Origin of the sequence: Sphingobacterium sp. WOUb80, assembly GCF_050058145.1 — a bacterium.
Classification (GTDB): domain Bacteria; phylum Bacteroidota; class Bacteroidia; order Sphingobacteriales; family Sphingobacteriaceae; genus Sphingobacterium.
This window is the reverse complement of record NZ_CP165617.1, coordinates 2,133,848-2,191,518: the sequence shown is the minus strand read 5'-3', so window position 1 is coordinate 2,191,518 and position 57,671 is coordinate 2,133,848. Positions and strand designations below refer to the sequence as shown.

54 protein-coding genes (1 of these 54 cut by a window edge) are annotated in these 57,671 nt (G+C 35.7%); 33 read left to right on the top strand and 21 right to left on the bottom strand.

The features are described from left to right. From AB1Z56_RS09050 to AB1Z56_RS09040, 3 genes are all read right to left on the bottom strand, one after another. A protein-coding gene (locus tag AB1Z56_RS09050; RefSeq protein ID WP_426791803.1) for a serine hydrolase domain-containing protein crosses the window boundary here: on the bottom strand, nt 1–562 show its start. It extends 1,325 nt beyond the left edge of the window; the window shows 562 of its 1,887 coding nt (coding positions 1–562); its start codon is at nt 560–562; the stop codon falls past the left edge of the window. A 194-nt stretch (nt 563–756) separates the two neighbouring features. Next, nucleotides 757–1,353, bottom strand: a complete 597-nt coding sequence (locus AB1Z56_RS09045; RefSeq protein WP_426791802.1) for a hypothetical protein — start codon at nt 1,351–1,353, stop codon at nt 757–759. Between the two features lie 172 nt (nt 1,354–1,525). Further along, the gene (locus tag AB1Z56_RS09040) at nt 1,526–2,122 is read right to left on the bottom strand and encodes a Crp/Fnr family transcriptional regulator (protein ID WP_309366971.1); all 597 of its coding nucleotides are present in this window, start codon (nt 2,120–2,122) and stop codon (nt 1,526–1,528) included. A 211-nt stretch (nt 2,123–2,333) separates the two neighbouring features. On the opposite strand from AB1Z56_RS09040, the gene AB1Z56_RS09035 reads away from it, so the two are divergent. From AB1Z56_RS09035 to AB1Z56_RS09020, 4 genes are all read left to right on the top strand, one after another. Beyond that, nucleotides 2,334–2,693, top strand: coding sequence for a GNAT family N-acetyltransferase (locus AB1Z56_RS09035; protein WP_426791801.1), 360 nt, complete (start codon nt 2,334–2,336; stop codon nt 2,691–2,693). A gap of 5 nt (nt 2,694–2,698) precedes the next feature. Next, nucleotides 2,699–2,836 (top strand): hypothetical protein, encoded by a 138-nt coding sequence (locus tag AB1Z56_RS09030; RefSeq protein ID WP_426792387.1) that lies wholly within the window; start codon nt 2,699–2,701, stop codon nt 2,834–2,836. Between the two features lie 182 nt (nt 2,837–3,018). After that, a complete protein-coding gene (locus tag AB1Z56_RS09025) occupies nt 3,019–3,597 on the top strand; it encodes a Crp/Fnr family transcriptional regulator (RefSeq protein ID WP_426791800.1) in 579 nt (192 codons plus the stop codon). A gap of 69 nt (nt 3,598–3,666) precedes the next feature. Then, nucleotides 3,667–4,578 (top strand): DUF4267 domain-containing protein, encoded by a 912-nt coding sequence (locus AB1Z56_RS09020; RefSeq protein WP_426791799.1) that lies wholly within the window; start codon nt 3,667–3,669, stop codon nt 4,576–4,578. A 194-nt stretch (nt 4,579–4,772) separates the two neighbouring features. Here AB1Z56_RS09020 and AB1Z56_RS09015 read toward each other — a convergent pair whose 3' ends face one another. Continuing rightward, nucleotides 4,773–5,120, bottom strand: a complete 348-nt coding sequence (locus AB1Z56_RS09015) for a winged helix-turn-helix transcriptional regulator (protein ID WP_426791798.1) — start codon at nt 5,118–5,120, stop codon at nt 4,773–4,775. Between the two features lie 125 nt (nt 5,121–5,245). Between AB1Z56_RS09015 and AB1Z56_RS09010 the strand changes: the two genes are divergently transcribed. After that, the gene (locus tag AB1Z56_RS09010) at nt 5,246–6,040 is read left to right on the top strand and encodes an SDR family oxidoreductase (protein ID WP_426791797.1); all 795 of its coding nucleotides are present in this window, start codon (nt 5,246–5,248) and stop codon (nt 6,038–6,040) included. Between the two features lie 138 nt (nt 6,041–6,178). Here AB1Z56_RS09010 and AB1Z56_RS09005 read toward each other — a convergent pair whose 3' ends face one another. The 3 genes from AB1Z56_RS09005 to AB1Z56_RS08995 form a co-directional block, all read right to left on the bottom strand. Next, on the bottom strand, nt 6,179–6,574 hold the full coding sequence (locus AB1Z56_RS09005; RefSeq protein ID WP_426791796.1) for a hypothetical protein: 396 nt from the start codon (nt 6,572–6,574) through the stop codon (nt 6,179–6,181). Nucleotides 6,575–6,636: 62 nt separating this feature from the next. Continuing rightward, entirely contained in the window at nt 6,637–7,119 is a 483-nt protein-coding gene (locus tag AB1Z56_RS09000; protein ID WP_426791795.1) for an adenylyltransferase/cytidyltransferase family protein, read from the bottom strand. A 15-nt stretch (nt 7,120–7,134) separates the two neighbouring features. Then, nucleotides 7,135–7,617, bottom strand: coding sequence for an adenylyltransferase/cytidyltransferase family protein (locus tag AB1Z56_RS08995; RefSeq protein WP_426791794.1), 483 nt, complete (start codon nt 7,615–7,617; stop codon nt 7,135–7,137). A 204-nt stretch (nt 7,618–7,821) separates the two neighbouring features. Between AB1Z56_RS08995 and treY the strand changes: the two genes are divergently transcribed. From treY to treZ, 3 genes are read left to right on the top strand one after another with little or no spacing between them, the layout of a single operon-like run. Further along, nucleotides 7,822–12,018, top strand: a complete 4,197-nt coding sequence (treY, locus tag AB1Z56_RS08990) for a malto-oligosyltrehalose synthase (RefSeq protein WP_426791793.1) — start codon at nt 7,822–7,824, stop codon at nt 12,016–12,018. A gap of 8 nt (nt 12,019–12,026) precedes the next feature. Beyond that, on the top strand, nt 12,027–14,135 hold the full coding sequence (gene glgX, locus AB1Z56_RS08985; protein WP_426791792.1) for a glycogen debranching protein GlgX: 2,109 nt from the start codon (nt 12,027–12,029) through the stop codon (nt 14,133–14,135). A gap of 14 nt (nt 14,136–14,149) precedes the next feature. Continuing rightward, nucleotides 14,150–15,982: a malto-oligosyltrehalose trehalohydrolase gene (treZ, locus tag AB1Z56_RS08980; RefSeq protein WP_426791791.1), complete on the top strand. Its 1,833-nt coding sequence runs from the start codon at nt 14,150–14,152 to the stop codon at nt 15,980–15,982. A gap of 37 nt (nt 15,983–16,019) precedes the next feature. Here treZ and AB1Z56_RS08975 read toward each other — a convergent pair whose 3' ends face one another. Beyond that, entirely contained in the window at nt 16,020–16,172 is a 153-nt protein-coding gene (locus AB1Z56_RS08975) for a lmo0937 family membrane protein (protein WP_120333750.1), read from the bottom strand. 434 nt (nt 16,173–16,606) lie between these two features. Here AB1Z56_RS08975 and AB1Z56_RS08970 point away from each other — a divergent pair, with 434 nt between their 5' ends. After that, complete coding sequence (locus tag AB1Z56_RS08970; RefSeq protein WP_309360154.1) at nt 16,607–17,107, top strand: RNA polymerase sigma factor; 501 nt, start codon at nt 16,607–16,609, stop codon at nt 17,105–17,107. A gap of 163 nt (nt 17,108–17,270) precedes the next feature. Here the strand turns inward: AB1Z56_RS08970 and AB1Z56_RS08965 are convergent, their stop codons facing one another. Further along, the gene (locus tag AB1Z56_RS08965; RefSeq protein WP_120333748.1) at nt 17,271–17,555 is read right to left on the bottom strand and encodes a hypothetical protein; all 285 of its coding nucleotides are present in this window, start codon (nt 17,553–17,555) and stop codon (nt 17,271–17,273) included. A 453-nt stretch (nt 17,556–18,008) separates the two neighbouring features. Here AB1Z56_RS08965 and AB1Z56_RS08960 point away from each other — a divergent pair, with 453 nt between their 5' ends. Next, complete coding sequence (locus tag AB1Z56_RS08960; RefSeq protein WP_309360156.1) at nt 18,009–18,290, top strand: hypothetical protein; 282 nt, start codon at nt 18,009–18,011, stop codon at nt 18,288–18,290. Between the two features lie 173 nt (nt 18,291–18,463). Here the strand turns inward: AB1Z56_RS08960 and AB1Z56_RS08955 are convergent, their stop codons facing one another. After that, nucleotides 18,464–19,027: a ferritin-like domain-containing protein gene (locus AB1Z56_RS08955; protein WP_309360158.1), complete on the bottom strand. Its 564-nt coding sequence runs from the start codon at nt 19,025–19,027 to the stop codon at nt 18,464–18,466. Nucleotides 19,028–19,289: 262 nt separating this feature from the next. On the opposite strand from AB1Z56_RS08955, the gene AB1Z56_RS08950 reads away from it, so the two are divergent. Both AB1Z56_RS08950 and AB1Z56_RS08945 read left to right on the top strand, forming a co-directional pair. Then, nucleotides 19,290–21,404 carry a catalase gene (locus tag AB1Z56_RS08950; RefSeq protein WP_309360160.1) on the top strand — a complete coding sequence of 705 codons (2,115 nt, stop codon included), beginning with the start codon at nt 19,290–19,292 and terminating at the stop codon, nt 21,402–21,404. Nucleotides 21,405–21,507: 103 nt separating this feature from the next. Continuing rightward, nucleotides 21,508–22,371 (top strand): SDR family oxidoreductase, encoded by an 864-nt coding sequence (locus AB1Z56_RS08945; protein WP_426791790.1) that lies wholly within the window; start codon nt 21,508–21,510, stop codon nt 22,369–22,371. Between the two features lie 220 nt (nt 22,372–22,591). On the opposite strand, the gene AB1Z56_RS08940 is transcribed toward AB1Z56_RS08945, so the two are convergent. Together AB1Z56_RS08940 and AB1Z56_RS08935 are read right to left on the bottom strand one after the other, a co-directional pair. Further along, nucleotides 22,592–23,566, bottom strand: a complete 975-nt coding sequence (locus AB1Z56_RS08940; RefSeq protein ID WP_426791789.1) for a quinone oxidoreductase family protein — start codon at nt 23,564–23,566, stop codon at nt 22,592–22,594. Between the two features lie 65 nt (nt 23,567–23,631). Next, complete coding sequence (locus tag AB1Z56_RS08935) at nt 23,632–24,204, bottom strand: Crp/Fnr family transcriptional regulator (RefSeq protein ID WP_426791788.1); 573 nt, start codon at nt 24,202–24,204, stop codon at nt 23,632–23,634. A gap of 365 nt (nt 24,205–24,569) precedes the next feature. On the opposite strand from AB1Z56_RS08935, the gene AB1Z56_RS08930 reads away from it, so the two are divergent. From AB1Z56_RS08930 to AB1Z56_RS08915, 4 genes are all read left to right on the top strand, one after another. After that, nucleotides 24,570–25,130: a hypothetical protein gene (locus tag AB1Z56_RS08930; protein WP_426791787.1), complete on the top strand. Its 561-nt coding sequence runs from the start codon at nt 24,570–24,572 to the stop codon at nt 25,128–25,130. A gap of 642 nt (nt 25,131–25,772) precedes the next feature. Next, nucleotides 25,773–26,303 (top strand): DUF4468 domain-containing protein, encoded by a 531-nt coding sequence (locus tag AB1Z56_RS08925; RefSeq protein WP_426791786.1) that lies wholly within the window; start codon nt 25,773–25,775, stop codon nt 26,301–26,303. Between the two features lie 223 nt (nt 26,304–26,526). After that, the gene (locus AB1Z56_RS08920) at nt 26,527–26,664 is read left to right on the top strand and encodes a hypothetical protein (protein WP_426791785.1); all 138 of its coding nucleotides are present in this window, start codon (nt 26,527–26,529) and stop codon (nt 26,662–26,664) included. A 361-nt stretch (nt 26,665–27,025) separates the two neighbouring features. Continuing rightward, on the top strand, nt 27,026–28,417 hold the full coding sequence (locus AB1Z56_RS08915) for a serine hydrolase domain-containing protein (RefSeq protein WP_426791784.1): 1,392 nt from the start codon (nt 27,026–27,028) through the stop codon (nt 28,415–28,417). Between the two features lie 598 nt (nt 28,418–29,015). Here the strand turns inward: AB1Z56_RS08915 and AB1Z56_RS08910 are convergent. Then, nucleotides 29,016–29,981 carry an IS110 family transposase gene (locus tag AB1Z56_RS08910; RefSeq protein WP_426791783.1) on the bottom strand — a complete coding sequence of 322 codons (966 nt, stop codon included), beginning with the start codon at nt 29,979–29,981 and terminating at the stop codon, nt 29,016–29,018. Nucleotides 29,982–30,241: 260 nt separating this feature from the next. On the opposite strand from AB1Z56_RS08910, the gene AB1Z56_RS08905 reads away from it, so the two are divergent. Further along, nucleotides 30,242–30,673: an SMI1/KNR4 family protein gene (locus AB1Z56_RS08905; protein ID WP_426791782.1), complete on the top strand. Its 432-nt coding sequence runs from the start codon at nt 30,242–30,244 to the stop codon at nt 30,671–30,673. A gap of 56 nt (nt 30,674–30,729) precedes the next feature. Here the strand turns inward: AB1Z56_RS08905 and AB1Z56_RS08900 are convergent, their stop codons facing one another. Continuing rightward, a complete protein-coding gene (locus AB1Z56_RS08900; protein WP_426791781.1) occupies nt 30,730–30,858 on the bottom strand; it encodes a hypothetical protein in 129 nt (42 codons plus the stop codon). A 207-nt stretch (nt 30,859–31,065) separates the two neighbouring features. Next, the gene (locus tag AB1Z56_RS08895; RefSeq protein WP_426791780.1) at nt 31,066–31,431 is read right to left on the bottom strand and encodes a hypothetical protein; all 366 of its coding nucleotides are present in this window, start codon (nt 31,429–31,431) and stop codon (nt 31,066–31,068) included. A 212-nt stretch (nt 31,432–31,643) separates the two neighbouring features. On the opposite strand from AB1Z56_RS08895, the gene AB1Z56_RS08890 reads away from it, so the two are divergent. After that, nucleotides 31,644–32,639, top strand: coding sequence for an Rpn family recombination-promoting nuclease/putative transposase (locus tag AB1Z56_RS08890; RefSeq protein WP_426791779.1), 996 nt, complete (start codon nt 31,644–31,646; stop codon nt 32,637–32,639). Nucleotides 32,640–32,926: 287 nt separating this feature from the next. Here AB1Z56_RS08890 and AB1Z56_RS08885 read toward each other — a convergent pair whose 3' ends face one another. Then, nucleotides 32,927–33,388, bottom strand: a complete 462-nt coding sequence (locus AB1Z56_RS08885; RefSeq protein ID WP_426791778.1) for an energy transducer TonB — start codon at nt 33,386–33,388, stop codon at nt 32,927–32,929. A 60-nt stretch (nt 33,389–33,448) separates the two neighbouring features. Between AB1Z56_RS08885 and AB1Z56_RS08880 the strand changes: the two genes are divergently transcribed. Both AB1Z56_RS08880 and AB1Z56_RS08875 read left to right on the top strand, forming a co-directional pair. Beyond that, nucleotides 33,449–33,727 (top strand): DUF6896 domain-containing protein, encoded by a 279-nt coding sequence (locus AB1Z56_RS08880; protein WP_426791777.1) that lies wholly within the window; start codon nt 33,449–33,451, stop codon nt 33,725–33,727. A 55-nt stretch (nt 33,728–33,782) separates the two neighbouring features. Further along, nucleotides 33,783–33,908, top strand: coding sequence for a LuxR C-terminal-related transcriptional regulator (locus AB1Z56_RS08875; RefSeq protein WP_426791776.1), 126 nt, complete (start codon nt 33,783–33,785; stop codon nt 33,906–33,908). A 51-nt stretch (nt 33,909–33,959) separates the two neighbouring features. On the opposite strand, the gene AB1Z56_RS08870 is transcribed toward AB1Z56_RS08875, so the two are convergent. Genes AB1Z56_RS08870 through AB1Z56_RS08860 form a run of 3 tightly spaced genes read right to left on the bottom strand, consistent with a single transcriptional unit; the run spans nt 33,960 to nt 35,193 of the window. Next, complete coding sequence (locus tag AB1Z56_RS08870) at nt 33,960–34,238, bottom strand: SemiSWEET family sugar transporter (protein WP_426791775.1); 279 nt, start codon at nt 34,236–34,238, stop codon at nt 33,960–33,962. Then, entirely contained in the window at nt 34,235–34,741 is a 507-nt protein-coding gene (locus tag AB1Z56_RS08865; protein ID WP_426791774.1) for an N-acetyltransferase family protein, read from the bottom strand. The genes AB1Z56_RS08870 and AB1Z56_RS08865 overlap by 4 nt, the downstream gene beginning before the upstream one ends. Next, nucleotides 34,738–35,193, bottom strand: a complete 456-nt coding sequence (locus tag AB1Z56_RS08860) for a MaoC family dehydratase (protein WP_426791773.1) — start codon at nt 35,191–35,193, stop codon at nt 34,738–34,740. The genes AB1Z56_RS08865 and AB1Z56_RS08860 overlap by 4 nt, the downstream gene beginning before the upstream one ends. Nucleotides 35,194–35,633: 440 nt before the next feature. On the opposite strand from AB1Z56_RS08860, the gene AB1Z56_RS08855 reads away from it, so the two are divergent. From AB1Z56_RS08855 to AB1Z56_RS08795, 13 genes are all read left to right on the top strand, one after another. Beyond that, nucleotides 35,634–36,026, top strand: a complete 393-nt coding sequence (locus AB1Z56_RS08855; protein ID WP_426791772.1) for a hypothetical protein — start codon at nt 35,634–35,636, stop codon at nt 36,024–36,026. Nucleotides 36,027–36,754: 728 nt separating this feature from the next. Further along, nucleotides 36,755–37,807, top strand: coding sequence for a YbjQ family protein (locus tag AB1Z56_RS08850; RefSeq protein WP_426791771.1), 1,053 nt, complete (start codon nt 36,755–36,757; stop codon nt 37,805–37,807). A gap of 9 nt (nt 37,808–37,816) precedes the next feature. Continuing rightward, the gene (locus AB1Z56_RS08845; RefSeq protein ID WP_426791770.1) at nt 37,817–38,566 is read left to right on the top strand and encodes a GIY-YIG nuclease family protein; all 750 of its coding nucleotides are present in this window, start codon (nt 37,817–37,819) and stop codon (nt 38,564–38,566) included. 7 nt (nt 38,567–38,573) lie between these two features. Further along, the gene (locus tag AB1Z56_RS08840; protein WP_426791769.1) at nt 38,574–39,326 is read left to right on the top strand and encodes a GIY-YIG nuclease family protein; all 753 of its coding nucleotides are present in this window, start codon (nt 38,574–38,576) and stop codon (nt 39,324–39,326) included. A 251-nt stretch (nt 39,327–39,577) separates the two neighbouring features. Next, nucleotides 39,578–40,399 carry an FRG domain-containing protein gene (locus tag AB1Z56_RS08835; protein WP_426791768.1) on the top strand — a complete coding sequence of 274 codons (822 nt, stop codon included), beginning with the start codon at nt 39,578–39,580 and terminating at the stop codon, nt 40,397–40,399. A 106-nt stretch (nt 40,400–40,505) separates the two neighbouring features. Further along, complete coding sequence (locus tag AB1Z56_RS08830; RefSeq protein ID WP_426791767.1) at nt 40,506–41,144, top strand: hypothetical protein; 639 nt, start codon at nt 40,506–40,508, stop codon at nt 41,142–41,144. A 17-nt stretch (nt 41,145–41,161) separates the two neighbouring features. Continuing rightward, nucleotides 41,162–43,879: a P-loop NTPase fold protein gene (locus AB1Z56_RS08825; RefSeq protein ID WP_426791766.1), complete on the top strand. Its 2,718-nt coding sequence runs from the start codon at nt 41,162–41,164 to the stop codon at nt 43,877–43,879. Next, a complete protein-coding gene (locus AB1Z56_RS08820; protein ID WP_426791765.1) occupies nt 43,879–46,236 on the top strand; it encodes a hypothetical protein in 2,358 nt (785 codons plus the stop codon). Before AB1Z56_RS08825 ends, AB1Z56_RS08820 begins: the two co-directional genes overlap by 1 nt. Before the next feature lie 11 nt (nt 46,237–46,247). Next, on the top strand, nt 46,248–47,537 hold the full coding sequence (locus tag AB1Z56_RS08815; RefSeq protein ID WP_426791764.1) for a BT4734/BF3469 family protein: 1,290 nt from the start codon (nt 46,248–46,250) through the stop codon (nt 47,535–47,537). A gap of 121 nt (nt 47,538–47,658) precedes the next feature. Beyond that, a complete protein-coding gene (locus AB1Z56_RS08810; protein WP_426791763.1) occupies nt 47,659–49,407 on the top strand; it encodes a reverse transcriptase domain-containing protein in 1,749 nt (582 codons plus the stop codon). Nucleotides 49,408–49,737: 330 nt separating this feature from the next. Beyond that, nucleotides 49,738–50,595 carry a hypothetical protein gene (locus AB1Z56_RS08805; RefSeq protein WP_426791762.1) on the top strand — a complete coding sequence of 286 codons (858 nt, stop codon included), beginning with the start codon at nt 49,738–49,740 and terminating at the stop codon, nt 50,593–50,595. A gap of 260 nt (nt 50,596–50,855) precedes the next feature. Next, the gene (locus AB1Z56_RS08800; protein ID WP_426791761.1) at nt 50,856–51,932 is read left to right on the top strand and encodes a hypothetical protein; all 1,077 of its coding nucleotides are present in this window, start codon (nt 50,856–50,858) and stop codon (nt 51,930–51,932) included. Nucleotides 51,933–51,957: 25 nt separating this feature from the next. Further along, entirely contained in the window at nt 51,958–53,070 is a 1,113-nt protein-coding gene (locus tag AB1Z56_RS08795) for a hypothetical protein (RefSeq protein WP_426791760.1), read from the top strand. 212 nt (nt 53,071–53,282) lie between these two features. On the opposite strand, the gene AB1Z56_RS08790 is transcribed toward AB1Z56_RS08795, so the two are convergent. Together AB1Z56_RS08790 and AB1Z56_RS08785 are read right to left on the bottom strand one after the other, a co-directional pair. Further along, nucleotides 53,283–56,471, bottom strand: coding sequence for an SIR2 family protein (locus AB1Z56_RS08790; protein WP_426791759.1), 3,189 nt, complete (start codon nt 56,469–56,471; stop codon nt 53,283–53,285). A gap of 117 nt (nt 56,472–56,588) precedes the next feature. After that, the gene (locus AB1Z56_RS08785) at nt 56,589–56,990 is read right to left on the bottom strand and encodes a helix-turn-helix domain-containing protein (RefSeq protein ID WP_286884298.1); all 402 of its coding nucleotides are present in this window, start codon (nt 56,988–56,990) and stop codon (nt 56,589–56,591) included. Nucleotides 56,991–57,671 lie beyond the last annotated feature (681 nt).

Sequence of the window (57,671 nt, the reverse complement as noted above, 5' to 3'; positions counted from 1 at the left end):
AGGACATCATTGTTCCCGGTCTCCAGCGTACCTTAAGCGAATTGCTAACAGGTTTTAAGGCCTCGATACCAACAACTGGCTTTTTTTTGCTTATATCTACCATGCTGTTGAGTTGAACATCTTCAAAACCGGCAGTATGTTCGAGTAGGTGAACTACCCGTACCGGATCTGTGGCTTCCCAATGATTGTCAAATGGTATTTCGGGTGCTATATCACGAATACGGTCATTGAGCTTTAGCTTACCGTTAGCCACTAATTGTTGTATACCCATTGCCACGAAAAATTTGGTGACAGAAGCGAAGTGAAATTGCGTTTGATGTTCTACTTGCCGACGTTGTTTAAGATCAGCATAGCCCAGTCCACCCGAGTACAGTATACTGTCTTTTTTTACAATAGCAACCAGTAGACCGGGTATATGTTCCTTCTGAATGACATTATCTAAACGTCTATACAATTGGCTAATATTACTGTCAGATTTTGTAGCAGTGCTTACCTGTGCTGAGGCGGTAAAATAACTGGAAACAATGAGCATTGCGAGATAGAAAGTTTTTAAGTTGATCATATGCTTTTCTTTCTTGCAAATTAGCAATGATCTTAACCGGTCTTGTCCGTGTCCATCCAAACGGATAAATCTGTTAGGGTTACATGCGGTACAATATTGAATTGCTGTCGAATGAGATTACGGATATATGTCGCTTTTTCGGTTTACGCTTTGATATGATAAGGAGTATGTTTTTCAATAAAGTTTTCATACGATTATTGCTTCCATTTCACTTTTCCATTATCGTCAAACATTTCGATAGAAGGGTTACCTAGACTGTCCACCTTTAAAATAATTCTCGGTATTTCATTCTTATCTTTCATCACTAAAGAAGCGTTTCCATTCTCGGTTAGCAGGTTTATCCGGTTAATATTATGCCCCGGCTTACCGGATAGATCTTTATCATTAATCAATAGACCTGCCCTGAAATAATTGTCGTGTTTATTATCCTGTGCTAAGATACCAATGGCATCGGCATTCTGATAATCAAATGCAAGTGCATTCAGGTTAGTCTCTTCATTATCAGTAATTGCCAAACCACCTCTTTCGTCGCCATTTTTATCAAAGAAAATCAGACCCGCGGGAGTGTAAGCCCTTTTATATGTTTTCCCATTGATAATAGGTTGCGGAATGTTATCTGTGTTTGCAATAACGACACGATTTTTTCCCGATCTGTCCTTGATATCTATTCTTTCCGCGGTTAAGTTGTTCTTGTCGTTCAAAAAAAAGTAAACCACAGAAGCCATCAGTACGATATTGGAAAGAATAAGTGCGGTTAGAAATATTTTTAGTCCTTTAGAAATTGTTTGCATAATTTGATTTCAGTTGTTAATTATTACGTTCTCCTATTCCGCTTTTAATAGTACGATGTGTTCTATTTCAAAGCGGTATTTTAATAGTATGCTGTATTATTGTTTGATAATAAGCAAAAATAAAGTGCGATTTCGAGAACGCACTCTACATAGGTTGAGCGTAATGATTTTTTTATTTGGTCAGCCCTTTACGTATTCTGCTCAACTGTGTCGGGGTAATGCTCAGGTGCGAAGCGATATATTGTAGTGGAATTCTCCTATCAATTCCCGGATGTGCCGCCAGCAATTTTAGATATCTTGCGGTTGCACTTTCAGTCAGTAAAGAAATTTCTCTTTCTTCATTAATGACTATCCATTTTTTCTCCAAATAGGCAATGTAAAGGTTTTTTAGTTCATCATTTTGATTAATAGCTGCTCTTGTTTGATGATAAGGCATACATACCACAGTAGTGTTTTCAATAGCTTGCAGTTTAAAATCGTTGGGCGTTTTTATGATTGCCGAAAATCTTGTGCTCGCAAAATCCCTCTCCAAATAAATCCATTTATTCCAGATAGCCCCTTTTTCATCAATAAAATAAGAGTTTAAGACTCCTTTACAAACAAAGAAAATGTCATTGGCGACACGCCCTTCCCTTAGTAAAACTTCATTTTTCTTAAACTGCTGAACGTAGGCAGTTTTAGCCAACAAATCAAATGCCTTATCCGAAATAGGATATACGCTTGTAACAGCTGTTTTAAAGTCAGCAAGATATTTTTCTGTTTCTGTCATTTGTTTTAGCTGAGTTACATGATGCTATTACTTTTAAAATAAATATACATATTTTATTTTCGATCACTTATGATGTGTTTTCAAACGTATTTCGTATATAGATATGGCTTTGCGAAATACGTTTGTATGTTGGTTTCCCAAATACAATTTTTAGCGGTAATTTAGCAGAACCGTCTAATTTATATAGAAAAGCAATGAAACTAACAAACCAATGAAAGTTAAGAAATTAGAAATTGATAAACTTATAACTGAAAGATTAATACTAATTCCATATACAAAAGACCTCTGTAGAAATATTTTAAAAGGCGATTATAGAGATTTAGAAGTTTTAAATTTAAAAAGAGGTAAGAGTTGGCCCGATGCAGATGTTTTGGACACTTTGCCAAGAATAATCAATAACTTAAATAAAGTGGAACATCCGACAGGTTATGAATCTTGGATGATTATTAAAAAAGAAACTTCGGAAATAATTGGAGATTTGGGCTTTAAAGGATTCAATAATAAAGAAAAAAATATTGATTTAGGATACGGTATAATTAAAGAAGAAAGGGTTATGCAGAAGAAGCAGTAAGTGCAATAATAAAATGGGCTTTCTCAAACAAAATAGTAAAAGAAATAACAGCAAATTGTTTTACAGAAAATGTGAGTTCTATAATTCTATTGAATAAATTTAATTTTATACAATTAAAAACAGAAAATGACATGATATATTAGAATTTAAATAACCTAAACCATTAAAAAATAGAAACTACCGCTACCTTCGCCAATGCGTTTCCGAATTGATTGGCCCCCAATAATGCTTAGATTATTTAAAGCATTCATTTATTATCTGAAAAATGTCCTGATCCTGGCATAAAACTTTTTTACGATCTTTAAAGAATCAATAAGTCGCTATTATGATAAATATATTATTAAAAACGATCGCAGATGCAATAGACATTAATCAAGCAGATAGGGAGCTGATTTCGAAACTTTTTAAGGAAAAGAAATATCGCAAGGGAGATTATTTTTTGCGTGAAGGGGACGTTTGCCGTTATGTTGGTTTTATTATCAGCGGTGTTATGCAGTATTATATCAACAATGATGGGGAAGAGAAGACTTATGGATTTGGTAAAGAAATGGATTTTGTCTGCAATAATGAAAGTTTTATTCCCCAAAAACCATCTAGGCAGCTTATTCAAGCTCTTGAAGATTGCACACTATTGGTAATTTCTTATAATGATTTACAGATTTTTTATTCTGAGATCAAGAATGGCGAACGTTTCGGTAGAATAGTGATAGAGCAGGTTTTTGTTCAAACCCTTCAAGGGCTTAATTCTTTTTATACCGATTCTCCCGAAATTCGTTATGAGAAATTTATAAAAGAATATCCTGAGCTGGTACAAAGAATTCCTCAATATTATATTGCTTCGTATGTGGGGGTGAAACCACAATCGTTAAGCCGTATCCGGAGCCGAAATACGAGGAGGGATTGAGTTATTAACTTAGGTGCATGAACAGTGAAATCGGTCCACATAACTTTGTTGTCAATAAAATTATATATTATGGCAACAAGGATATGTTACATCATTTCATTTTTGACCGGAATAGGATTACTATTTATAGGTCTACGATTTTTGTTTTCACCGCTTAACGCTGAATTCGATTACGGTATCTCTACTAATACACATGCTGATTATTCCTTTCACTACATCAAAGGAGTTCGCGATCTATTTTCCGGTATTCTACTGGTTCTTTTAGTACTGGCAAATGAAAGGAAAGCACTGGCCATAGCATTGCTAGCAGCGACCGTCGTGCCCTTAGGCGATTTCATGATCGTAATGGGCAAAAATGGCAGCGACTGGCAGCATGGCATAGCTCATTTGATGGCAGTATTGATCTGCATTATAGTGGGACCGGTGCTTTTAATGCAAAAAAAGAGAACCAACAATCCTTATAATCAAGTATCTTTTAATCTTATTCAGTCTGCCGCCAATGGAGGCCCTACTATAAGTGAATGTGATCTACTCCCTGGAGCAAAAACTCCATGGCATTATCACACTTTATTCTCTGAAAGGTTTGAAGTCCTAGAAGGAGAACTGGAAGTGGGTAGAAACGGTAAACTTTACCAACTCAAGCCGGGGGATAAGATCATCATATCGGCTACTGAAACACATCTTTTTAATAATAGGTCTAACGGCGTGTGCCGGTTACGGACAACCATCGATCCTGGAAATATTGAATTTGAAAAGGCCGCACTAATTCTACTGGGTCTGGCAAAGGATGGCCTCACGGACAAGAATGGAATTCCAAAGAAGTTTTCAGATCTGGCTCTGTTCATTTATCTGAATAACTCCAAGATGGTAGGAGTAATGAAAATTGTAGAACCTCTTCTGAGTTTTGTTGCGAAAATTGCGATAAAAAGCGGGCGACTGAAAATTCTTGAGGAAGCCTATTGTAAGACAAAATCAAAATGATGTTAAAAGTAGTACTTCCTTTCCATCTTATTAAAAGAAGAACGGAAATTCCAATACCGCATTAAAACGACGATTTTTTTGTAGAACAAACCTTTTCTAGCGTATGTATATAAGTCGATTCTTCATTTAGAATCGACTTATTTTGATATTTAGCACGCCATTTTTTTGAATTTCTCTCGGGGAAATTGAACGTTTTATTTCAAAATTACTTTCCTTAGACGCTCCTGATGCTCATCACCCCAATTTCCTAGTGCAGAAATTACAGGGATTAAAGTCTTCCCAAATTCTGTAAGACTGTATTCCACTTTAGGTGGTACAACAGGGTAAATAACTTTTGCAACCAATTCGTGCTCTTCAAGTTCTTTTAGCTGAACATTTAGAACTCTTCGTGAAGCATCCGGTATTTTGCGCTGGAGTTCGCTTGGGCGTTTGTACCCTTCACTGATAAACCATAATAATCGTATTTTCCATTTACCATAGAGAACTTCACCAATCAGGTCTAAACCACAGTTGAGACTTAACGGTATTTTCTTTTCGTACATATTCCAAAATTAAATCAATGTTCGAAAATATACAATATGGGATAAATTTATCCCTATGCAATTCGTTTTTCCGTACTTGTGTAAACTGTTTATAGGTCGGAAATTTGTATAAAAATATTTCAATAATGGAACATATAGTTGATTTCAACAAGGAGTTATCGGGTAAACTTGCTTTGGTAACAGGTGGTACAAAAGGCGCGGGAAAGGCAATAGCTGAGCGCTTGTTAAATGCAGGCGCAACGGTGATTATTGCGGCAAGAAATACCCCTAAACAAGCCAACGACAAGTTACATTTTATTTCTGCTGATCTAAGCCAATCTGCCGGAACCAAAAAAATAGTTTCAGAAGTTCTTCAAAAATTTGGAAGGTTGGATATACTCGTCAATAATCTGGGCGGTTCAGATGCAGAAGGCGGAGGTTTTTCAGTATTGAGCGATGAAGATTGGGAAAAGGCTATTCATACCAATCTGCTTGCGCCGGTCCGTTTAGACCGAGGCTTTTTGCCTCATATGTTAGAAAGGGGAAATGGTGTCATTATTCATATCGCTTCCATACAAGCGAGGTTACCACTACACGATTCAACTTTACCTTATGCGGCAGCAAAAGCAGGATTGCTAAATTATAGTAAAAATCTATCAAATGAAGTATCTCCGAAAGGAGTACGAGTTTTAACTGTTTCGCCGGGCTGGATTCAGACAGATGGTGCAACGGGAATGATGCAGGAAATTTCGGAGCGAAACGGTATTAGTGTTGAGGAAGCAATCCAACAGGTCATGAATAGCCTGGGAGGAATACCTTTTGGCAGGCCGGCAAAACCCGAAGAAGTTGCAGAATTGGTAGGGTTTTTAGTATCACCACGAGCAGGATATCTCACCGGAACCGAATTTGTAATCGATGGCGGAACAATACCAACTGTTTAATTAAATCATATGCAAACAGGCCGCAGCACACCACAAGGCTGGGGCAATATATAATGGCAGCAGTAGTTTATGACGAGGGCAAAACAAAATGTTTATCTAACTCTTTGTGAATTATGATCGAGTTTAAAAAAAGGGAATTCACTGTTTAACAATGTTAGACTGTAAAATTGAATTTCTTATGAGCATAAAAAGTTGATTAATGTCCAGGTTAGGGGACAGAACCGATTGAACATAATCTGTACATCGCTTTGCTTCCCATAGAAAAGTTTGATGTACAATGAGTAAAATGACTGTGTCGGGATAAAAATAATTTACAAACGAAAAGAAAAGTGCTGTGTCTTTAAATACGAGGCGATAATCTATCAGCAGCAATTCTGGCCTTTCATTGATGTAAGAATTGCTGCTGATAGAATCAATAGATGTTGCTTCAAGTACAATATTTGCAGGACTTTGTATACGCTCAGAAAAAAGTGTACGGTAGGCGAATAGTAGCTTTCTCAAATTCGTAATAATACCAATATTGATTTTTTCCATAGCTAACGATATTAATGTTATTTACAAGCTCTCTACTTATCGCTACCGATATATTGCTACCTTTAAAATTGAGGTATACGTTGATTTAGGGATAGCATTTCAGATTTGTGCTGAAAAGCATTTTCTCCCTTTTCGGCTTCTTTGTCACTTACAATCTTTCGAAGCGATTGGCTCGAGAACCTATTTTTGTTTTTGGTATAACATATTTCGATTCCTTCCGAGACACAATAATCCTTTCCTGAAAAATCGACTAACTTATATTCTTCACCTATAAAATACTTGTGAATGGGCAGCGACTGAAGCATATCCGTGATGTCTTTATCCGATTCAAAAGGAATAATTTCATCAACAAATTGACAACCCTCCAATTTGATAAACCGTTCGACCATTGTTTGTGCTGCATCTTGGGATTCAGCATTCTGTATGTTTGAATCGGTTTTAAGTCCTACAACCAAATAATCACATTTGCTCTTAGCCTCCTGTAGTGCAACAATATGGCCTACATGTAACATGTCGAATACACCGAAAATAATACCTACGTTCATATATTTATTATTAGTTTATGCATTTATACGCTTTAAGGCGTAGTTAACTCCCTCATTTATGTTCACGACTGAACCCGGACTGACTCTTTCTTTCGATGCAATTATTCGGCGTAAAGAAGAACTCGAAAACCTGTTTTCCCGTCTATTGAAATACAATTCTATTCCTTTTTCTTCGCAATATTGCCTTCCTGTAAATGCTTTATCCATATATTCATCGCCTAAAATCCGTACATGTATTTTGAACGAACGTAATACATCTTCCAGATCCTGTTCTGTTGCATATGGAATAATCATATCTACATGTTTACATGCCTTTAATTGCATATAGCGTTCAAATACAGATTGTGTTGGCTTGTTTTTTTCTGGACGATCAAGTGTTGGATCGGTTTGTAGACCGCAGATCAGAAAGTCGCAATGTTCTCTGGCATCTTCGAGCATTTTAATGTGACCTGCATGGAGCAGATCAAAAGCAGAAAACGTAATTCCTATTTTTTTCATTTTATATTAGTTTAAAACTGCAATTATTGAAGAAGTATAGGTAGAACGTAGCTCAAAAAGATTCGTTTTAATTTTAAATTATTTTTTCACTGCAGTATTTTCAGGATTCTTAGACCTTTTTCCATCTTTCTTTTTTGAAATTCGTATGAACTAAAATTGCTGGCTGACGTTCTGATCTAAAATGAAATTCAGCGAGCCATGCACATGAAGAGAAATGTATCCATAAATACGCCAAACATTACTTACAGAATTCAGTTTCATAAAGAATTTAACTTTTCGGATTTCAAGAGAATTATTCCTTACTTAAGAGATCTGGGCATCGATACAATCTATGCTGCACCTATTTTTCAGTCAACACCAGGAAGTATGCATGGTTATGACGGCACAAATTTGAATAAAATAAATAGTGAACTTGGTACGCTGGATGAGCTGAAATCCATTAAAAAAGAGTTACGTGAATATCATATCAAATGGTTACAGGATATTGTTCCTAACCATATGGCGTTTCATCCCTCGAATGAATGGCTAATGAATCTGCTCGAATTTGGACAGACATCAAAATTTAGCCATTTTTTTGATACCTGCTATAGTTCCAATTTATTTGAGAAAGGAAAGTTAATGGTGCCTATCTTGTCTAAGACTTTAGACGAAACGATTTCAAACCATGAATTTACAGTCGTTTTCTCAGACGATAGTCTCCGGCTTTCTTATCAGGAAAACCTTTATCCACTTTCTCCTGAATCCTATTTTTTCGTCCTTAATGATTATTTAAAAGAGAGCCAATCGGATTTTAGTGGACTTCTGGTTCAAATAAATACTTCTCAAGCTAATGGAGATGTCGAGGAATGGAGACAGCTGCGTGCGCACATTTTTAAGAACCTTTCTAATGAGAAATTAAAGCATATTCTTGATCAATTTAATAATAATCTGGAAGGTGTTCACGAACTGGTAGCTAGTCAGAATTATGAGCTTTGTCCTTGGTGGTTTACAAATCAACGTATAAATTTTAGACGGTTTTTTACGGTAAATGAATTGATTTGTTTAAATGTACAAGACAAAAATGTATTTGAGCAGTCGCATAAGCTGATAAAAAAACTTGTCGATGAAGAACTGTTTGATGGATTAAGGATTGATCATATTGATGGACTTTATAAGCCTACTGACTATTTATTTAATTTGAGGAAATTAATCGGTCCACAAACTTATATAGTTGCTGAAAAAATACTTGAACAGGGGGAGAAACTTCCACTCGAGTGGCCTATACAGGGAACAACAGGCTACGATTTTTTGTCGGCTTCCAATAATGTGTGCTCCTGTAAATCGGGAAAGAAAATATTGGATAAGTATTATAGAAAAGTTATTGGAGAAAATCTATCCATTAAAAAACAACAGTATATAAAAAAGAGCATAATTCTCAATGAACACATGCAGGGCGAACTTGATAACCTGGCCCGGTCATTGGCATCACTTTTAGCAGTTAAAAGTCCGAATAAGCTAAGGCCTTTAAAAGATATTCTAACCTCTTTTTTGGGATTTTTCCCTGTTTATCGATTATATGACGAAAGCTTTCCACTGTTGGCAAACAATTTTGATCTGCTTTCTTCTCTTTTTAAAAAGTTGGCCCGAAAGCCCGAGCTAGATCAAAAGCTGGTTAATCAATTTCGAGAACTGTTTGAGCAAGCACAGGTAGATTCAAAATCGCTGAGCCATACTGCTGTGTTTGATTTTTTTCTACGATGTATGCAGTTAGCCGGCCCTGTAATGGCTAAGGGGGTGGAAGATACGTTAATGTATACATACAACCGTTTTATAGGACACAATGAAGTCGGCGATCATCCGGATAATTGGGGGCTAAGTAAAAAGAAATTCCACAAATTAATGCAGGAAAGGCAAAAATTTTGGCCACTTTCCATCAATGCAAGTTCTACACACGATACCAAACGTGGTGAGGATTCGCGAAGTCGCCTATTAGTCCTAACCGCTATGGCTCATAAATGGGTTAAGCAGGTTCAGATTTGGCAAGATGTGGTTTGGAATGAATATCGAAAAGACCTCCCACATCCGAATGATGAATATTTTATTTATCAGTCGCTGGTATCCTCTTATCCAATGGAAAAACAGGAAGGAGAAGCCTATGTCGCCTTTGAAAAACGTTTTTTGGACTACTTGGTTAAATATCTACGCGAAGGGAAACAGCGCTCGAGCTGGGAAAATCCAAATTTAACCTATGAAGACGCTGTCCGGGAATTTGCCTCTTTTTTGCTTGATAAAGATCGTCCATTTTTTACGAGCTTTTATCAATTTATTGAAGCGGTAGCTGATTTCGGGATTTTAAACTCGCTTACACAGCTAATCTTGAAATTTACTTGTCCCGGTGTACCTGATATATACCAGGGGTCGGAACTTTGGAACCATAGTTTTGTTGATCCCGACAATCGACGAGCGATAGATTATCAATTAAGTAAAAATCTGCTGCAGGCTATTGAAAATATGCCCAAAGACAATCGAATTCGACAATTATGGCAAAATAGATACGATGGGACAATTAAACTATGGTTAGTTAAGGAATTGGTAAAACTCAGAAAGCATAATGCTGCACTTGCATCAGATAGTAGTTATATTCCATTAAAAGTAAGCGGTCGTTACCGTAAACATATTTTGGCATTCGCGCGTAGATCTGGAGATGATTGGATGATTATAGTACTTCCGCTACACCTCGCGGCTATCGGTAAAATCTCCAAATTCGTACCTGGCTCATTTGACTGGGCAGATACGAGCGTTCATCTTTCTGTAAATCATTCCGTGACCTGGCATCACATCCTATTTGACACAGCGGGCGAAGGCACAGAAATTTCAGTGAATGCCATTTTTAGGGATCTTCCAATGGCTATTTTACAATACAAAAGTACCCTCCCTAAACGCAGTGCGGGTGTTTTAATGCATATCAGCTCATTACCATCATCCTATGGAATTGGTGATTTGGGATCCGGGGTTCGTCGTTTTGTTAAACAGCTGAATTACAGCGGCCAAAGCTGGTGGCAGGTACTTCCTTTAGGGCCTACAGATGTTGAGCAAAACCATTCTCCTTACAGCACCCTAAATAGTAGAGCCGGTAATCCATTATTCATCGATTTAAACGAATTGCTGGAATTTGGCTTATTGGAAAAAGGGGAACTAAAGGCTTTAAAAAGAAATAGTTCTAAAACAATAGATTTTGCTGATATAGTCTTCACCAAATACAAACTTTTGGAGAAGGCATTTAATCGTCTTTCTGTTCAATATGCTCTTGATTTCTCCGAATTTGTAGACCGTGAATCTTTGTGGCTTAAGGATTATGCACTTTTCAAAGTGCTAAAAAACAGACATGGCAATCGTCCTTGGTATGAGTGGCCAACACAATACAAACATCGCGATAGTGCTGCACTTAACGATTTCGCAATTGAATTCGCAGATGAATTGCGAAAGGAAAAATGGTTTCAATACCTATTTTTCAGACAATGGGATGCCATAAGAAACTACGCATACGATTATGGCGTAAGATTTATCGGTGATATTCCATTTTATGTTGCCTATGATTCTGCCGATGTTTGGGCCAATCCGCACTATTTTTCCATAGGGGCAAATGGTACTATTAAAAATGTTGCTGGTGTTCCGCCTGATTACTTTAATGCAGCGGGGCAATTGTGGGGAATGCCGACTTTTAATTGGGGATCACTCAAAAAAGATGGTTACAAATGGTGGATTGAGCGCTTGTCACACAATTGCGCGCTATTTGATAGGTTACGGCTTGATCATTTTAGAGCATTTTCTTCCTATTGGGAAGTTCCCTTTGAAGAAACTTCCGCCAAGAATGGACGTTGGTCAACAGGTCCTGGTTCGGATTTTTTTGATCAAATAAAAGTTCATTTAGATGACATGCCTTTTATCGCCGAAGATCTTGGAGATATCGATGCGAAGGTATATGATCTGCGCGATCAATACAGCTTTCCGGGCATGGCGGTTTTACAGTTCGCTTTTGATAACGATATGGCACATTCACCGCATATTCCACATCATTATCGAAGAAATTCTGTTGCTTATCCTGGAACACATGATAATAATACAACACTTTCTTGGTATCGTGAAGATCTTAAATCATCGAGCAAAATAAATATCAATACCTATTTTGGAAAAATTGTTGAAAGTGGAAATGTAAATGAGGTCCTCATACGATCACTTTACGCTTCTGTCGCAGATACAGTCATTGTTGCGATGCAAGATATCCTGAATCTTGATGGATCATGTCGTATGAACCGACCTGCCAGTACGACCGGAAATTGGTTGTGGCGCATGCAGAAAAGAGCTCTTTCTCCAAAACTTCAGGCGAGATTAAATGACTATACAAAATTATACAATCGTTAAACATAAAGATGGAAACAAAAATCAATACTGGAAGCCCTTATCCTTTAGGTGCAACTTACGATGGAGAAGGGGTTAATTTTGCCCTTTTCTCCGAAAATGCCGAAGCTGTCGAACTTTATCTCTATGATAGTTCGAACCAACAAGAAATCGAGAAATTTAAAATAACGGAGAAGACGCATCAAGTTTGGCATATTTATGTTTCGGGAATTAAACCAGGACAACTGTACGGTTATCGAGTGGATGGTCCTTACGATCCGGCCCAAGGGCATCGCTTCAACCCGCATAAATTACTGATTGATCCCTATGCAAAGGCAATTTCGGGTGTCGTAAAATGGAATGATGCTTTATTTGCATACAATATAGGAGAGGACGATTTAAGTTTGGATACAACTGATAGCGCTCCTTTCGTCCCGAAATCCGTGGTTGTAGACGGTCATTTTGATTGGGGGGACGACCATCCTCCGCATATACCAATGCACCAGAGTGTTATTTATGAAACACATGTAAAAGGTTTTACAGCAACTCATCCAGAGATTCCCGAAGAAATAAGAGGAACATACGCTGCCTTGGCGCATCCTGTAACCATAAATTACTTAAAGGAATTGGGTATCACTGCAATTGAATTATTGCCTATACATCATTTTATTACAGACCGTCACCTACAGGATAAAGGACTAACTAACTACTGGGGATATAACAGTGTTGGTTTTTTTGCCCCTGATGTACGCTATTCAGCTTCGGGTAGCCATGGGGAACAGGTCGTGGAATTCAAGGAAATGGTAAAAGCACTTCATGGGGCAGGGATAGAAGTTATCCTCGATGTCGTTTACAATCATACAGGCGAAGGGAATGAAATGGGACCAACACTCTCTTTTAGAGGAATTGACAATGCTTCATATTATCGTTTGGCTGAAGATCCACGTTATTATATGGATTTTACTGGAACAGGCAATACATTAAATACCCGCCAGCCTAACGTACTACGGTTGATCATGGATAGTTTACGCTATTGGGTGCAGGAAATGCACGTTGATGGATTCCGTTTTGATCTAGCATCAGCATTAGCACGGGAGCTCAATGACGTAGATAAATTGAGCTCTTTCTTTGATGTTATCCATCAGGATCCCGTGATCTCACAGGTTAAGCTAATTGCAGAACCATGGGATATTGGAGAAGGAGGGTATCAGGTAGGCGAATTCCCCGCCGGTTGGGCCGAATGGAATGGAAAGTATCGTGACTGTATCCGCGATTATTGGATTGGAGCGGACAGTATGATCGCTGAATTTGCCAATCGCCTAACGGGATCCTCCGATTTATACCGGGGTGACAATCGTACACCTTCCGCGAGTATAAATTTCATTACCGCACATGACGGATTTACCCTCCACGATCTGGTATCGTACAACGAAAAGCACAATGAAGCTAATGGTGAGGATAATAAAGATGGAGAAAGCCACAACCGCTCTTGGAACTGTGGTGCAGAAGGACCTACAGATGATTCAACGGTAAATAGCCTGAGAGAAAAACAAAAAAGAAACATGCTCGTCACATTGTTTCTTTCCCAGGGAGTACCTATGCTTGTCGCTGGCGATGAACAGGGGCGAACACAGCAGGGCAATAATAACGCCTATTGTCAGGACAATGAGATTTCATGGCTCAACTGGGCCAATGTAGACGTATCTTTATTGGACTTCACCAAAAAATTGATCCATTTTAGGCGAGAGCATCCGGTATTCTGTCGTCGCAAATGGTTTCAAGGATTGCCTATCCGCGGTATAGGTGTTGAAGATATCGTATGGTTTCTTCCAGATGCATCTGAGATGGATGATCATCACTGGCAGGAAGACCATGCGCGCTCACTCGCTGTGTTTTTTAACGGTGCGGGAATTAGATCAGTAGATACCGATGGAAAGAAAATCGTGGATGCTAATTTTTACCTGTTATTTAATGCGTATTGGGAAGACGTAACATACACGCTCCCCAGTGAAAATTATGGGGCTGGTTGGTTCAAGATCTTAGACACGAATAACGATACGATAGAAAGCTTTGGAAACTATTCAGCAGGAGATTCTATTTTGGTGCCCTCACGTTCCATACTTTTATTTCAATCACAATAAACTGGGGGATATTGATGAGCAAGACAGGAATTGAACAATTGGGTATTCGTCGCAATGGTGACGTTTGGCAGATTCGCGTATGGGCACCAATGGCAAAGAATGTGCTTTGCCGATTTTATCAAAAAGATATGGAGATCGCGCTTAAACCCCAACAGTATGGTTATTGGTACGCAGAGACTGATTTACTAACAGCTGGAGATTTATACAGGATCAGTGTCGATGGCAACGAATTGCCGGACCCGATTTCGCTCTCCCAGCCAGAAGGTGTACATGGTCCCTCAAAAATCGTTGATCTCACTTTTTCTTGGACCGATAAAGACTATCGACCTCCAGCATTGTCTGATTTTATTATTTACGAGCTTCATGTAGGAACATTCACTTCATCCCATGATTTTGATGGTGTTATCAAAAAGATTCCCTATCTGAAAGATTTGGGTATCACTGCTATTGAAATTATGCCTGTTGCACAGTTTCCTGGTGAAAGAAATTGGGGCTACGATGGCGTTTTTCCTTTTGCAGTGCAGCATTCCTATGGTGGCGCTTCGGAATTCCAAAGGCTTGTGAATTCCTGTCATGAGGCCAATATTGCGGTAATTTTGGATGTCGTCTATAATCATCTCGGTCCAGAGGGAAACTATTTCTCGAATTATGGCCCATATTTTACCGACAAATACCATACGCCCTGGGGTAATGCGCTGAATTATGACGACGGCTATTGTCATGGACAGCGGGATTGGGTACTGAACAATGTACGCATGTGGTTTGAAGACTTTCATATCGATGCGCTGCGTTTGGATGCGGTACATGCAATCAGGGATTTTAACGCTGTTCATATCCTTCAGCAAATTCGTAAGGAAACGGATGAAATGATTGCTAAATCCGGAAAAAAACATTTTCTATTTATTGAATGCGATCTCAACGATAGACGATTTTTAGACCCATTGGCGATAAATGGTTTTGGGATGGACGCACAATGGCTCGATGAATTTCACCATGCTTTAAGAGTAAGCGTGGGCGAACCAAAAAAGGGGTACTATGAGGAATTTAATGGATTGGCCGATCTAGCAAAAGCTTATGAAAAAGCATATGTATTCGATGGCAACTATTCTTTCCATCGGGAAAAATTCTTTGGAACAGACACTCTCGGTATCAAAGGGGATCATTTTATAGTCTTCTGCCAGAATCATGATCAAGTCGGCAATAGGATGATGGGCGATCGCGCGGCTTCACTCTATCCTGTAGAAATAACGCGACTTATGGCCTTTGCCGTGTTCATGTCACCATATCTTCCTTTACTGTTCATGGGAGAAGAATGGGGAACAAAACGAGCTTTTCCCTATGTTACTAGTCATAGTGACCCCAAACTTGTAGAGCAGGTGAGACAGGGACGAAAGAAAGAGTTTGAAGATTTTTTTAAAGATTCAGAATTTCTCGATCCGCAGGACGAGACGATATTTAGGAATACCGTATTGAATTGGGAAGAACAGGATAGCGAAATCCATCAGCAACATTTATCCTATTATAGATCCCTGATAGCATTCCGTAAAACCAATCCTGTGCTGAAAAATATACAGCGCGATGAAATGACAGCCAAATGTCTCCCGGAACAAAATGTACTTATCTTAGCGATGAAAAAAAACGATAGTTCTCTATTTGTAATGATGAATTTTTCTGCCATTGCACAACAGGTAACTCTACCTGCGGATCTGCAATGGAAAATGATATTTAATACGAATGAAATGGATACCGAGATTTTGTCAGATGCTGATTATGCTCAAATCACTGTCGCATTGCTAAAGCCTTGGTCAGGTCAGGTTTATTTTTCTAGTCAAATGCATGGTATATAAAATTTTTATATACCATGCACCAGATTTTTATATCGCGTTAAGCAGCCCCTCGGATGACACGTAACAGAACAACAATAATGGCGATAACTAATAAAACGTGAATTATATTCCCTGTAGCATAACCTCCAAAGAAACTAAATGCCCAGATAATGACTAAAATAACAGCAATGATATACAATAAATTTCCCATAATATATTTGTTTTTGCAGTAGAACAGCCTTCGATAGATTATGGTTTGAATGGATAAAATTTAAACGCTAATTCTTATTTATCAATCGCTAGTTGTTAGTTATTAATAAGGTATACAGTTTTCAGCGACCGACTACCAAATTGTTTTGCAAATAACACTTAAGAATAAACGTATTTATAACATTTCCCCATATATAAATACCCTATTGTCTTTTTTTATTATTTGCTTATTTTTTTATCTGTATTTAAAATTAAGCGCAAAAATCCATTAAAATTTGCTTAATAGGCTTTGTAAATAAGGACAACGTATTTTTACCGCTAACAATGCTATTTATTTTATATGGCAATTGGCCCTCAAAATTAGCACTCTTCTTGTTATCCTTTTCTTGTATAATCATTTTAAACAATCAGTTGAATAAAGAAAGAGGATAAGTTATGAACAACCACAATTTAAATGTACTCATCAACGAAAAAAGAAGTTTACTTCATCATTTTGCTGCTAAATTTACTGCTGATCCGGATGAAAAGGAAGACCTGATCCAAGAAACGTGGATACGAGCATTGAAGTCCATAGACAATTTTATTCAGCATCCGAAGTTAATGAGCTGGTTATATGTAATTATGAAACATACTTACATTAATAAGTATAGAAAAGCAAAACGTACTACCGAAATTCAAGATCAATATGTGGTCTTGGAAAGTGCAAATACAACAGAACTCAACAAAGGGATTAATAAGTTTATGGCCGAAGATATCGAACGGGCGATGAACAGCTTAACGGCAGAAAACTATGAAATTTTCCGTTTGTTTTTAGATGGTTATAAATACCATGAAATTGCATCCTATTTTGATATGCCAGAAGGTACAATAAAAACGAGAATCCATATGGTAAGAAAAAAGCTGCAAAAACAGCTTAAGGTCTACCGGTTAAATTGACAATCCCAATAAATAAAATAAAAGCTAACGTTTCAGTTTAGTTTGATTTTTGCAAAGGCTGACTTTTTAAGGTCAGCCTTTCTTTAGTGTACTTTCAAAACAATAGTTCCTTTGCGGAAATCGTATGGTCATCAACTGAACATGATTGCACTCCGACGAAGGTTCATCCCGGCTGCAACTTTTCGACTATTTTCCAATTGTCCTCTTTTTTATCATATCGAAGTAGCCAGGTTTCCTGGGGGACTTTCTCTTCCTTATCGGTTGAATGTTCACCCACCGTAATCGTGATCTCTGAAGGAAGAGCGTGGATAATTTCGGCGTAGGCTTTTTCGCCACCAAGGAATTCGATAATTGCTGGCATCGCATTATAACCAATTTCCGGGCTGAATAAGAACTCAGCTATGCCGCCATAATGAATCTCAGTACCATGAAAAATAATACCATTCATAATCTTACAAATTGAAAGTTAAAGTTATAGTGATCTTATTTCAGATCATAAATTTTGGAATTTTGATCTGCGATAATTCTAACAGTCGTATGCCATTTTTGTTTTTTTAGCAATCCAATAATTTATTTTGCAAAAGCAATCTATTTGTTTTTGAGACGTGTTATATCAGTAATTAAAAGCAGGAGCTTGAGGCTGAAATAGAAAAATTTTCAGGCAAAAAGGATTCAAAAAAAATAATATATTAATCATGAACGTAAAAAGAATATTTGGAACTATTCTCACAATATTGGGTATTGTAGGACTAATTTATACTGGCTATGAACTGATCATGAAGAGTAATGCCTATACGAATTTGGCAGTAGTCGGTATTTTGGCGCTTATTTTCTTCTCATCAGGAATAAGTCTTGTGAAGAATACTAAAGACGAGTCTTAAAGGCGGTTCATTGTAGGATTATGAAACAAATAAGTTTTGACGATTCACATATCTATATAGGTAGTTTTGGGAAGTTTAATTTTCGGCCATTAATGGATTGTGTCTATCTAGAGATACCGATCTATTTTATAGATGGTGCGATTTCGATGGGTAATGTCGAAGTAATTGATCCAGTTCAAATTGTCCTTTATGTTGCTCCATATACAACAGCTGCAGGTACAGCGATAAAAGCCAAAACGTGGGTTTTAGTATGTATTGAAAATTCGGATGTATGGAAAGTTTCTGAAAAATATAATGTTTAATATAAATTAGATTAGGTCTTTTGCTAAAAATTAGTGAAGGCCGAATTATCAAGTCCGGCCTTCATACACGAATTTTACTTAATATAGTTGAGAATATAAATAACAAATATATACCTATCCTTGTTTTCGTAAAAAGCCTTTAGCTCGTCGTGAAGACTTTTGCTGTATTTCGACTATTCTTGGGCAGCTTTGTCGTTTACAAAACCACCTGCTATCCCTGTCAATGCTTCGTCGGTATCCTTTTCATTATCTAAGGTTTTTTGGAGCAGTGTAGCTACATCGTCGTGTCCCATCGTTTCTGCAAATGTACGAAGAGTACCGTAAGTAGCGATCTCGTAGTGTTCTACTTTTTGTGCGGCAAGGATGAGACCTGCGTCTCTGGTAAAAGTATCCTTTTCTGTGTCAGAAATGATCGAGTCGGCTTCATCAAGCAAACCTTGCATGGCGTCACATTTTTTAGCAACAGCTTTTTCTCCCAATTGCTCAAATACCTGTTCAAGAGTGTCTATATGTTTCTGAGTTTCCTTGGTATGCTTTTCAAAAGCAGCGGCGAGTTTTTCGCTAGTTGCAGCTTGCTGCATTTTGGGTAAAGCTTTCACTAAGTGTTTCTCTGCCCAATAAATGTCTTTTAGTTCATCGACGAAAAACTCGTGGAATTCACTGTCTTTCATTTTTCCTGTATTACCAGAAGGTTTTTTTGTGGCATTTTTTGCCGGTTCAGATTTCGTTGTTGCCATAATAAAAATTTTAAGTGTTACTTCATAGATAACCCTGCCCAAACCACTTTAGTTCAATAAAAGAAATCTAGCGCTTAATTTATTTAAAAACCAGCGGTGTTTTCTCAAATCCCTTCATCGAACGGTAAATGTAAATACCTGTCAAACTTTTCAGACTTTGGCTTTGTTCACCTGGTGGATCTAAGTAAAATAGTACGGTATATAAGAATTAAGACCTGCCATGGGAAAGATTATACTAGTATAAAACAGAACAGCATTGGATATGAAAAAAGAAAAGAATTTAAAAACTGCTGAGATAGATCAGCATTTAGTGGACAATTCCCAGCAGATTATGACCACCAATGATGGTGTGCCTATTTCCGACAACAACAATACCTTAAAGGCGGGTGAGCGGGGGCCATCATTACAACAGGACCATATTTATTTTGATAAGCTGATGCATTTTGACCGTGAACGTATACCAGAACGTGTCGTTCATGCGCGTGGATCAGGAGCTCATGGTATTTTCGAAGCCACAGCTGACCTATCCCAATATACGAGCGCAGCATTTTTAAAAAAAGGAACAGTAACGCCTCTTTTTACAAGGTTTTCAACAGTAGCGGGCTTCAAAGGTTCTACCGACCTTGCAAGAGATGTACGAGGTTTCTCTGTTAAATTCTATACCGAAGAAGGCAATTACGATCTCGTTGGGAATAATATTCCAGTTTTTTTTATTCAGGATGCGATGAATTTTCCAGATCTCATCCACGCCGTAAAACCAGAGCCGAACAACGAAATACCGCAGGCGGCATCTGCACATGACACCTTTTGGGATTTTGTATCACTGATGCCCGAATCTGCACACATGATCATGTGGACGATGTCAGATCGTGCCATTCCCCGCAGTTTAAGGATGATGGAAGGTTTTGGTGTCCATACGTTTAAATTTGTGAATGCTCAAGGTAAAGGCACGTTCGTTAAATTTCATTGGAAACCCAGATTAGGAGTACATTCAGTCGCATGGAACGAAGCTCAAAAGATCTCAGGATTTGATGCTGATTTTCATCGGAGGGATCTCTACGAAGCTATTGAAAGGGGCGATTTTCCGCAATGGGATCTCGGCGTTCAATTAATTCCTGAGGCTGATGAATTTAAATACTCGTTTGACATTCTTGATGCGACAAAGATTATTCCAGAGGAACTGGTGCCTGTTCAGATTATCGGAACGATGACACTAAATCGCAACCCAGAGAATTTTTTTGCAGAGACCGAACAAGCGGCTTTCGATCCCGGAAGGTTAGTGCCAGGTATAGATGTTTCGGATGATCCGCTTTTGCAAGGGCGAATATTTTCCTACATGGATACCCAAAATTATAGATTAGGTGGTCCAAATTTCCATGAGCTTCCTATCAATCGTCCAGTGACCGGCAAACATAATAACCAAAAAGATGGTTTTGCGCGATCTGAGATTCCTAAAGGTGCTGTGAGTTATTTCCCTAATAGTAAAGCTGTGGGTTGTCCTTATCACGCAATGCTCAATGATGGGGTAGGATTTGAGTCCCACAAGCAACCTATTGATGGCTCGAAAATTAGGGCTCGCTCAGATTCCTTCGCAGACCACTTTACACAAGCAAGATTATTTTTTAATTCACAAAGCCCAGAAGAACAGGATCACATGGTCAATGCCCTGAGTTTTGAGCTTTCGAAAGTAAATGATGTCAATATACGAAAGCGAGAACTGGCTATTTTGAATCAGATAGATCCGAGATTAGCAAAAAATGTTGGTACAAACCTCGGGCTTACACCGCCAAAAGAACTTGATCCATTAACCCTCAAATTCGCACGGCAAAACCATCCTCAATATCCTCTTAAACCAGTCAAACCAGAAGTTGATAAGTCTGTTGCTTTGAGCATGCAAGTAAAAGACGGCGAGGGTACAATCAAGAGTAGGAAGGTTGCTTTCCTTGTTGATAATGGGGCTAGCAAATCCTCGATAGATAAAATGAAAACAGCACTTGAAAGCGAAGGAGCACAAGCCGTGCTAATCGCATCTCATGTCGGAAAGATCAAGTTCATGGAAGGGACAGAAGAAGATATCCAACATTCCTATCTTACAGAGGCCTCAGTTTGTTACGATGCGTTCTTCACACCAGCAGGCGAATCAGTAAAGACTCTAGCGCAAAATGCCGATTATCTACATTTTATCAATGAAGGTTACCGACACTGTAAGGTCCTTGCATTTGCAAAAGATGCTGAAGGGTTAGCTGAACGATCATTTATTAAAAAAGATAAAGGCGTTATTTTCGAAAGCAAGGACAATTTAACAGCAGATTTTATAGCGGTAATGAAAGGCCACCGTGTTTGGGAGAGAGAAAAATCAAGAAAAGTGCCTTCTTGATGTATAACAAATAGTTCTTCGTTAGAAGAACTATTTGTTATACAATCGAATAGAAGTAAGGCTGGAAATCAAAAATTGTTTGTATTTATTTATAGGAAGTAGTATGAAAAAAGTAGCAAGTAAAAAGATTCGACCACTGCAAAAGCAAAAGCGACCGGGATTGGAAATAAATATGGCACCAGTTCCTGACACATCTCCATTAAAGTATCCTGCAGAAGGAAAATTAAAAAATAAGGTAGCGTTGATTACGGGCGGAGATAGCGGCATTGGCAAAGCTGTAGCGTTGTTATTTGCGAAGGAAGGAGCTGATATTGTTATTGCTTATCTAAGTGAATCAAAAGATGCAAAACAAACCAAGAAAGAGGTTGAATCCTTCTCTAGAAAATGCACGCTGATTAAAGGTGATTTGGGAAATGAAAATAACTGTAAAAAAGTAATTGATTTTACGATAAAAACGCATAAGAAAGTTGATATTATCGTTAATAATGTAGGTCTTCATTGGGAAACAGCATCAATTGAAAAAATTACCACTGAACAGTTACACAAGACTTTTCAGAATAATTTCTTTTCCTATTTCTGGATTACGAAGTATGCCATACCTTATCTTAAGAAGGGGGCAAGCATCATTAATACATCGTCTGTAACTGCTTATCGAGGCAGTCCAAAGTTGATCGATTATTCTGCAACAAAAGGTGCCATAATTTCTTTTACACGAAGCTTGTCAGCAAATCTTATCGCTAAAGGAATTAGGGTCAATGCTGTCGCCCCAGGTCCCGTATGGACTCCATTGATAGCATCTTCATTTGACCCTAAAAAGAATTCCGAATTTGGAAGCGACTCTCCCATGGGAAGGGCAGGAATGCCGAATGAAATTGCACCAAGCTTTCTATTTCTAGCTAGCGAAGATTCACGTTTTATGAGCGGTCAAGTTTTACATCCCAATGGCGGAGAAATTGTCAATGGCTAGTTAACGAATAACTCGTCATCAGATCTGCAAGTCGTCTAGGGGTGGAAAGCTCCTTTCTTGTTTAAATAGGCACGAGAACAATAATAATGTTTCTTCTAATATTGATCATTCTGAGGCTCTCGGGTAGAAGAGGGGTTCGGCAGTTAACTCTTTTTGAGGTTGCGAGCTTCTCTTTTCAACTTTTTTCAAATAAAGTACAGACAAAGATACTACAGGATTATCAGATGATGATAACCAAGCGTTTTCCTCCATCAATATTAATATCCCAAGCTGTTTCGATGTCTTTTAGCGGAATTTTTACTGTATCAATCGTTAGTTTAGCCTCAGCTGCAAGCTGGAACATTTCGGGAAGTATTTTATCAATAAGTAGCTTTATTTCTTCTCGGGTCCATGATCCAAGGCCAGAACCTGAAATTTGGATATCAGTACTGCGTAAAACAGAAGATGATAATGTAAGCGTATCGCTCATCATCCCTCCAACGGTAACATAACGTGTACGGTGCGAAAACGAGCCATCACCTTTCAGTGCTGATAAAATAAGTTCTGCACTCTGTCCCCATAAATAATCAATAACGACATCGATCGGAATTTGATTGTGGCTGTTTTTTAATTGTTCTAAAAAGGCTTCGTTCTCCTGTTTAAGGTTGATAATTTCATCTGCACCTAAGGCCAATAATTCTTTTAAAGCCGATTCATTTCGACCCGTTACAATTACTTTTTTTGCGCCGTAAAATTTGGCAATCTGCACAGCAATTTTCCCTGTGACACCTGTCGCACCATTGATTAAAACAGTTTCTCCTGTTTTTAAGCCAGCCCTGAAAAGTAATGCAGGGGCGGAACCCATTACTGCATTTGGTAGGGCGGCAGCCGTTGCATCATCAATGTTTCCCGGTAGTTTCACTATTCTATTTTTATCTACGATTGCCTTTTCTGCAATCATTCCACTGATACCTATTCCGTATACCCGAGTTCCATCCTCCAGGAAACCGATGCCATCTCCACCGACAACCTTTTCCTTAAATATTTCGTTCTGTGTGGAATAATGTTTACCGCTTGCTTGCATTTTGTCAAGGTTTTTTACGGCAGATGCCTTTACCAAAATCAATAACTCATTTTCGCTCTGAACCTTTGGTTCCGGAAATTCTTTTGTATATTTTGGCAATTCACCTTTTTGGAATACTACTGCTGCTTTCATCTTAATAATTTTAAGACAAAATTAGAGACTGGCATAACCTTCAGCAATAACATTTGTTATCAAATCTATTTTTTCAATATTTTACTTTTGATCCGGCTTAGGTGTACGGTAGAAATTCCCAGATAGGAGGCGATGTAATGCTGTGGAACTCGTTTTACAATTTCAGGTCTTTCTATTAATAAATTTAGATACCGCATTTGTGGGGTATCCCTGACCATTGAGAAGAAATATTTCATATAATCGAAAGTCCGATCAAAAATTTTATCAATAAACATATCCCTCAAATGAGGATTTTCTTTGATTTCCTCAATTATCCGATCCAAATCTCTTTTGTGTATCCACCATAAAATACTCGGCTCAATAGTTTCAATATTTGTAGGGCTCGGAATATTTTTCCGGAAGCTTTCGATGGAGCCAACTGTTTCATTTTCCAGGAAAAACTGGCACGTGATATCTTTTCCATTGCCATTGAACCACACACGGATGCAACCTTTTTCAATCAGGAACATTCTTTTAGAGACTTCACCTTCGTTTAAAAGTATGGTTTTGGCAGGAGTCTCCATACGCTTAAAACAGCTTGTATAATCATCCCATTTATCTGTATCAAGCTTAAATGTATTTTTAAATTGTTGAAACATTTTAAATCGAAGTTATTTTGAATTTAATATCATAATAGCGCCACAGTTAGTACAGTATCGCCAAGTTGCCAATATGTTGTGTGCTCGGAAAATCTATCAATCGTCGTGTTGATTGCCTTAGTTACCTTTCTCATGCTTATTCAGATTTTAATACTATCAAAGATATAATGTTGACCTCCCCCCACAAAACAGTACATTTTAAAAATAGAGAATTCGTCGTGAATTACTAACTTTAAATAGGAGAAGAAACGATGAAAAGATCAAAGTTTACCGAGGCACAGATGGACTTTGCCCTACGTCAGTCTGATGTGACAATGGCGCTGAGTTTATAGTATGCAATTTTAAAAAGACTTTCCTAATATTTTATGACTCTTGAAGAAATAATTAATCATCATAGAAATACTTACATTAATCAATTAATTTCCTTTTATGGAAACAGAGGTAATGGTGTAAAAGAAATATTACTAAAATTAAGTTCTGATGAGGAAACCTTATTATTTAATTTGACAAGACCTGATTTTTTATCAAATAATGATGGAAATTATGGTATCGAAGAATTATACCCAGATACATTTTCAAATCATCAGCCTATAAATTTTGTATATAAAAATTTAAATATAGCATTACACCCTATATTTTGGCACGGAGTTGAATTTATTTTGGATACAAAATTTGCAGAATTTGAGTGGTTAAAAAGTTGGACTACTACAGCTCTGAAAGAGAACAATGATGAATCTACTAATGAATTAGATTTGCTTGAGGCTATACATAATGTATCTATTCCCAGTATTTCGGAAAAATCAACGATTTTCACAGTAGACTTTGGCACTTCAACATCCGAAACATTTTTCGCGTTGTTGGATATTATTAATGAAATTGGAGCTAAAAACATTATCATAAATTCCTTTGATTTAATTGAAGAATAAAAACTGCATACAACATGGACGATATTCGATGAAAAACGATATAAAAGGAATAAAAAAAACCTTGAGTCTGGGAGGATCTCAAGGCTTCCTAATTACTACCTATTTTGAAAAGTACTATTAATACAATATTGAGTCCTGTTTAGTTTTTTAAAAAAAATTATTTATAGATGTTGAAAATGGAGTACTAGCTGTCAAAAAGTTTTCTCTTACGGGATTTTTGACTATAGATGATCTAAGCAGTAAAAAAATATTTTACATTGACAGATCAGCTGTGAATGATCATAGAAGAACTCTTTGCCTAATGAGCAAAATTATCCCAAATAATCTAACGGTCGTTACAATAGAGGAATATCCAAAGCCGGTTTAAATTAGGTGACGAAGCAATAAAATCTATAGATTCAGTTATATTATATCCGAAAAGGGAACTGTTTCTAAAATATATAGAATGTCCTAGGCGTAAAAAATAGCTACTTTGCGATCTTGTCGGATGATATAGCGCTTGGTCGCAGAAATTTCAAACCATCAACCATGATCTTGTGTTTCACTACTGAAAGGTGTATATTGCAACCAAGTTGTGATAGAAATAATCACTTCTACTGAAAAGTTTATTGATTTATTTAACTGTCCTTAAAATAATTAAATATGAAAATTATAGTAACCGCAATATTTATGCTTTTGTTCGCAAACTCAGCGTTCTCCCAGTATTTTACCCTTGCGCCAACCGGTTTCATATCTAAAGAAAACCAGGATTATGCTGTTGTAGAAGTTCCAGGCTCCAAACAGCAGGAGCTATACGATAACGTACTTAAGTCGATAAATAGTTTGTACTCCAATCCCAAAGATGGCTTGACTTTGATTCCTGGGCAGGCTATTACTTTAGCAGGTTACAAAAATAAGGGACTTAAAACCTCTGGTTTCTCGAAGGCTTATTATGATGTGGATTATACTTTAACTTTTTTGTTTAAAGATGGAAAGATACGAATCAATAGCCCAACATTTAGTGCCCAAATTATGAATTACAACGGTACTTGGAATAAAATGAACGTGAAAAAATTTTATTTTAAGGGTAATGGTGAACCTAGAGGGGAAAAAAATCATCAGTACGTAAACACATATTTTAATGATTTGATCAAATCCATTCTTGATAAATCCGCCAACATCGAAAATTGGTAAATCTGATCTATCAAAATAATTCTGTTAATTATACTCAAAACATACCCATACCTGCAGATTTAGTGAAGAGATAGCGCTAAGAATATGCTTTAAATGGCAAAGTGTTTGTTGAATAGGGATGTCCATCTATTGAAGTGATCCGCTGTGCCAAGATGCCCTTAAAGCCAGATCCAGGGAGTAAATAACAGCTTTCATTTGAATAAAAACCTAAACGTTCTGTAGAATGAATTGTTCTTATCCGGTTTACACGTTGCTGGGATATCCAGATCGTCCCGATGGGAAGCACCGCTATAAGGCTTTTGATTTGGAGGGACTGCCACCGCAGGGCAGTGATACCGAACAGACATCATTTCGCGCATAGTTGTATGAATCAGGAATGAAAATTGGCGAATGGAATTATTATTACCAAAATGGCGAATTGGAACATTTAGAGATTTATAATAAATACAAAAGACATAATGGTGAATGGAAATTTTAGAATGAACAGGGAACGTTGATAAAAACCGAATTCTATACATATGGAAAGGACACGGGGGATTGGAAGTTTTATGATGAAAAAATGCAATAAAATTCCCCGAGACTATAATCCATTTGGAATAAGTTTCCAGAAAAATAGGGATCAGCGAGGCTATGTTGTATAACTGGAAGAAGGTATTTGGCATTAAGCATTGTAAGCAGCATTCAAGAAAAGATTACATATATTCGTCCCATAATTGAAAGATATGATGATCAAAAAATTGCTTTTTGCCCCCTTATTTTTACTTTATGCAAATACTTTCGCACAAAGTATCCAAGCGACAAAAATAGATAGCCTCTTAAATACTTTGCATCATAAAGAAATGTTCAATGGTAATGTTTTGGTGGCAAAAGGTGGAAAAGTAATCTATAGGGGAAGCCGCGGCATGGCTAATGTGGCGACCGGGGAAAGTCTTAATCCAGAGACTATATTTGAACTTGCTTCTGTGTCAAAGGCTTTTACGGCAATGGCAGTAGTATTGCTGGAGAAGCGCGGAAAGCTCGCCTATGATGACTTGATGTCCAAGTATATTCCCGAACTAAGCGATTATGGTAACATCAACATTAAGCACCTACTTCTGCATACCAGCGGCCTTCCCGATTATATGGATTTGTTTATTGAGAATTGGGACAAGAGTCATTTTGTCACAAATGAAACCATTGTAACCGAGTTTGTGAAATATAAGCCAGTAGTTCATTTCAAGCCAGGTGAGCGATTCGAATACAGTAATACAGGGTATGCGCTATTGGCGCTCATAATTGAGCGAGTAGCAAAGGAAAGTTTCGTTACCTTTTTGAAGAATAATATATTCGACCCCCTAGGTATGTTGAATACCTCCGTGTATCGAAGTCGATATGCACCACGTGTGCTAAAAAATTACGCTGTGGGCTATGTAACAGATAGTTTGGGGAACAAAGTTGCTGCTGATAGCCTCGGTAAGGGTCACTATTATTATTATCTGGATGGTGTGGTAGGAGATGGTATGGTCAATTCCACCTTAGACGATCTATTCAAATGGGATAGAGCATTGTATACCGAGCAATTGGTCAATACAGCGGATAAGGCATTAATCTTTCAATCAGGAGTGACGGCAACCGGAGAGAAGACAGACTATGGCTTTGGATGGGAGATCGGAGAATCTAAGAAATATGGGCGTTTGATCTATCATTCAGGAGGCTGGGCTGGCTATGAAACTTATATTGGCCGGCAAATCGATCATGATGCGACAATTATTGTTTTACAGAATAATTCAACTTTCCTTACCTATACGCCGAAGAGTGAAATTAGAAAGATCATTTGCGATGAACCATTGCATGATCCCATCTTGAAATCATTAAAGCTCACAGATGATATGTTCGCACAATACATAGGAAACTATTTTGAACCGAACATTCCTTTAAACCTAAATTTTTTTAAAAAGGGCGATCTACTGATGCTTCAAGCCGATGGACAACATGCTTTGCCTCTGGATGCTTACGAAGATCATACTTTTAGATATGACCCAGCAAATATCCAGCTGACTTTTGACCTGAAGGCTGGGATAATAAATTATAAACAGGGCAAATCGAACTTTCAATTTATGAAGAAGAAGCGATAATGGAGTAACCTTTTTAACGGCAACACGGAGTATACAGTCTATTATTATGATGACCACAATAATAATTCATATATGATTCTGTAAAGGAGCTGTTGTTGTGGATGACTGAATTAGCGGCCTATGCACAGAAGAGAGTTGATCAACATTGTCTATAGCAATTGATAACAATATCAAAGATCCTAAAAGAACTGGCATAATTACTCTGTAATTATGCGATTAATGATGTATAGGCTAATATAAAGCCGATTATAGAATGGCGCAGACGGTAAAATCTCGTTACCGAAGTAAAAGTTTTTAAAGCCGAGCTGTTTAGATATAATTGCCGCAAATAAAAAAGTAAAAAGCGAGTATCTAGCCAACATGGCTTCCCTTGGCGGTTATCGAATAAATCAGCTACGGTTTCCCGTATCCAACCATTCTTTCAAACTTATACCTTAGTCTAACGATTTGTAATAATCTTGAAAGTTAATAGCTGTAAGTCTATTAATTTCAGCATACCACGACCAATTCCAACCTTCCAATAGCTATAAGAAAACATTTTCTGATCTGTAAAGTTTTCAGGACGAACTATATTAAATTCCAAATTTTTTATAACTATTTATTCTGTTGAACATGTATAATTGTCAACGTAATCCGTATTCGATATAATAACTGCAAAGGCCTGTCTTAATAATTTATTTATAACGGCCATTAACGCCACCTTGCTTGGTTTACCTTTAATTTTTAAACGTTCATATAATTCCCTACACGGGGTATTATATCGGATTGCCGACCAAGAGGCAATATAAAGTAGCGAGCGAAGTTCTGGATCGCCATGACGAGTAATGATTCCTTTAGTTTTAATTGATGTTCCCGACTGCTGATAACTGGGACATACGCCAATGTATTTTGCGAATTTTTTAGCTGAATTAAAATACTCAAAACCACCAGTTGCCATTATAAGTTCAGTCGCAACTCCATTTCCTATCCCTTTAATAGATGTCAGGTGATCCAGCTGTTTTGAAAATTCATTACGGGTTACGGCGACTATATCAAGATTCAATTCTTGTATTTGCTTTTCAATGAAAGCAATACTCTTTTTTAGAGCTTTGTTTGCCGTGTGGTCGACTTTTGGTAGCGCGAGAAATGATTCCTGAACATTTAAAAGCATACGTAATTGCTTCTTAAATTGTCGAAGTAGAGTCCGTTTTTGCCGAAGTCTTTGAATGGCCACGCTTGGAATCTTATAAATATCAGGTTTCATTTTTTCTCCATACATAGCAATTAACTTAGCATCCAGATTATCAGTTTTTGTGACACTTAGCATCATCTTGGCAAAGTGATTAATCTGTTTAGGATTTACCATGGACACAGCTATATGTGCTTCTTGGAGCAAATAGAGCAAAAGAGTGCTGTACGTCTCTGTAGCTTCCAGGACACATTGGTAATCGTCCTTATGAAGTGTGGTGATAAACTGTTTAATACCTTTACAATCGTTCTTAAAGATTTCCAAACGATAAGCGTTTTCTGTAGGGTAAGCAACCGTAAAACTGATTTTGCTTACATCAATTCCAATCCATTTCATAGCATTGATTTAATATAAAATAACATCTATAAAACTATCGTCGTAAATGCGGATTTTAAGATCCATCGAACTATCCAGTTTTGAGATGAAAGAAAGCGTGTGACGAAACGTCCTGAGCGGTATCCTGCTACCAACGAGACAACTGTCTTAACCACGCTTTCTTCAAATCTAATAAACATATTATGAGATTAAATCAAACATACGACGAGACAATATGACAACAGAAAAATAGAACTTTACAAAAAATAGTAACTTAGAATATGAAAACAGTCAGTGAACTATTATTGAAATACAATTGTCCAAAACGTACTCAAAAAGCCAAAACAAAAATTGAACAAATACAAAGAATTTTGAACTTCAATCTTCCTAACGATTACTTGTTTTTTTTACAGAATTACTCCGGTTTTGAACAGTTTATAGGACCAGAGTTTGTGAGACTTTGGGACACTGACGAATTAATTGGAGCCAATATCGACTATCAAATTTTTGAGAACCTTCCAAAGACTTTGGCAATTGGTGGAAATGGAAGTAGTGAACTTATTACGAGAAGAGCGTCAGAGGCCCTAAATGTATTGGCAATAGTGGGGCGGACATTAATAAACAGTTGTTGGATGGCTAAAATAATGGCGTTGGAAATTTCTAAGTTTTCGGTTAGGAAGAAACGTTTTGAGGTATCGAAAATTTTTGAATAGAATTAACAACTGATATCTCAAATAATCTAGCAAGCTTTACAGAGCCTGTAAAGTAACTATTTTGGTAAATTCATAAGTAGTTCCTTTGCAGCACTTTCTTCTGCCAATTTTCGTAAAGCCTTTTGCACTCCTAAACGAATTCGTTCAGCAAGATTGATATTTTCAATATTTACCTTATCGTTCATTATGGGATTTAGATTTTAGTATTGGCCAAATTTTGCTATTTGAAACGAATTCTCCACTTCATAAACGACTTCAAATATCAGTTTTCTCCAAAGATGGATGAATTTGAACAAAAGAGTAGTCGAAATCGTTCTGGACAAATTGGTGGATTCAATTACCAGTTTCATGGTGGGCTGTCGTTTAGAGAAAGATGGGATAGTACTAACCTTTTATTCCTCCGCTTTCTTCATTATGTAAATAATTCCAGAAGTTCCACCCGACCCATTATAGTTATCCGTTAAATCGAATGTATTTACCAGTTCATAGCCAATCTTTGACATATAGTTCAATATGGAGGCATAAGATTTTTTATTGGTCAATACTTCGGACAGCTTTTCACCTTCCGCGATCTGCTCATCAGAATCTCCTAGGTCAACTTTTACCTTTAGTTTTTTCGATAGGAATTTCCCTTCCACCCGGATATACGCATAAAAATAAGTGTTGTGTATTTTATCAAAAGCGTTATTAGAATAATTTGCGGAGCTGCTGTTAAGACAACAAACGGTAAGAAAAGTGATTAAAAGTAATTTACACATAATCGATATTATTTACTAGGCTATAGCCCTAATTTAAGACATACTAAGTAACTCATAAAATTTAATAAAGACTAGTCTGTCTATAACTTTTCAGCTCGTGCGATTGATTATCACTATAAATTACTTTCCTACTTTTGTTTTTTTTTGCTAATTAATTTAGTATTTTTGAATTTATTATTGTATATTTGCTTGATAACCAATTAATAAATGTTATGGCTAGATCAAAAAAGCACTTGGGTAGGTATGTAGATCCACGTACCGATTTCGGTTGGAAATTTTACTTTGGTAGGGAGGACAACAAAATCTTACTGATTGAGTTTCTCAATAGTCTATTTCATGGAGAGAAGATAATTTCGGATCTAAGATATAAGCCTGTAGAACATGATGGTGATTATGAGGAAATGCGTCGTGTTGTATTTGATTTACATTGTATCGGCAGCGATGGTGAGGTTTTCATCATTGAGATGCAGCAGCTCTTTCAAGAATTTTTTAAGGACCGTGCAGTGTACTATACCTCACGTCTCATCAATAAACAATTAGCGCGAGGTAAGAAGGGTAGTGATTATTACCTACCGGAGGTTTACTTTATTGGTATTTTGGAGTTTGATATGGATAGAAATGGAAATTCTGGTATATCCCGTGTCACAGAATGCCCTTATTTCTATGATGTGGCGCTGTGTGACAAATTGACCAAAGAAATATTCTATGATAAATTGGGATATAAAATGATTTCGCTTCCATTATTTAATAAACAGCCGGAAGAACTAAAGACAGTTATGGATCAGTGGTTGTACTTACTTAAACACTTGAGTACCATGGATAGATTGCCAACATTTTTGGATAAAAGAATATTTGGTCTTATCTTTGAGATAGGAGAGATAGGTAAACTAACGGAGGAGGAGCTAATGTCATACGAAGCAAGTTTAAAACATAAGCGTGATGCTGAGAGCGTATTTAATTCGGCCAAGAAATCAGGAGAAGCTTTAGGTCACGCTAAAGGCCTAGCAGAAGGTAAAGCCAAAGGTCTAGCGGAAGGTAAAGCCAAAGGCCTAGCAGAAGGTAAAGCTAAAGGCCTAGCAGAAGGTCTAGCAGAAGGAGAGCGTAAAAAAGCTCTTGAGACTGCTAAAGCATTTAAGGAAATGGGGCTACCTATAGCTGATATTGCTAAGGGCACAGGTGTTTCTGTCGAAGAGGTCGAAAAACTCTAAATTTCGCTATTGGGGGACTGTTCCACTAAATGTGCAAATAAATTACGGAGTTCAGCTATGTCCCTTATAATTGGACTCTGTTTCCATATAAAGTAGAACTGATTTAGGATAATGTTCAATTATAAATAGGCATTGCTCATTTTTCTGGAGATTTCTCTCAAAACCAAGTATATAGATTTCTCTCAAATAATCTCGCGATCTTACAATAGATGAACACCAGCTCAATAGCAGTATGTAAAGCGCGTATACCATTGTGAATTCATGATCTGTGGGAAACATATTCGCTATTATTTAGTTTTTCTTTTGTTATTTTCTAATGCTAGATTACCAGCGTCAAACCTCAGCGGGTAGGTGTATCCGCATTTTACAGCACGTCCATCTTGATATCCCGGTTTCCAGGGACTAGATTTTCTAATTAATTCAATTAATGCTTCACCTGTATGATAACCAATATCTTTGGTTATCTGCAAATTACTGAGCCGGCCATCTTTCTCAATCGTAAAATTGATAATCAGTTTGCCGTTTACTTTTGCTCTCTTGGCAGCAGTTGGTATCTTATAATTTTTAACAATCCAATTTTTAAATCCGTTTGTACCATAAGGCGGCTCAGGAAATACTTCAATCATGTGAGGAGGAATATCCGCGATTGAGTCATCCTCCAAAACAAGGGACTGACCGACAGCTTGCGATAAGATGCTTATCGATACGATACACATAAATGATAACTTGTGAACCCAAAAAAATCCCATTGTATTAATATATATAACTAAGCAACTAATTTACATATCTAATTTGTATCTTGATGCAAGATGATTAATCTAGTTATAAGAAAAGTATTGAACGATTATGTCACTTTCATAAACGACTTCAAATATCAGTTTTCTCCAAATATGGATGAATTTGAACAAAAGAGCGGTCGAAATCGCTCGGGACAAATTGGTGGATTCAATTACCAGTTTCATGGTGCGGGCTGCCGTTTAGGGAAAGACGGTATAGTATGTGAATTTGACTTTATGCCAACCAATGAATATCCCATAAAATTTTCTTTATGGAAAATGAGCGAATTTATTTTGACAAACACTGGGTAAATAGTTACAGGTCTTCTTCTCCAAATACTGAAAAACAAATTCCGGAACTTCGGTATTGACCTTAATTATACATAGAAAATCAAATAAGGAAATAGCGGATGTTTTTTGCCTATCCAGTGAAATCGTAAAGACCCATCGAAAGAACCTGATACGCAAATTGAAGTCTAAAAATATTACCTAATTGATGCGATATAGTATTTTTCTATAGTATTGCAAGGTTGATAAGCGAAGTTTATTTTCGGTATTTCCACATATAGAACAACAGAATTCCGCCAACGATTGTACCTAAGCCTTGAGCCCAGATGATAACCCAGTCATCCTTTAAAAAGCCGTATATAGTCCATAGGAAAAAGGAAATAAAGGATGTGACAAATAAGACGGTGGAGATCCCCGCCGTTGATTTTGACTTCCTTATTTTCTGGATCTGCTCAGGAAAACCGATAAGCTTGATAGCATAGGAAGCAACGAGGGTTAAGATACCAAAAATCTGTATTGCCAGTTCTTTACTCATACAGTTCGTATTAAAATTGATTTTCTTATTTTGTTATTCCCTTTTTTGGAATCAGGCATTTGCCCGATGACATGCCAGCCTGTTTCTGACGTTATTTTTTTTGCTGCCTCATTGGTTAGCGCAACAAAGCCTATAATATATTCCAGTTCGCTTTTTTCTGCCTGTGCCATCACATATTCCAGTAAGAGCTTTCCGACACCTTTGAGCCGGTTAGATTTTGAAATATAGGTACTACTCTCGGCAAATGCATGTTCACGGAACGGATTGTTTGATACACGGATTAAAGACTGCCAGCCCAATATTTTTTCAGTTTCATCAACAGCCAACCAAAAATTGAAAATACCATTCCTACTAAAAAAATTGGAAGCGAATTTTTTGCGTATCTGCTCCATATTGAAAGCGCTATCATCAAAAGAGTTGCTAATGCCGTCAAGCCAGATCCGATAGATCTCGTCAAAGTCGTTGTCCTTAGCCAATCGGATTTCAATATTTTGTGCTATCATGGCTGGTAATATTTTTTATTCATTAAAATAGCCTCACCTGTCACCTTCAGTTCTCCGGTTTGTTTATTAATGATTTCATTGCGGTAACGGACTCTGTTTCTGTCAAGTAGTAGTTCTGTAACTGTAAAGACTGCTGTATATACCTCATCGGCAAAAACCGGCTTAACATATTTTGCTGATTGGCTGATCAAAATGTGTCCGTCAGGGTAGAGCATTGTTCCATAGACTTTGGAAAATATACTAATACTATAATAGCCATGGACAATGCATTTCCCAAAGATCGAATCATTACCGTAGGTTTCTGTCACATGAACAGGATTGGTATCACCTGATAATTCTGCATATTTTAGGACCTGCTCCCAGGAAAAGGAAAAGTCATATTCAAATGTATCGTTAAGCTGTGGTTTCATGGTCAATGTAGTCGTTTGGTAGTAATACTTATGTATGGTCATTTACATAAACAAATAGGTAGAGCCGTAGGTAATCATGTTTCAATTATTTTAACACAGTGAAATTAGTATGAATTGGTTTTAGAGAAAATACCCACTTGTGGGTATTTTTTTAATCTGTCCTAACTGTAACTTTAAGGCGGAAAGCAAAGCTGATTACAACTACATAACAAATAGGACGTAATACCTTCGAATTCGAAATGTACAATCGCCTGATAGAAACGCTCAAGGAACACGTCCAGACAATTTGTGTGATGCTGTTTTCGGGCTATGAGAGTCTTCATCCATCCAATTACATATAAAAAATGAGAAACCCTAAATATCTTTACCTTATATAATATTGCTAATATTATTAGTAATATTGTGAAATGGAACCGCTAGAAATCTTTTGCCGAAATCGGGTAATGTACGCTCAAATTACCGTGCATGATAAAAGCATGGGCATGAAAGATTATCATCTTTATAACAAAAATGGTCTTGCTTTTTATGTTTTCAGGAAATCTCAGGGAGTGTGGCAATTGGCATTCGGTGTACTTGCTGATGACATCAAGGAAGCGTGCATTGACGCGCTTATACTTCGCTTTGATACGGATGTGCCTGAGTTGTTTTATCATCATGGAAAACGCCAGGTAGTGGAAGTCCGGGCCAAGAAATATAGCCTTTGGCATATTTATCTCAATAATGCTTATGTAGGAAGTATTCAATATTACACCTTCACTAAGCAGTTCAATTACCACCTTGACGACAATGGCTTATTGACCGATGATCACGTGCAAAAATATATAGCCATGATACAACGTGGGGAATTAAAGTGGATAAAGGACGATATGCGATGAAAAAGGATATAAAAAAACCTTGAGTCTGGGAGGATCTCAAGGCTTCCTAATTACTACCTATTTTTGAAAAGTACTATTAATACAATATCGAATCCTGTTTGGTTTTAAAAAAAATATATCTAGCTGTTGAGGATGGAGTCCTAGCTGTCAATAAGTTTTCTGTTATTGGATTTTTGACTATAGATTAACTAAGCACCAAAAATATTTTGAATTGACGGATCAGGTGTGGATGATCATGGAAGAACCTTTTGATAAAAGACGGTTGTCATTATCGAAGAGTAGGTTGATTTGGAGTGATCTTTAAACTGATAATATATTTGATGAAGTGAAATAGCCTTTTGGAATTAAATTATTATCAGCAGTCCTCCTTTAAACAACATTTTAGCGGAAATGAACAACTATTATCTCAACTAATCTAGCGATCTTTACAATAGATAAACGCCCCAAGCCAGTTAGAATCAGGCGACGGAGCATTTAGCCAACATTGCCTCCCTTGACGGTTATCGAGGGGGGCTTCTTTTTGTTTAAAATGTTTAATTATTGTCTTATTAAAACTGCTGAATAAATCAGCTACGGTTTCCCATAACCTACCATTCATTCAACCCCATACCTTAGCCTTACAGTTTGTAATAATCTTGAAAGTTAATAGCTGTAAACATATTAATTCAGAATAAATAATGTATATTAGGCTTGGGTATTAACCTTGCCCGATTGAAAAGTAGCATGCCATGATAGTAACCACGACCAATTCCATCGAAGGGAGGGAGATTTCACGATATAATGATCCAATAGCTGCCAATGTTGTCATCGGCACCAATATCTTTAGCGATATAGGAGCGAGTTATGTAGATTTCTTTGGCGGTCGCTCTACCAGCTATGAGAAGAAGATGCAGGAAATGTACAAGCGGGTTACCGAAACGCTCAAGCAGCGTGCGCAGGCAATTCGTGCTGATGCTATTATTGGGCTTAGTGTAGATATCGACGAAATCTCAGGAAAGGGGAGTCAAATGTTTATGATTACTGCAGTGTGTACACCAGTACATCTTAAAGAGGTTGCTCGCGTTCCGATCGAGGAGCAAGATGATTTATTGGACGGCGAATTGATTCAGCAGAAGGTCCGAGCGGATATTATCCTAGAAAACTATAAGTCGGTAGAATCTATTAATAGAGAAACAGCTGAATTTATCGCTACATCAGGGCTAAGGGAATTTGAGCCACTTGTGTTCAAGGCGATGAATGAGGATTACGGTATAGAACAAACTCCAAAAGAAAAGCTGGAAATGCTATTTCGTTATTTTGATTACTTACCGAATGAGGAAGCCATTGCTATTCTTTATAACGCTTTATTAGAAGGCAATTTGACAACCTTACAAGTAAAACGTATCAATGCTATTATCACTTCATCTAATTTTATAGATTATTCAAAAGCTATTAACCTTTTAAATAGTAATGCACATGCAAGACGTATTGCACTGAAAATATTCTCTTTAGACAAAGATTGGTATTCAAAGGAAGATGTTACTATTCTGAAAAGTTTAGAAGGAAATGCTTTAGCCAAGTTCTTCCCAGAAATTGTACAAGTTGAGGAATCGAAAGGGATGTTTTCTAGCGGAAAAGAAGTGTGGCGATGCGAATGTGGTCATACAAATAAGCTTGACAACTTAAACTGTAGCTCGTGCACACGAGATAAGAGAGGTTTTGAAGAGAATAGTTTGAAACCGGAAGAGGTGCAAGGGAAGTTAAATAGGAAGTTAAAGATCATAGCCAGTTTTGAGTTTTAAACGAATAATATGAAAGAGTTTTTAGAAGGAAAGATATTTTCACTTGATAACGAGGAAATAATGCACCTTGGTGATCAGTCCATAGAAGTCGGAAATGTTATAAATGGGTTCAACAATAAGGTTGTGCAACTTCGATGTGAGAAACTAAATTTTGAATATGTTTATATAGCGTATGAACAAAAATTGGAGGGCTATGAATTACAATACTCCTTCTCAGAAGAAGATCATCGAGATACTATTTTAGGCTTCTGCTTTTTCATTTATAGAAAATTTCCAGCACAGAACCCAATAGAATTATACAACACATATATAGACCAAATGCGAAGCCTTTTAGGAAAACAAGGCTTTGACGTTGTGCTCCAAAGTGAACTAAACAAAATAAAAGAAGAATATGGACGGAGCATTCTAGTTCCCCAAGCTCCAACAATAAAACTGATTGATCTTGATCAAATTGATGTATACCGTGAAATGTTTGATTTTGTTCACATTGCGTTTGAAGCTGAAACGGATAAAAAATACGTTTATTTAATCTTCAACAAGAATAATGGATATTTTAAGATCGGTAGAAGTAAAAATCCTTTAAAAAGAGAAAAAACACTTCAAGCGGAAGAACCTCAAATTGCGCTGTTGAAAATCTGGGAGGGGGATGGTTCTTTTGAGAGATTCTTGCATAATAAATTTGATCAATATAGATTAAGGGGAGAATGGTTCAAATTGGGATTTAAAGAACTGTTCGAAATAAAAGAATTAAAATTATAAATTTTTAATGGGAAATATTGAGATGAACGAGTTTTATGATCTCATCTACGATCTTACTGACGAAGAGATAAAAGCCTACTCTAACAAGATTATTGACGTAGGTGCGGTTATTCGAGGAAGTCATAAGAAATGCTTTTTCATGATACCAGACGGTCTCCTTATTAACCTTTTCTACATTGGAGAAAAGGAGGAAATCAAAGGATTTCAATTACAGTTTGAATTTAAACAGGAGGATTGCAATAACATTATCTTGTTTTTCAGCTGGTTCATCGCGGGGGAGTTTCGGACGGAGAATGCCATTTTGCTTTATAATGGATATATTGACTTGCTGAGGAAATATTTGGAAAGCATAGGTTATAGCGTTATAACTAAATCCGATCTACTGGCGTTAGAGAAAAAATTTGGGGAAGGCGGTTTACTTGCTGCAAATGGTGTGTTTTTGAGAGATTTAAAAGAAATCGATTTTTATCGTGACCTGTTCAATTTTAATTATAGTTCATTCAGTGTAGAGTCGGGTAAACAATACGTTTATCTAATTTTTAATCAAAAAAATGGATATTTTAAGATAGGATTTAGTAAAAACCCACTGAAAAGAGAGAAGACGCTACAAGCTGAGGAACCGGAGATTGCTATTTTAAAAATTTGGGAAAAAGATATGTCATTTGAAAAATCATTACACAAAAGTTATTTTAAGCAAAAGGTAAGAGGGGAATGGTTTCGGTTTACGCTAACTGAACTTTGGGAATTGCGAGAAGCTTAATATTATTACAGTTTTATATTAAATAGCTCTATTTTTTATTATATTAGAAATAGGAATCAAATTGAAGCCAATTATTAAACCAAATGAATCACAAATTCATAAAAGAGGATATTAAAATATCGACGCATTTATTCTTAAATTCTCAGAAATGTATATTAAACAGCTGCACTTTTAGTCCTATGAGACAGTCTCTTTAATGATATTTTTATTGCTTTGAAATATGATTTGTTTGTAAATACTAGAAGTAAAATATGATTACTAAAATTATAAGTTCGATAACTCAATTTATTGATGAAGTAAAGTCAATAAATTTTAATACAAATTACTATGGACATAATTTATGGTTCAGGGCAGAAAACTCTAAATTTAATAAAACCTATCTCATACCAAACTTGTATCGAGAGTATATAACTGGACCCGCAGCTACAGTAGAATTTTATATAAAAGAATGGAATCTCAGAGCTACTTTCCGAAATGAAGCATATCCTTTTTTAAAGAAATTTGACCTTATAAATGATAATCTTGGAACAGCCTTCGTTATGCAGCATTATAGTTCACATACTAGACTTTTAGATTGGACGGAGAATTCACTAATAGCTTTATTTTTTGCTGTTGAGAATACTTATAGTAATAATGATGCTTTTATATGGGTATTAGATCCTTTTAAATTAAATTCATCAACAAATAAATTTGTAAGTGGCATTGACGTCGAAGAATTAAGATTATATCCCTCAATAGAGCCTGAGAAAGAAGTTTTGAGCTATTTTGATATTGATTTACTAAAGGCCAAGTCTAACGAAGTTAAGTATCCAATCGCGTTAAAACCATTTTATATCGATGATCGAATGAAAAGTCAAAATTCATGTTTTACTTTGTTTGGCCATGAACTGGATGGATTAAAGCTACATCCATTTGAGAGTGATTTTCTTAAGCAAATAGTAATTCCTTATGGGCACTTTAGACAGATTAAAAGGGATCTTTATCAATTAGGGATCTCTTATGATTCAATTTATCCAGGACTGGAGGGGATTTCGAAAAAAACGGTGTATGCTTTTGATGAATATTTTATCTGAAATAAAATAAATTAAAATTCAAAGCTGTGTAAAATAATTTATTGAATAATATTCGATTACCAATAAATTTTGATTATTTTACAGGAAACTAATCCATTATTAATTTATGAGGATTACAAGCCATCAATTTATAAAAACAAATCCAATAAAAAAGACAGATGAGAGATTGATTTTAGGAACTATTCATCCTCATGATGTAAGTTCATTTAAGCTTCCTTTTTTTTATGGAAATCGTAATAGTATTTGGAACATCTTTAGAGATGTTTTTCCTGAGGATTTACCTGAGATGTATTCAGTAGAAGATATTCAGAAATTGCTTTCGAACAAGAATATAGCTGTAAGCGATACTATTCTCCAATGTGAGAGATTAAGTAATAGTGCTCTGGATAAAGATCTTCGACCGATTCGTCTTAATTTAGATTTGATTGAAGACATAAAAAAATCTGCAATATCAAGGATATACTGTACAAGTGGTTTTGGTAAAAATAATGCATTTAGGTTGTTTTATGATGGAATACTTGGACTCAAACTGACGAGAGACATAAAGCAAGAAAAATCGGTTGTACTTCCAGTTGGTATTTTTGGTAGAGAGATTATTGTTTCATTATTACCTTCACCATCTGGTGCAGCTAATATCTCTTTATCTAAGTCAGTAGGATATAAATCCAGTTCTTTTTTCAATAGCCAATCGACTAGACCTGTATATGACTACAAAGTAAGTTTATACACTAAATTATTAAAATAAACATTTTGTTAATAGAAATGGAGCAAAAAGGAGACAATATATCTACAATTATACTTAATGAAAGTACTAATGCAAAAAAATTCGATTCGGACAATATCATTTATAAACAACAATTTAGGAGCGTAATATCGACTATTAACAATTTTGTCATTAAAGACTTAGATCCTGAATATGCGCACAATACAATAACTTTGTTAGGTACAAGGGGAAGTGGTAAGACTTCATTTTTATTAAGTATCAGGGAAAGCCTAAAAAAAAGTAAGGTAATTGAAGTTCTAAAGATTATTGATCCTACTTTGATTGAAGAAAAAGGACATGTTTTTCTTAATTTAATATCATCTGTTTGTGATATAGTTAAGGAGCATTTAAGTTCTTGTAGATGCAATCCAGATCAATTTGATCAAGAGATAGCAAATAAATGGAAGAAAAGTATCACCAAATTAGCCGCTGGACTTCCTTCGATAGATCATCTTTCAAGGGATTCAGAATTTGTTTGGCAGGATCCTGAGTATGTAATGGAAAACGAATTACGTGCGGTAGGGGCTGCACAAAATTTAAGTGACAATTTTAAATTGTTTTTAAAATTATCACTTGATATTTTAGGTAAAAATGCTTTTTTGGTTCTTTTTGACGACATTGATGTAGATTCGTCAAAAGGGTATGCTGTATTAGAAACGATAAGGAAGTATTTTACGACAGGTAAAATTATTACCGTTTTAAGCGGAGACTTTAAGCTCTACAATTCTTTAATAAGACAAAGTAAGTGGAGAAATTTTGGTGCCGAGATTATTCGTTATGAGGCTTCTCAGGAATATCGAGCTAATTCCAATGACAGTAGAATTAGTTATTATGATGATATGGTGACTGATTTGACTTCTCAATATCTTCTTAAAATAATGCAACCTCAATATAGGTATCAACTTGAAACTGTTTATAGTACATTAAACTCTACGAACAAGTTAGATATTAATGTACGAGTTGATAAAAATGGAATTTCTCTCTCTTTAGAAAAAACTCTTCAAAAAGTATTTTCTCAATTAGGGATAAATAATGGATATCAACTAGAAGGTCAAAACCATTTTTTATTAAATCAACCATTACGCACAATAGTACATTTCTTACAAAGAATCATTATATCTATCAATGAAGATGATGTAGAGTTAAATGATAAAGTAAATATAGTATCAGTCTTACTCTCCGATTTATATGAGAAAAATATTAATATAGAATCCATCGTTAATTCACCCAAATTTATTAACATCGAAATTCTAAAGCTCCTAGTGAGGGATGGGCAATTGAAAGAATTGTATCAACTTAGCCCGACATCCAGTGATAATAGTCTAAATGCAGGAGTATTTTCATTAAATATATTATTTTCAACAGCTATTAAGAAGTATAGATTTTTAATATTTGATTACTTAGTGCGAATTTCTTATTTAAGGAATGTAATTGATTATTATACAGAAGGTTATAGTTTAAAAAGTGGCATAGTAAAAGAAAGTGGTGTAATGAACGACTTAGTATTAAGGGATATCATGAATACACTTCAAGTTTATCACTTTTCTGCTAAAAATAAACAGAATAATGTTGTTTCTTTAATTAGCTTGCCTGGATTAAAGAAGATAAGTAAGAAGTCTGGTTTAGATAATCGTCTAGATGCGATTTTAGATAATAAAGATGTCTCTAGTGCTCAGAGAGTTATTGGGTATATACCATGTTTAGCAGGAGAGTATCTTTATTCAAACCAAAGCGAACTGTTCTATTCCTTTTACACTTTACTTTCAGCTATCGGAGAATTATTAAAACGATATGATTTGAGCGTAGATAAGGATACAAATTTAGAGCTTGCATTTAGTGAATTATCACAGATTAGATATTACTCCATGCAAGAAGAAGCTCCTAGTGATAATACAGGTGATGAGGATGAGAATGAAGACGAAACAGTATCATCAGAGAGAGAAGATGAAGACATAATTGTTTTGAGTAAAGTTGTAAATGAGTGGATGGAAGAATTTAATGAAAATCGTTTGTCTATACACCAACTAGGAAAGAGTTTTACACGCTTTTACGTTGGGTTATCCAACTTAATGAAGTCTCACAATGAGAAAAAACTAGGAAAGCTATTTCATCTCTGTGTAATTAATTTTATGAATTCAATCCTTATAGAAGATGTTAGAGAGAATCTTTCAACAGGTGCTTCTCAGGTTCTCGATTTGAATCACAGTAATATGGTTAAGTCCGAAAGTATATTCTTAGCCAATTTGAGTAAGATCATTGAAAGTAGAACGGATTACAGTGTAAAATTGAAGTTTTCGAAATGGATAATGAAATGTCCGCTTATTGTTGCCTATCTGGATGTGTCAAAAGCAGAGCTGATAGAAAAATTAAAAGAGTTTACTCTTTGTAGTTATTCTTTATATGCAAGTTTTAATGTTTTTGAATTGCTAGAAGAAGTTTTATTACAGCCTAAAAAGGAAGGAGGATCTTCTAAAGGTGGTAAACCAGCGAAATGGAAATCAGATGTTTCCTACATTAAGAAATCAAAGCGTAATGATTTAATAAAGCTACTGGAAAATGATGGTTTTGATATGGAGCTTTTTAAAGACCTGGGGTCAACTAAAAACGGATTAAACAACGATTTAATTCGAGAGCGTCTGCCATTTCTTCAAGAATCAGATCATATTAGAAATTTCAGGAATCATCTTAAAGAAATAAAATACTTCGGGGAAAAATAATGCAGAAATACCTTTTTGATGATATCGAGTCTTTAGAAAAATACTACTCGAGTGAATTTCTTGATATTAAACATATTGGCTTAAGTTCTTTTTTAAAAAAACGTGATGAGAATCGTAATCTGCCCGATCATTATTATAGATTGGAAAAGGAAGAGTTCTTCAGAGATGTAAATACTATTGCTGATTTATTTTTGGTAGTAATTCCAAAAATGGCAAACGAATTTCTGTCTATTGAGAGACGGAATATCTTTGTTAAAAATGACAAATTCTTCAATTGGCAGGAATATATTTGTCATATTTCTCCACTAGTGTTTGTTGCGCATAAGTTGGAGCCATATTTGGTAGAAGAATCTAATGGAACCGTCTTAAAGGATTTCTTTCATAGCTATATTTTAACGAACACGCAGAATACCTTTATGCCTAGGCCCAATGTAATACAACTAGATGCTAAGGCAAAAAGTTGGGGAGGTCTTCATGATTTACATATTCATTTAAATGGCACATTAGAAACCGATATAGTTTGGCAAGATTTATTGTCACATCCAGATAGAGTTCATAAAGAGCTAAAAAAATCCTTCGTTAACAAGGAGAAAGTATTAGAGCAACTGAAGCAAGAGTCCTTTTTATTGACCCCAGATAAATATACACATTTACTAAAAATAGCAGGAAGATTACGACAGTACTTTTTTATGTATTGTAAGCGTTCTAAATTACTTTCAGCTTTCTCTAATGAAGATTGTTTGCTAAATGGGATCCTGAGTAATGATAACATCGTTTTTAACGAGAATCAGGTATCCCATCCGTTTCTCGACTATATAGTACAGGGAGGAGTTGACTATAAGTATCCCCACTCAATAGAATGTTTGATGTACATTCTTGTTCTTAAGGAATTAAAAAGGAGTAAAGATCCTGTGTTGTCATCAATGTTTCATTTTTACAATTTGATACTAGGATTAAATAATAGGTTGTTGGTACAGCAAAAACATCAAAAGGGGTTTGAACAATTCCAAAAAATAACGCTCAATGATATTAGGCGATTTAGTGAATCTACATATTTCAGACGCTTCCACCAGTTAAATGGTAATAATAGAAATGATGTAAAATATATAGAAGGCAGAATTGCTCCTAAAAACAATGAAAAAGAATTACAATTATTAATAAAAAGCGTCACAGAAGGTTGGAATAAATTTACTGAATTTAAAGAAGAAGGGCAATCTAAAGATACCACACTAAAGCTGATAGTTCACTTTATAAAATCTAAGGAAGATTTATCAGCCTCATGGGTATTTAGGTTCGAAAAACTAAGAAAGAGTCTGCTTGCGCAAGCTCACGTGTTGAAGTTGTATTGGACGAAGAATTTTGATAACAAGAATATTTCAATCGTAGGTATTGATGCCGCGTCTAGTGAGTTTGATACGCCTCCTGAAGTATTTGCACCTGTATTTAGAATACTTAGAAGAGCAGGAATAAAGCGTTTTACATTTCATGCAGGAGAAGATTTTCATCATATTCTAAGCGGTATCAGAGCGATTTATGAAGCCATAAATTTTTGTGAATTAAAAAATGGGGATAGAATAGGGCATGCTACCGCTTCTGGTTTGTCAACAGAGCTTTGGTGTAGCGAAGTTGGTGATCAAATTTATATGAGAAAAGGTGACTACCTAGATGATTTAATTTTTTCATATCATTTTATCCTAACAGATAGCATTGATGAGTTAAAGCCCCAGTTATCACATTTAATTACAAAAATTCAAGGATTGGCCTTTGACGTGTACAATAACTTCTACGCTATTGGTGTCCTAGAACAAGCCTGGTTGTTGCGGGCTGCTTGTCCTTTACATATGGAAGATGAGTCTTCCTTCTTACATGGAAACTTCAGCTCAGATGAACATACTTTTTCGAAAAATCTTATGAAGACGTATAAACAAGCAGAAGCGATTTATAAAATGTATCATACAAGTGATGTTAAGAATAATCGAGACGTTGTATTAAGAATTAATCCAGTAGAATTTTTTTCTGCATCTGACTTAGAGCTAATCCAAAAAAAAATGCTTAAATATATGAATAAACGGGAAATTGTAATTGAAACTCTTCCTACAAGCAATGTCCGCATAGGCATACATAAGAACTTCAGTACATATCATTTGTACAATTGGATAAAGTGGGAGAAAGAAGGATTTAGTATACCACCTATAGTTATCGGTACTGATGACGCGGGAATCTTTGCAACGAACATCTATAATGAGTATGCGAGTGTTTATTTGATGCTTATTCAGTATCATAATTTTTCTCATTCGGAGGCGATAGAAGTTATTTCCAAGTTAAATGAGAATAGCTTAGTTTATCGCTTTACTTAATTAAAAACTTCATGTCTAATCCTTTAGAAAAACTAGTGTTTTACCAAGATGGAGTTTATGGTGGAAATAATAAAGAAACGACTGTTAGGGAGGTTTTGACGGCAATTAAAAAAGGTAAGTATAGGACAAATGTTGATTACCTTCGAGACATTTTATCCAAAGGAGATCGTAAGGGCTATGATCGAGAAAAGAAAAATCTTCCCGCTGTAACATTTGGCGCAACCTTTCATAAGAAAAGAAATACCAACGATGTCAAGAGTTATACGAATTTACTTGTACTCGATATTGATGATTTGGGCAATGAGGGCAATGTTGTTGCAGTTGAAAGTTTTTTACATAAAGATAAATATGTTATATCTTGTTGGAGATCTCCATCAAATTTTGGATTGAAAGGAATTATGTATTTGGAATATAAAACGGATTTCCCATTAGAACAAGCAGCTTATTTTCATCAAAGTGCTTTTGTTGAAGTAGAAAAATATTTTGAAAGCACGTATGGGATAGTCTTAGATAACTCAGGAAAAGATGTAGTAAGAATGTGTTTTCTCTCTTACGATAGTAGGCTCTACTATAATAAGAACTTCGAAAAATTTCAAGTTTCGATATCTCCTACTATCAAAACAAAAACAAAGAATAGAAAAGTACTATCTCCTTCTGATTCAGCTGTGGAACGAGATGTGTTGTATAACCCTAAAGGCAAGAATAAGTCTCAGGATAGAAAAATAATAGGTCAAATAATCAAATTTTTGGGAAAGCGTGATTTGTCAATCACTCGTAACTATAATGACTGGTCAAACGTTGCGCGAACCATTGCTTGTTGTTTTACCTTTGATATCGGACTTAAGTATTTTCAAGCATTAAGTATGCAGGATGTGAAGGTTTATGATGCGGACGAGTGTAGACTATTTCTTAGAGAGCGATATTTAGATACTAGAACTCAATTTTCGTTAGCAACAATGCTATATCTAGCTAATAAACAAGGGTATAGTGGTAGGGGGGTAGATTTAAATAGAAGAAAGATAAAGGATGTGATAAAATATTTAGACAAAGAAAAGCTTTCCATTACTTCTTCCTATAGTGACCGGAAAGAGATTGGAAAAACAATCGCTCAGATATTTGAGTATAAATTAGGAATTAAGTATTTTAAGTTGTTAAATAGACAAAATGTAGTCAACTATGACGAATTAGAGTGTGAAATCTTTTTAAAAGAATTATATTTAGACAAATATGAAGGATATACAATTGAAGTAATATTGAGATTGGCAAAAGAAAAAGGTTATAAAAAAGAGGTGAAGTACTAAAGACGGCGAATGAACCGAAAGGTAAAGGGGTCGTAAGTATTAACAGTTTTTTCTTATCAAAAAATGTTTAGAATGGTTTATTTAGCTGAGTACTATACATCGGGTACTTCCCTCTTTTTTTATGGAATTTTCTGAATACTACAGCCATGGTGCAATTTTCACGATGCTTTGTAAGCTTCGTTGTAAAGTTGCTTTCAAGAGAAATAAAAAACACTATTACTTTGATCATCTTAAAGATCAGAAGATCAAGGATAATGATGACGATTTATTCCTGATGTCTTTGTTTCCCCCTAGAAGGAAATGGTTAAAGCTAAAACCCTCGCTGAGAAACGACGAAAAAGGGGTGGCAAAAACTTCAACTGAGCGTAATATGCTTAGCCTTAAATTAACTGTAAAATATTTAAGAGTTAACGAACCATCATCAGCGTTTTTGAAAAGATTGGACTTTTATATTGAAAGGATACAGGAATATTTTTCCAAAGGTAGTATAACTTTGGAAAAACCGAATATCATACCTGTTTTGAAGGGGAAAAAGAAAACACATGGTGAAGTAAATATTTGCAGGCCTCTATCCACTTACGGTTTAACTGAAAAAATTATATTATCTATCACTAATAAATTTGCTGTAGACATATTTGATAATCTTTTTAATAAATGTGGGTATGCCTTTCGGGCAAAAAAGAAAATTGGGAGAGAGTTTAGAGCTCCAAATCACCTTGATGCTTTTCGAGAGATCATAGATTTCAAAGCAAAGTATCCAAACCAAATAGTCTGGGGTGCAGAATGTGATATGAGTAAATTCTTTGATACCGTGAATCATTCTTTTGTTATAAAACGATTCGACCAATTTATTAGGCAGAAGTATTTTAGGAAATATAGACAGGAAGATTTGAGTCTTTTGCGGCATATTCTGAAGGAATATCTCAGGTCATATACTTTTAGTAAGCATGTTCGCTCAATAAGTAGCGACCAAGATTATTTCAAACAGCATCAAATTAAAAACGGAAAATTTGATTGGGTTGATAAGGAGTTTCTATTAGAAGGCTTTTACACCAATCTTAATAAAACTAAAATAGGTATACCACAAGGTGGCGCCTTATCCGGCTTTATCGCCAACCTATTGCTCCATGATGCAGATTGCAAGGTTATCAAAGAATTGGATAAAGACTCGCTTTATTTACGGTTTTGTGATGATATGATCATCCTAAGTCTTAATAAGGAGACCTGTGAAAGAAGTTATATCGCTTATACGGATTCTCTTAGAAGGAATAAACTAATAGTTCATAAACACGTAGGCCCACATTTTGAAAACCTTAAGAATTTCTGGGATAGTAAATCCAAGCTATGTTATAAATGGGCTTCGGATGAGACCAAAAATACCTACTGGGTAGGTTTTGTAGGGCTGGAGATAAATTTTTTGGGGGAGATCAGGATAAGAAGATCTACATTAAAGAAAGAGTTGCAGAAGCAGGCAGATTTGATGTTAGAGATGAAAAGGCTTCTCAAAAATGAAAAAAGGAAAAGTTCTCCTTCTTCTATATTAGGATCGCTCCAAAAGCGATTGATATCCATGTCAGTAGGACGCGTAGATCTATGGAATTATGAGAAATATCCTAACGAGATGTCTTGGACAAAGGGATTTACAATAATAAATGACAATGTTCACTCAAGGAATCAACTGAAAAGTTTAGATCGTAGACGCAGCTTAAAAGTTCATAAACTCAAAAAGTTTATTAAAAGAAAATATCCTGAGGAAAAAGCTTCAGAAGATAAAGATCAAGACGGCGATACAGAGGAGACTAGATTTCAGATAAAACACTATGGCAAGCCATTTAGCTATTATTATAATGTACTAAAAAAGCGAAATTAAATGCTGTCGTATAAAATATGCGTATTCCCATTTGGGAACCCAAGTCAATATATACTTGGTATCCAATTTTGTGAGCTTTATACGCATGAAAATATTTGTAAAGATTGATTTCTGGCAATGGGCCAACAGCCCATTTATCAAGAAAAAGACGCCTGATAAAAACGGACAGTTTGGCACCTTTTAAAATGATAGGGGATAGCTAATAGCGGAATCTAAAATAATACGCTTGAAAATAGCCTCTTTCCCGAACCTGGATTTTATTTTGGACGCGCTACTGACATAAAATAAGTAATAAAGCTATATTTCATTTTAACTATAAAATTTTTAAACATGCCTGCATTTAAAGGAATTAATTTAAGATCAGGAGATATTGCAGAACAACTAGGCTTATTCCTTTTGCAATCACTCGCCCTTGTAGCGCCAATTCCAAGAACAGAAGATATAGGTGTTGATGCCGTTGTTACTCTTTTAAGGAAATTTGATAAGAAAAAATTTATTGCTGAAGATAGTTTTTTAATCCAAATTAAATCTGCTTCGGAAGAGAGAATTATCTATAACAACGATCAGGTAGAGTGGATTAAAAGTTTGGAACTGCCTTTATTCTTCGGGCTTGTTAATCGGCAGACTTCATCAATACAAATATTTAGTACTCACGCATTGACAGATGCAATTGTAACCAACCCTGAATTTAAAACTTTAGAAATGGTTTTCAACGAAATTTATGAGGGAGATTTAGGTACTGTAGATGATAATCTTAAATTACCAATGGGTCCTGAAATTCTTCAATGGTCAATTCAAGATTTGCAAAATAATGATTTTCAAGAGAATTTTTTTAACCTTTTAAAAACCCATATAAAAATTTCATTAAAGGGAATTGAAACCCGTAAAATTGGGTATGCGGAATTAGTTCAATGGAAATCTGGGGAAATGCCACATGTTTGGGCTCGTAAATTAAAGGGTATTAAATCTAAGGAGATCCTTGATGAAAAAATAAGCCCCGCATTCACTATGTTTTTAAATGATTTGATTTTTAATAAAGATCTTTTTATGACTCGATCATTATATAGATTGACTGAAAAAATTCTTGAAGGTGAAAAGCATTTTGAAATTATTGACGGCGAAAGAAAACTTATTAAGTGGACTGCTTCAGATATTCTTAAAAATTTTAGAGACAATTCTAGTGAATAATTTTTTTCTCAAATTTAAAACAGAATGGATATTAAAGATATATTGTTTAAGGGTTTGGGTGTTGTATTTTATTTAACCATTACCTACCTTTATATAAAACTATATTAACCAAATAAATAGCTATTATATAACTTGATGTACAGAAATTTACTTGCTAATTGCATGCGCAAGGTATATTAATACCTATGTTCTGCTTTAGTAAGGACTTTGGAATATTCGATTTTGTATAATTTAAAAAACCTTAATAACCATATTTAACCATGAAAAAATTAACCATGATCCTTTTATCGTGTTTGCTGTTGGGATGTATTAGTCCTTCTGAAAATCAGATTGCAGTAAATTCTAAAATTGGAGACTCCAACAAGCGTTTTATCGATAAAACGCTAAAAGAATTTTCACTAGCTAAGAAAGAATTTCAATTAACAAACAGTAATACTTCCGAGATAGGCAAAAGTGTCAATCTTTATGATGAACTGTTAGCATTGTTCGATCCCGATAATTTTAGCTGTGGATGCGATGACGAATTAAAGAATAAGCTAAAAAAACTTAAACCTGCTAATAAAGATAAGGCCGGTTTTATACCAGCTGATGTAACTAAAAACGTTTATTACGCTGATAATGTTATCTTATTGGATAAATCAGGTAGCAGCATTCTAGCACATGGATTCCAGTACAAATCGGGAACTGCGGTTTCAAAATTACTATTTGCCAGAAACGCCCCTACGGTAAAAAATTTCAATGAATCTGATTTCATTGAAAAAAATCCTAAAACATACAATAGCTTTTTCTACACTGTTGACTGTTCAGGTTATTTATCAGCTGCAATTTCGGTGGCTGGTGGGGTCGGTAAGAATGCTCTTAAGAGTTCTGCATCTGCAGCACAAACGAAAGACAAGTCGTTGCTTGTAATTAATGGAGTAATGTATTCAACCTTATATCAGGCTTTCAAAGGGGAGGGGGTTTTTAAGGGAAATAGTAGGGAAGTAATGACCAGTCGTATAGAGACATTGTTAGCGATTATTTCTGAAATTCCGCCATTGCAAAGAATACCTGGTACAGAGATCATCATTAATGCCAACTACAGAATTATTATTACATCAGATTCTGGAACGTCAAGTTTCAATGGAGAAGCGAAATTAGTTGCAAACGGCGGATTCTCTTTCGGAGCTGGAAGTGTCTCTGCGGAAGGAGAGGGAAAAGGAAGCGTATCCCGTAAAAGTAACTTTTCCAGTTTTAAAACCTATATCATTGAAGAAAATGTCGGTGCAGTTCCGCAGACCATAACCTATACAGATTTGACAACGTTAATTTCTGATTTGCAATCCAAAATTAAATAACCAACTACTGAAAAAAAACTTGATTATGAAAATTAAATTGTTAATATTATCATTTATTACCATTGCATCTTACAATGCATTCGGACAACGAATTGATGAATTTAAAAAGTATTTTACCGGCAAAGACGAAATTACTACGATCTCTGACATAAAGACTAAAAATGACTTTGACCAAACCAATATGTCACCTGCAGAAATTGATGAGAAGATCCAAAAGATGCTTGACGAGCCAGTTGCTGATTTAGATATTCCAATCAATAGTGCGAAATTAATTCATTTGGGCAAAAATAACCCTTTAAAAGTTATTGATCTTGACTCAACAAGCTTCGCCCGAGATATGCCAATGATCAATAAGGATTTAGAAATATTTTCATATGACGGAGTGTTTATTTTGGTTCCGGATAAATCTCCCAAAAATTTACTCAATATTTTTTTTACGGCTAGGGCTTTACAGATTCTTAAGGTAAAATATCCTCAAGCATATTTGTATCTTATCGCCCCTGATCAGGTAGAGCTGGGATATAAGAAACTCAAACCTGGAGAATATCGTCCAATTCTAAATAAGATAACCCCAATTATTTCTTTTGATAAGTCCCCTACAAAAATCGCGGGTAGCCTTTGGAATATGGTATGGGCAAAGGAACCTACAAGACTATACGAAGGTGTCAAGAATTTTGAAAATAAATTCAATGCTTTAACTTCAATTAACTACGAAACCGATAGGCCTAAAGAGATTTATCAGAAGAACGATACACTTGATAATTACTATTTCTATCTTCGGGAAGGTTTATTGGAATCGATAGTACATGAGTTTACACATCACTATATATCTAATTTCAGGAACTTTGATAAAAAAGCAAATTTTATATATAATAAAAGATATGATTTGCAGGATAAAACTTTTTCTTTTGATGCTGAAGAAGCTATTGTTATCAATACAACCGAAAGTTATTTTGTTAAGGTAGGTGGGTTATCAAAAAAACTCATAAACTTTAATTTGGCAATTAAATATAAGGATAAAAAAGAAAAGCTTATAAATATGGATATTCCAATCAACAAAGAGCGTTTTGAAAAGTTAAAGGAATTATCAAATGCATCTACATTTGATGGGGTTTATCGACTTGATTTTTATAAATAGACAGGTAAAGACATCCCTATTTTAGCTCTGTGAGCTATCTTAAAAGCCAAGAAATGCTGATAGATCATTAATAAAACAAATAAACTTCGAGGCCCTTTTCCTATGGGAAAAGGCCTCGAAGTCTACACTATATTTCTCATTTTCAATGGTTAACGGTCTGATTTTTAGTAGACCAGAGGGATAGAAACAATTGATCTACCTTCTTCAAGAATTTAAATAAAATACCTATAATCATAGGTAATACCTTCCCTCTTAGAAAGAAGCTTCCCAATACGTGCGATATCATTTGAAGAACTTACAGTTGCAGGCAGCTGACTGTATAAGTCAAATGAATTCCAGTTTACTTTAGTCAATCCTAAAATTTCATTGGCAATTGTTCCTATGTTGGAATTACCGTGATGTTTGATTATCTTTAGTGGACCTGGTATGAATCTACCACCTAGATAATATTTTCGATAGTTACTTTGTACAGAGGTAACAACACCATGTGTCCATAGCAGAGCGCTATATTTGCTTAACAATATACAAGTTCCACGTTTAACAGCATAGCCATCAATATTAGCTCTTCCTTCGTTATCCACAATACTGGCTAGAAATCTCATGTTTTCTTCAAAGTTGATTTCTATAAGATCCAATTCTTCTATACCATTTCCTAGCAGACTATCTTTTAAGCCATTTAATTCGTCATTTGTATAAAATGTTCGTTTATGGATTACTACGCGTTTTGGCAATTTTTCCATTGTTTTATAGAATAGGTCCCGAATAGAAACACCAAAACTATAGGCATCATCATAAGACAAGTGCGGACTTTTTTGATGATCCCAAAAAATCTCATCTTCAACTTTGGAAAGTTTGTATTTGAGGCCTTGCCCTTTCGAATTGTATATATGGCTACAACCAACCATGATTTCACTATTTTTTCCTTTTCCAGCCAGGCTATACCCGATACCAGCAAAAGCAGTTTCTGGATCAAGATTTTGTAATACCCATGGGGTCCGCATAGACTTTACGAAATAGGATAAGGCTAGCCACCAATTAATCTGACAGGACAATTCTTTATCTTCAACTGTGCTCTGTAAAATGAATTGGGTTGCGATACCTTTCTCAGCACAATACGCTTTAATAAAGTCATGCAAATCAAAACTTTCATTATCTATGTCATAATCTAGGTAATAGAGCCATCTTGTCGGAATGCATATTACCATCACTTTATCTGAACGATCTCTTGAAAGAAAATTGATACGGTCTATAATTTTGTCTCGCAAATCTAAGATCGTAAATTTGATATCCGCTCCAATTTTAGGTTCAAGACATATAGACCAATTGTCATCCGCAACATCAGGAATTTCCAGCGATGAATTAAAGGCATCGTAGAATCCGGGGTAGTCTATTAAATAATCAATATTCTTTTTATTAGAGCTAATTTTTGTGTTTTGAAGCTTAAGGAATGTACTGAAAAGATCAGTTTCCTCTCGGGGGCAGATAACGGCTAGCTGTATTTTATTTTTTAAGAACACATCTTTTGTCGGATCGTCATAAGGTTTATTTTTTGCTACACCGCGCATGGGATGGAAATCTCGAGGCTGTTTGGACGTACTATCGTGTTTGTTACTAAACAGCAATAAAGGTTCAGGATATTGAATTCCTTTAAATTTAAATAAATTATAAGGGACATTACATTTGCTTAAATCAATAGTGCCATACTGAGCAGATGAGTCCATTATTTTTGCAAAAGCAGGACTTTTGTCAATTTTAAAAATAAATCCAGTACCTGAGTCCAATGGAAATTCTAAATTCAAAGTTTTTTCCTCTGAATTTAGCAATCGTCTTCTCCAATCGTTAAGATAATCATTAAACTCTTTATTGCGCATTTTTTCGAAATATTGTCTTCCGACTTCCTGCCTGACGTCATTGGACACAATTACTTCTGGGTCTGATGAAGTTACTTTAAAGTCAGGCATTAAAGACATATACATTCTAGTATTGTCTGACACAATCGAAAGTCGAATTGCTTTATGAGTTAAATACAGAGTATTGTTTAACATCCGCGCGGTATCATGTTTGTAAAACCAGAGTAGGTCTTTATTATTGGTTTGTAGATTGAATTTCTTGGCAAACAATTGGGTTAAAGCAGATAGCATTAAAGAACTCAGAACCGAACTTCTACGTACATCTGAATGCTCTAAATGAACGCGTGTAATTTTTCCGAGCATTCTTGAACCAAAACAACTATTGATATCAGCTGTCTTACCCATGGCCCAAACGTACTTTTTAAAGGGAACCGCGACAATATCGTAATCTTTTGTTACGCATTTTAGTAATTCCCATGCACCTATTCCTACGTCATATTTGATTTCAAACTGATAAATATCTTGTGGTAATTCTATAGGAAACAAGTTGCTCTTAACTATAGAATTCGTCCATCTAACGTCTATAGTAAATGGTGTTCTATGTTCCTTTGGCTCTTGTTGTAAGAACACGGCGTATTTTGAGGCCAGGTCAGGATATATTTTATTACTAATTTTGCATAAACTCAACATTAACTTATCGAATCCATCAGTTGGGATATAATAGGCGATACGATTGTTCTCTCTAGCAACTTCAATCAGCTTTTTTACTTTTTCAGGTATGTTTCTGCCGTAGCCACACCAATATAAGCGACCTCCTCCTTTTTGGCTGTAGCTTTCCATTAAGGCATCCATAATAGAATCGTCACGCCCACTGTATCCAGAGATAATTAAATGTTTATTTTTTATATATTCGATTAAGTGCTTTCGAAATGTTGCATCTTGAGTTTTAAGTTCTTCTTCTGTATTCTTTAAATTGCCATATTTATAATCACCATGAAGTTTTATAAGCAGCAATTCCTTTCGATTGTCTGCTCTAAATATCCGTTCTACGGTGTCTAAGCTTACATTAATTAGTGTATTATTAGTTATACTGGTGGCACCTTGGACAAGATCGTCAAAATTAGTTGTCCAAATCGTATCGATTATCCCTGCTTCATGGAGTTGGCAGCAAAGCTTATATCCAATGGAAGGTGTCTTCTTTTCACAAATACTTTGGAAAAATAAACGGATGTCATCTTTAATGAAAAAACAATTTTCAACATAAAAGCTATATTCTGATGGATCATCCAAAGGAGGGTAACCTCCTTGGTTATCAAGCCAATTTTGTATAAAGGTTCGAACGTGTTCAGATTTTAGATCCAAATCTACACTTATATCTTTGGGGCCACTTGTTGAATATATCTTTTTTTTCCATTCCCATATACAATCATAAGCTGAAGGTATTCCCGAGTTTATGGATGCTCCAGCACCCAGAAAGATCGAAAAGGAATGGTTAAAGCTTACATCGATTGATCGGATAAATTGGTCGTATTCTAAATAATAATTAATCATAAATGTATATTAATAGCTAGGATGACAAGATAGAACTTCCTAATGATATTTATTGTGGGAATGATTTGGAAATCAAAGTTTAACAAAATGATTTCAGAATAGCTGTTGGTACCTAAATTATATCTTATTCCGCTTATTTCCCTCTGCTTTAGTCTCCGCATCAACAACCACAATGTCAACGACCTTGTTCTCCATTAATTTAGACTCTGTACCATCAGCTTTTTTTTTCGGAATTTTTTTATAGTGTATTACGATTTGCTCATCTATAGGAATTCCATTAGGAAAAAAATCATCCAAGCTTTCAAAGCCAAATACCTTCTTTAATATTCCCATATGGCGGAGGTTATACTTTTCAGGTTGATCTAAAGACTCACATTTTCCAACAAAATTTTCAGCTAAGCCCATTTTTCCACTTAATGCTTCCTGTGACCAACCCCTTTCTCCACGCAGATCTTTAATATTAAAGATTAATTCGTACTCAATTCGAAATATAGCTTTCGTTTTATAAATTTTATCCATGTCAAATTTTTTTACCACCAAATGTTTGGTGGTCTTAATGATTGTTTTTATATTTGTGTACCCAATCAAGAATTGGTAATAAATATGTTAACTATGTCTATTTTAAATAGACCATGAGTTGAACGAGCCTTTGAATCCGAAACTAGCAATTGAAAATTCAGCGTAAGGCAGCAAGTTTAACCCATGTCTAAAGATATTGTGTATCTTTGCACAATCTTTAGGCTGGGCTTGTTGATTGTTACGCTGTGGGATTGCTAGTTCCCGGATGATAGCAGGATACAAGTTCCAGCCTTCTTAATTCCAGCTCGTTCACATAAAAACCAAAACGATTATGAGAGCGAAAAAAAACACCACCACACATCACCCGCATTCGATCAAAGATCGTATGACGAGGTATTCTCGCAAATCACTTTTAAAGAACATATTTCGCGCACCTGAATAGGAGGCGCCTAATCAAAAACAGGCTTCAAAGAGCAATAAAAAGGGGAGGTCTTGACTTTCCTTAAAATGAAAAGACAGCTGAATTTAGTTCAGTTTAATTTCACTCTTGATATGCCTGTCACCGACCTATACATTTATATAATTGCATAAAAGGTAATATTGGCCAATGATACAGCTTGATTTAGAATTCGCACCTTAAAATTAAGCAAATTTTCATTCAGTCCAAACTTTTTACCCGTA

Excerpts from the sequence above, each read along its gene's own strand:
- AB1Z56_RS08950 (WP_309360160.1), top strand. The coding sequence starts at position 19,290 with ATGAAAAAAGAAAAGAATTTAAAAACTGCTGAGATAGATCAGCATTTA.
- AB1Z56_RS08955 (WP_309360158.1), bottom strand. The coding sequence starts at position 19,027 with ATGGCAACAACGAAATCTGAACCGGCAAAAAATGCCACAAAAAAACCT.
- AB1Z56_RS08910 (WP_426791783.1), bottom strand. The coding sequence starts at position 29,981 with ATGAAATGGATTGGAATTGATGTAAGCAAAATCAGTTTTACGGTTGCT.
- AB1Z56_RS08940 (WP_426791789.1), bottom strand. The coding sequence starts at position 23,566 with ATGAAAGCAGCAGTAGTATTCCAAAAAGGTGAATTGCCAAAATATACA.
- AB1Z56_RS08905 (WP_426791782.1), top strand. The coding sequence starts at position 30,242 with ATGAAAACAGTCAGTGAACTATTATTGAAATACAATTGTCCAAAACGT.
- AB1Z56_RS08835 (WP_426791768.1), top strand. The coding sequence starts at position 39,578 with ATGATTACTAAAATTATAAGTTCGATAACTCAATTTATTGATGAAGTA.
- AB1Z56_RS09010 (WP_426791797.1), top strand. The coding sequence starts at position 5,246 with ATGGAACATATAGTTGATTTCAACAAGGAGTTATCGGGTAAACTTGCT.
- AB1Z56_RS08965 (WP_120333748.1), bottom strand. The coding sequence starts at position 17,555 with ATGAATGGTATTATTTTTCATGGTACTGAGATTCATTATGGCGGCATA.
- AB1Z56_RS08840 (WP_426791769.1), top strand. The coding sequence starts at position 38,574 with ATGGGAAATATTGAGATGAACGAGTTTTATGATCTCATCTACGATCTT.
- AB1Z56_RS08825 (WP_426791766.1), top strand. The coding sequence starts at position 41,162 with ATGGAGCAAAAAGGAGACAATATATCTACAATTATACTTAATGAAAGT.
- AB1Z56_RS08960 (WP_309360156.1), top strand. The coding sequence starts at position 18,009 with ATGAAACAAATAAGTTTTGACGATTCACATATCTATATAGGTAGTTTT.
- AB1Z56_RS08785 (WP_286884298.1), bottom strand. The coding sequence starts at position 56,990 with ATGGATAAAATTTATAAAACGAAAGCTATATTTCGAATTGAGTACGAA.
- AB1Z56_RS09040 (WP_309366971.1), bottom strand. The coding sequence starts at position 2,122 with ATGACAGAAACAGAAAAATATCTTGCTGACTTTAAAACAGCTGTTACA.
- AB1Z56_RS08890 (WP_426791779.1), top strand. The coding sequence starts at position 31,644 with ATGGCTAGATCAAAAAAGCACTTGGGTAGGTATGTAGATCCACGTACC.
- AB1Z56_RS09000 (WP_426791795.1), bottom strand. The coding sequence starts at position 7,119 with ATGAACGTAGGTATTATTTTCGGTGTATTCGACATGTTACATGTAGGC.
- AB1Z56_RS08900 (WP_426791781.1), bottom strand. The coding sequence starts at position 30,858 with ATGAACGATAAGGTAAATATTGAAAATATCAATCTTGCTGAACGAATT.
- AB1Z56_RS08865 (WP_426791774.1), bottom strand. The coding sequence starts at position 34,741 with ATGATAGCACAAAATATTGAAATCCGATTGGCTAAGGACAACGACTTT.
- AB1Z56_RS08805 (WP_426791762.1), top strand. The coding sequence starts at position 49,738 with ATGCCTGCATTTAAAGGAATTAATTTAAGATCAGGAGATATTGCAGAA.
- AB1Z56_RS08925 (WP_426791786.1), top strand. The coding sequence starts at position 25,773 with ATGAAAATTATAGTAACCGCAATATTTATGCTTTTGTTCGCAAACTCA.
- AB1Z56_RS08930 (WP_426791787.1), top strand. The coding sequence starts at position 24,570 with ATGACTCTTGAAGAAATAATTAATCATCATAGAAATACTTACATTAAT.
- AB1Z56_RS08795 (WP_426791760.1), top strand. The coding sequence starts at position 51,958 with ATGAAAATTAAATTGTTAATATTATCATTTATTACCATTGCATCTTAC.
- AB1Z56_RS08850 (WP_426791771.1), top strand. The coding sequence starts at position 36,755 with ATGATAGTAACCACGACCAATTCCATCGAAGGGAGGGAGATTTCACGA.
- AB1Z56_RS08880 (WP_426791777.1), top strand. The coding sequence starts at position 33,449 with ATGATTAATCTAGTTATAAGAAAAGTATTGAACGATTATGTCACTTTC.
- AB1Z56_RS08820 (WP_426791765.1), top strand. The coding sequence starts at position 43,879 with ATGCAGAAATACCTTTTTGATGATATCGAGTCTTTAGAAAAATACTAC.
- AB1Z56_RS08935 (WP_426791788.1), bottom strand. The coding sequence starts at position 24,204 with ATGTTTCAACAATTTAAAAATACATTTAAGCTTGATACAGATAAATGG.
- glgX (WP_426791792.1), top strand. The coding sequence starts at position 12,027 with ATGGAAACAAAAATCAATACTGGAAGCCCTTATCCTTTAGGTGCAACT.
- AB1Z56_RS08895 (WP_426791780.1), bottom strand. The coding sequence starts at position 31,431 with ATGTGTAAATTACTTTTAATCACTTTTCTTACCGTTTGTTGTCTTAAC.
- AB1Z56_RS09025 (WP_426791800.1), top strand. The coding sequence starts at position 3,019 with ATGATAAATATATTATTAAAAACGATCGCAGATGCAATAGACATTAAT.
- AB1Z56_RS08945 (WP_426791790.1), top strand. The coding sequence starts at position 21,508 with ATGAAAAAAGTAGCAAGTAAAAAGATTCGACCACTGCAAAAGCAAAAG.
- AB1Z56_RS09005 (WP_426791796.1), bottom strand. The coding sequence starts at position 6,574 with ATGGAAAAAATCAATATTGGTATTATTACGAATTTGAGAAAGCTACTA.
- AB1Z56_RS09035 (WP_426791801.1), top strand. The coding sequence starts at position 2,334 with ATGAAAGTTAAGAAATTAGAAATTGATAAACTTATAACTGAAAGATTA.
- treZ (WP_426791791.1), top strand. The coding sequence starts at position 14,150 with ATGAGCAAGACAGGAATTGAACAATTGGGTATTCGTCGCAATGGTGAC.
- AB1Z56_RS08855 (WP_426791772.1), top strand. The coding sequence starts at position 35,634 with ATGAAAGATTATCATCTTTATAACAAAAATGGTCTTGCTTTTTATGTT.
- AB1Z56_RS08975 (WP_120333750.1), bottom strand. The coding sequence starts at position 16,172 with ATGGGAAATTTATTGTATATCATTGCTGTTATTTTAGTCATTATCTGG.
- AB1Z56_RS08790 (WP_426791759.1), bottom strand. The coding sequence starts at position 56,471 with ATGATTAATTATTATTTAGAATACGACCAATTTATCCGATCAATCGAT.
- AB1Z56_RS09045 (WP_426791802.1), bottom strand. The coding sequence starts at position 1,353 with ATGCAAACAATTTCTAAAGGACTAAAAATATTTCTAACCGCACTTATT.
- AB1Z56_RS08920 (WP_426791785.1), top strand. The coding sequence starts at position 26,527 with ATGAATTGTTCTTATCCGGTTTACACGTTGCTGGGATATCCAGATCGT.
- AB1Z56_RS08860 (WP_426791773.1), bottom strand. The coding sequence starts at position 35,193 with ATGACCATACATAAGTATTACTACCAAACGACTACATTGACCATGAAA.
- AB1Z56_RS08810 (WP_426791763.1), top strand. The coding sequence starts at position 47,659 with ATGGAATTTTCTGAATACTACAGCCATGGTGCAATTTTCACGATGCTT.
- AB1Z56_RS08830 (WP_426791767.1), top strand. The coding sequence starts at position 40,506 with ATGAGGATTACAAGCCATCAATTTATAAAAACAAATCCAATAAAAAAG.
- AB1Z56_RS09020 (WP_426791799.1), top strand. The coding sequence starts at position 3,667 with ATGGCAACAAGGATATGTTACATCATTTCATTTTTGACCGGAATAGGA.
- AB1Z56_RS08800 (WP_426791761.1), top strand. The coding sequence starts at position 50,856 with ATGAAAAAATTAACCATGATCCTTTTATCGTGTTTGCTGTTGGGATGT.
- AB1Z56_RS08995 (WP_426791794.1), bottom strand. The coding sequence starts at position 7,617 with ATGAAAAAAATAGGAATTACGTTTTCTGCTTTTGATCTGCTCCATGCA.
- AB1Z56_RS09015 (WP_426791798.1), bottom strand. The coding sequence starts at position 5,120 with ATGTACGAAAAGAAAATACCGTTAAGTCTCAACTGTGGTTTAGACCTG.
- AB1Z56_RS08915 (WP_426791784.1), top strand. The coding sequence starts at position 27,026 with ATGATGATCAAAAAATTGCTTTTTGCCCCCTTATTTTTACTTTATGCA.
- AB1Z56_RS08845 (WP_426791770.1), top strand. The coding sequence starts at position 37,817 with ATGAAAGAGTTTTTAGAAGGAAAGATATTTTCACTTGATAACGAGGAA.
- AB1Z56_RS08885 (WP_426791778.1), bottom strand. The coding sequence starts at position 33,388 with ATGGGATTTTTTTGGGTTCACAAGTTATCATTTATGTGTATCGTATCG.
- AB1Z56_RS08815 (WP_426791764.1), top strand. The coding sequence starts at position 46,248 with ATGTCTAATCCTTTAGAAAAACTAGTGTTTTACCAAGATGGAGTTTAT.
- AB1Z56_RS08870 (WP_426791775.1), bottom strand. The coding sequence starts at position 34,238 with ATGAGTAAAGAACTGGCAATACAGATTTTTGGTATCTTAACCCTCGTT.
- AB1Z56_RS08970 (WP_309360154.1), top strand. The coding sequence starts at position 16,607 with ATGAACAACCACAATTTAAATGTACTCATCAACGAAAAAAGAAGTTTA.
- treY (WP_426791793.1), top strand. The coding sequence starts at position 7,822 with ATGAAGAGAAATGTATCCATAAATACGCCAAACATTACTTACAGAATT.